Origin of the sequence: Chryseobacterium sp. FH1 (genome assembly GCF_000735135.1) — a bacterium.
In the GTDB taxonomy this organism is placed as follows: Bacteria; Bacteroidota; Bacteroidia; order Flavobacteriales; family Weeksellaceae; genus Epilithonimonas.
Map to the genome: position 1 here is coordinate 1,903,160 of NZ_JPLZ01000006.1, position 53,268 is coordinate 1,956,427.

56 protein-coding genes, 1 tRNA gene and 1 rRNA gene (1 of these 58 running past the window's edge) are annotated in these 53,268 nt (G+C 35.8%); 9 read left to right on the forward strand and 49 right to left on the reverse strand.

Annotated elements, in window-relative coordinates:
- Positions 1-822, forward strand: partial view of a GIN domain-containing protein gene (locus IO90_RS15560; RefSeq protein ID WP_051878763.1) — the 3' portion only. The gene continues 6 nt to the left of window position 1, outside the view; the window shows 822 of its 828 coding nt (coding positions 7-828); its start codon lies off the left edge, out of view; the stop codon is at positions 820-822.
- 76 nt (positions 823-898) lie between these two features.
- On the opposite strand, the gene IO90_RS15565 is transcribed toward IO90_RS15560, so the two are convergent.
- Genes IO90_RS15565 through IO90_RS15580 form a run of 4 tightly spaced genes read right to left on the reverse strand, consistent with a single transcriptional unit; the run spans position 899 to position 3,711 of the window.
- On the reverse strand, positions 899-1,684 hold the full coding sequence (locus IO90_RS15565; RefSeq protein ID WP_034968525.1) for a zinc ribbon domain-containing protein: 786 nt from the start codon (positions 1,682-1,684) through the stop codon (positions 899-901).
- 2 nt (positions 1,685-1,686) lie between these two features.
- Complete coding sequence (locus IO90_RS15570) at positions 1,687-2,784, reverse strand: Nif3-like dinuclear metal center hexameric protein (protein WP_034968528.1); 1,098 nt, start codon at positions 2,782-2,784, stop codon at positions 1,687-1,689.
- 12 nt (positions 2,785-2,796) lie between these two features.
- Positions 2,797-3,249: an RES family NAD+ phosphorylase gene (locus IO90_RS15575; RefSeq protein WP_034968531.1), complete on the reverse strand. Its 453-nt coding sequence runs from the start codon at positions 3,247-3,249 to the stop codon at positions 2,797-2,799.
- A 6-nt stretch (positions 3,250-3,255) separates the two neighbouring features.
- Positions 3,256-3,711 carry an antitoxin Xre-like helix-turn-helix domain-containing protein gene (locus IO90_RS15580; RefSeq protein WP_051878765.1) on the reverse strand — a complete coding sequence of 152 codons (456 nt, stop codon included), beginning with the start codon at positions 3,709-3,711 and terminating at the stop codon, positions 3,256-3,258.
- A 119-nt stretch (positions 3,712-3,830) separates the two neighbouring features.
- Between IO90_RS15580 and IO90_RS15585 the strand changes: the two genes are divergently transcribed.
- Both IO90_RS15585 and IO90_RS15590 read left to right on the forward strand, forming a co-directional pair.
- The gene (locus tag IO90_RS15585; protein WP_034968533.1) at positions 3,831-4,658 is read left to right on the forward strand and encodes an ion transporter; all 828 of its coding nucleotides are present in this window, start codon (positions 3,831-3,833) and stop codon (positions 4,656-4,658) included.
- Positions 4,659-4,763: 105 nt separating this feature from the next.
- Positions 4,764-5,561, forward strand: coding sequence for an alpha/beta hydrolase family protein (locus tag IO90_RS15590; protein ID WP_034968535.1), 798 nt, complete (start codon positions 4,764-4,766; stop codon positions 5,559-5,561).
- Here the strand turns inward: IO90_RS15590 and IO90_RS15595 are convergent.
- From IO90_RS15595 to IO90_RS15625, 6 genes are all read right to left on the reverse strand, one after another.
- Positions 5,533-6,336: a patatin-like phospholipase family protein gene (locus IO90_RS15595; RefSeq protein WP_034968538.1), complete on the reverse strand. Its 804-nt coding sequence runs from the start codon at positions 6,334-6,336 to the stop codon at positions 5,533-5,535. The two genes, IO90_RS15590 and IO90_RS15595, sit on opposite strands and share 29 nt — an antisense overlap.
- A gap of 66 nt (positions 6,337-6,402) precedes the next feature.
- On the reverse strand, positions 6,403-7,794 hold the full coding sequence (lpdA, locus tag IO90_RS15600; protein ID WP_034968542.1) for a dihydrolipoyl dehydrogenase: 1,392 nt from the start codon (positions 7,792-7,794) through the stop codon (positions 6,403-6,405).
- A 103-nt stretch (positions 7,795-7,897) separates the two neighbouring features.
- Positions 7,898-10,465 carry a vWA domain-containing protein gene (locus IO90_RS15605; RefSeq protein WP_034968545.1) on the reverse strand — a complete coding sequence of 856 codons (2,568 nt, stop codon included), beginning with the start codon at positions 10,463-10,465 and terminating at the stop codon, positions 7,898-7,900.
- Between the two features lie 11 nt (positions 10,466-10,476).
- Positions 10,477-11,001 (reverse strand): RNA polymerase sigma factor, encoded by a 525-nt coding sequence (locus IO90_RS15610; RefSeq protein ID WP_034968548.1) that lies wholly within the window; start codon positions 10,999-11,001, stop codon positions 10,477-10,479.
- 101 nt (positions 11,002-11,102) lie between these two features.
- A complete protein-coding gene (locus tag IO90_RS15615; RefSeq protein WP_034968552.1) occupies positions 11,103-11,558 on the reverse strand; it encodes an SRPBCC family protein in 456 nt (151 codons plus the stop codon).
- A gap of 549 nt (positions 11,559-12,107) precedes the next feature.
- Positions 12,108-12,608, reverse strand: coding sequence for a GbsR/MarR family transcriptional regulator (locus tag IO90_RS15625; RefSeq protein ID WP_034968560.1), 501 nt, complete (start codon positions 12,606-12,608; stop codon positions 12,108-12,110).
- A gap of 403 nt (positions 12,609-13,011) precedes the next feature.
- On the opposite strand from IO90_RS15625, the gene IO90_RS15630 reads away from it, so the two are divergent.
- Entirely contained in the window at positions 13,012-13,287 is a 276-nt protein-coding gene (locus IO90_RS15630) for a hypothetical protein (RefSeq protein ID WP_131450901.1), read from the forward strand.
- Positions 13,288-13,359: 72 nt separating this feature from the next.
- Here IO90_RS15630 and IO90_RS15635 read toward each other — a convergent pair whose 3' ends face one another.
- Positions 13,360-14,421, reverse strand: a complete 1,062-nt coding sequence (locus tag IO90_RS15635; protein WP_034968566.1) for an NADH:flavin oxidoreductase — start codon at positions 14,419-14,421, stop codon at positions 13,360-13,362.
- Positions 14,422-14,555: 134 nt separating this feature from the next.
- Between IO90_RS15635 and IO90_RS15640 the strand changes: the two genes are divergently transcribed.
- A complete protein-coding gene (locus tag IO90_RS15640) occupies positions 14,556-14,897 on the forward strand; it encodes a winged helix-turn-helix transcriptional regulator (RefSeq protein WP_034968569.1) in 342 nt (113 codons plus the stop codon).
- A 58-nt stretch (positions 14,898-14,955) separates the two neighbouring features.
- Here the strand turns inward: IO90_RS15640 and IO90_RS15645 are convergent, their stop codons facing one another.
- The gene (locus tag IO90_RS15645) at positions 14,956-17,388 is read right to left on the reverse strand and encodes a thiamine pyrophosphate-dependent enzyme (protein ID WP_034968571.1); all 2,433 of its coding nucleotides are present in this window, start codon (positions 17,386-17,388) and stop codon (positions 14,956-14,958) included.
- Between the two features lie 154 nt (positions 17,389-17,542).
- Between IO90_RS15645 and IO90_RS15650 the strand changes: the two genes are divergently transcribed.
- Complete coding sequence (locus tag IO90_RS15650) at positions 17,543-17,836, forward strand: hypothetical protein (protein WP_034968574.1); 294 nt, start codon at positions 17,543-17,545, stop codon at positions 17,834-17,836.
- Positions 17,837-18,135: 299 nt separating this feature from the next.
- Here IO90_RS15650 and IO90_RS15655 read toward each other — a convergent pair whose 3' ends face one another.
- The 4 genes from IO90_RS15655 to IO90_RS15670 all read right to left on the reverse strand — a co-directional run bounded on the left by IO90_RS15655 (position 18,136) and on the right by IO90_RS15670 (position 21,661).
- Positions 18,136-19,053 (reverse strand): ribonuclease Z, encoded by a 918-nt coding sequence (locus tag IO90_RS15655; RefSeq protein WP_034968577.1) that lies wholly within the window; start codon positions 19,051-19,053, stop codon positions 18,136-18,138.
- A 55-nt stretch (positions 19,054-19,108) separates the two neighbouring features.
- Positions 19,109-19,693 carry an RdgB/HAM1 family non-canonical purine NTP pyrophosphatase gene (rdgB, locus tag IO90_RS15660; RefSeq protein WP_034968579.1) on the reverse strand — a complete coding sequence of 195 codons (585 nt, stop codon included), beginning with the start codon at positions 19,691-19,693 and terminating at the stop codon, positions 19,109-19,111.
- A gap of 201 nt (positions 19,694-19,894) precedes the next feature.
- On the reverse strand, positions 19,895-20,710 hold the full coding sequence (locus IO90_RS15665) for a CPBP family intramembrane glutamic endopeptidase (protein ID WP_034968582.1): 816 nt from the start codon (positions 20,708-20,710) through the stop codon (positions 19,895-19,897).
- Positions 20,711-21,661 carry an ABC transporter substrate-binding protein gene (locus IO90_RS15670; protein WP_228374696.1) on the reverse strand — a complete coding sequence of 317 codons (951 nt, stop codon included), beginning with the start codon at positions 21,659-21,661 and terminating at the stop codon, positions 20,711-20,713.
- Between the two features lie 149 nt (positions 21,662-21,810).
- Between IO90_RS15670 and IO90_RS15675 the strand changes: the two genes are divergently transcribed.
- Positions 21,811-21,884 (forward strand) — tRNA-Arg (locus IO90_RS15675).
- Here IO90_RS15675 and IO90_RS18720 read toward each other — a convergent pair.
- From IO90_RS18720 to IO90_RS15800, 27 genes are all read right to left on the reverse strand, one after another.
- Complete coding sequence (locus IO90_RS18720) at positions 21,850-23,424, reverse strand: recombinase family protein (RefSeq protein WP_076768786.1); 1,575 nt, start codon at positions 23,422-23,424, stop codon at positions 21,850-21,852. The genes IO90_RS15675 and IO90_RS18720 overlap by 35 nt on opposite strands.
- 88 nt (positions 23,425-23,512) lie before the next feature.
- The gene (locus tag IO90_RS15680; RefSeq protein WP_034968589.1) at positions 23,513-23,734 is read right to left on the reverse strand and encodes a hypothetical protein; all 222 of its coding nucleotides are present in this window, start codon (positions 23,732-23,734) and stop codon (positions 23,513-23,515) included.
- Positions 23,735-24,219: 485 nt separating this feature from the next.
- Positions 24,220-25,158: a hypothetical protein gene (locus IO90_RS15685; RefSeq protein WP_034968593.1), complete on the reverse strand. Its 939-nt coding sequence runs from the start codon at positions 25,156-25,158 to the stop codon at positions 24,220-24,222.
- A 3-nt stretch (positions 25,159-25,161) separates the two neighbouring features.
- The gene (locus IO90_RS15690; RefSeq protein ID WP_034968596.1) at positions 25,162-25,842 is read right to left on the reverse strand and encodes a hypothetical protein; all 681 of its coding nucleotides are present in this window, start codon (positions 25,840-25,842) and stop codon (positions 25,162-25,164) included.
- A gap of 78 nt (positions 25,843-25,920) precedes the next feature.
- Entirely contained in the window at positions 25,921-26,673 is a 753-nt protein-coding gene (locus tag IO90_RS15695; protein ID WP_051878770.1) for a hypothetical protein, read from the reverse strand.
- A gap of 53 nt (positions 26,674-26,726) precedes the next feature.
- Positions 26,727-27,434 carry a hypothetical protein gene (locus IO90_RS15700; RefSeq protein ID WP_034968598.1) on the reverse strand — a complete coding sequence of 236 codons (708 nt, stop codon included), beginning with the start codon at positions 27,432-27,434 and terminating at the stop codon, positions 26,727-26,729.
- Positions 27,424-28,299: a M23 family metallopeptidase gene (locus IO90_RS15705; protein WP_034968600.1), complete on the reverse strand. Its 876-nt coding sequence runs from the start codon at positions 28,297-28,299 to the stop codon at positions 27,424-27,426. The genes IO90_RS15700 and IO90_RS15705 overlap by 11 nt, the downstream gene beginning before the upstream one ends.
- A gap of 1 nt (position 28,300) precedes the next feature.
- Positions 28,301-30,292, reverse strand: a complete 1,992-nt coding sequence (locus IO90_RS15710) for a type IV secretion system DNA-binding domain-containing protein (protein WP_034968602.1) — start codon at positions 30,290-30,292, stop codon at positions 28,301-28,303.
- A gap of 65 nt (positions 30,293-30,357) precedes the next feature.
- Complete coding sequence (locus IO90_RS15715; protein ID WP_034968604.1) at positions 30,358-31,224, reverse strand: DUF4138 domain-containing protein; 867 nt, start codon at positions 31,222-31,224, stop codon at positions 30,358-30,360.
- Positions 31,225-31,228: 4 nt separating this feature from the next.
- Positions 31,229-31,888, reverse strand: coding sequence for a conjugative transposon protein TraM (traM, locus tag IO90_RS19190; RefSeq protein WP_316931188.1), 660 nt, complete (start codon positions 31,886-31,888; stop codon positions 31,229-31,231).
- Positions 31,889-31,987: 99 nt separating this feature from the next.
- Positions 31,988-32,446 (reverse strand): hypothetical protein, encoded by a 459-nt coding sequence (locus tag IO90_RS19195; protein ID WP_316931189.1) that lies wholly within the window; start codon positions 32,444-32,446, stop codon positions 31,988-31,990.
- A complete protein-coding gene (locus tag IO90_RS15725; RefSeq protein WP_034968607.1) occupies positions 32,436-32,789 on the reverse strand; it encodes a hypothetical protein in 354 nt (117 codons plus the stop codon). Before IO90_RS15725 ends, IO90_RS19195 begins: the two co-directional genes overlap by 11 nt.
- Before the next feature lies 1 nt (position 32,790).
- Positions 32,791-33,405: a conjugative transposon protein TraK gene (gene traK, locus IO90_RS15730; RefSeq protein WP_034968610.1), complete on the reverse strand. Its 615-nt coding sequence runs from the start codon at positions 33,403-33,405 to the stop codon at positions 32,791-32,793.
- Between the two features lie 22 nt (positions 33,406-33,427).
- Positions 33,428-34,663, reverse strand: a complete 1,236-nt coding sequence (locus IO90_RS15735) for a membrane protein (protein WP_034968613.1) — start codon at positions 34,661-34,663, stop codon at positions 33,428-33,430.
- Positions 34,664-34,665: 2 nt separating this feature from the next.
- The gene (locus tag IO90_RS15740; RefSeq protein WP_051878772.1) at positions 34,666-35,496 is read right to left on the reverse strand and encodes a hypothetical protein; all 831 of its coding nucleotides are present in this window, start codon (positions 35,494-35,496) and stop codon (positions 34,666-34,668) included.
- Positions 35,497-35,504: 8 nt separating this feature from the next.
- Positions 35,505-36,167, reverse strand: coding sequence for a hypothetical protein (locus tag IO90_RS15745; protein WP_034968616.1), 663 nt, complete (start codon positions 36,165-36,167; stop codon positions 35,505-35,507).
- Positions 36,168-36,169: 2 nt separating this feature from the next.
- Entirely contained in the window at positions 36,170-36,895 is a 726-nt protein-coding gene (locus IO90_RS15750) for a hypothetical protein (protein ID WP_228374697.1), read from the reverse strand.
- Positions 36,896-36,903: 8 nt separating this feature from the next.
- Positions 36,904-37,557 carry a hypothetical protein gene (locus tag IO90_RS15755; protein WP_034968622.1) on the reverse strand — a complete coding sequence of 218 codons (654 nt, stop codon included), beginning with the start codon at positions 37,555-37,557 and terminating at the stop codon, positions 36,904-36,906.
- On the reverse strand, positions 37,544-40,612 hold the full coding sequence (locus IO90_RS15760) for a TraG family conjugative transposon ATPase (RefSeq protein WP_034968625.1): 3,069 nt from the start codon (positions 40,610-40,612) through the stop codon (positions 37,544-37,546). The genes IO90_RS15755 and IO90_RS15760 overlap by 14 nt, the downstream gene beginning before the upstream one ends.
- Positions 40,584-40,898 (reverse strand): DUF4133 domain-containing protein, encoded by a 315-nt coding sequence (locus IO90_RS15765; protein WP_034968627.1) that lies wholly within the window; start codon positions 40,896-40,898, stop codon positions 40,584-40,586. Before IO90_RS15765 ends, IO90_RS15760 begins: the two co-directional genes overlap by 29 nt.
- 1 nt (position 40,899) lies before the next feature.
- Positions 40,900-41,223, reverse strand: a complete 324-nt coding sequence (locus IO90_RS15770) for a DUF4134 domain-containing protein (RefSeq protein ID WP_034968629.1) — start codon at positions 41,221-41,223, stop codon at positions 40,900-40,902.
- A 131-nt stretch (positions 41,224-41,354) separates the two neighbouring features.
- Positions 41,355-41,924 (reverse strand): hypothetical protein, encoded by a 570-nt coding sequence (locus IO90_RS15775; RefSeq protein WP_034968632.1) that lies wholly within the window; start codon positions 41,922-41,924, stop codon positions 41,355-41,357.
- 45 nt (positions 41,925-41,969) lie between these two features.
- Positions 41,970-42,620 (reverse strand): ParA family protein, encoded by a 651-nt coding sequence (locus IO90_RS15780; RefSeq protein ID WP_034968636.1) that lies wholly within the window; start codon positions 42,618-42,620, stop codon positions 41,970-41,972.
- 76 nt (positions 42,621-42,696) lie between these two features.
- Positions 42,697-44,172, reverse strand: a complete 1,476-nt coding sequence (locus tag IO90_RS15785; protein WP_034968640.1) for a relaxase/mobilization nuclease domain-containing protein — start codon at positions 44,170-44,172, stop codon at positions 42,697-42,699.
- Complete coding sequence (locus IO90_RS15790) at positions 44,169-44,537, reverse strand: hypothetical protein (protein ID WP_051878780.1); 369 nt, start codon at positions 44,535-44,537, stop codon at positions 44,169-44,171. The genes IO90_RS15785 and IO90_RS15790 overlap by 4 nt, the downstream gene beginning before the upstream one ends.
- Positions 44,534-45,289 (reverse strand): hypothetical protein, encoded by a 756-nt coding sequence (locus IO90_RS15795; protein ID WP_034968643.1) that lies wholly within the window; start codon positions 45,287-45,289, stop codon positions 44,534-44,536. Before IO90_RS15795 ends, IO90_RS15790 begins: the two co-directional genes overlap by 4 nt.
- 613 nt (positions 45,290-45,902) lie before the next feature.
- A complete protein-coding gene (locus IO90_RS15800) occupies positions 45,903-46,592 on the reverse strand; it encodes a YoaK family protein (RefSeq protein ID WP_316931190.1) in 690 nt (229 codons plus the stop codon).
- A 284-nt stretch (positions 46,593-46,876) separates the two neighbouring features.
- Between IO90_RS15800 and IO90_RS15805 the strand changes: the two genes are divergently transcribed.
- Positions 46,877-47,362, forward strand: coding sequence for a transcriptional regulator (locus tag IO90_RS15805; protein WP_034969384.1), 486 nt, complete (start codon positions 46,877-46,879; stop codon positions 47,360-47,362).
- Positions 47,363-47,850: 488 nt separating this feature from the next.
- Here the strand turns inward: IO90_RS15805 and IO90_RS15810 are convergent, their stop codons facing one another.
- Entirely contained in the window at positions 47,851-48,672 is an 822-nt protein-coding gene (locus IO90_RS15810; RefSeq protein WP_117596601.1) for an alpha/beta hydrolase, read from the reverse strand.
- 90 nt (positions 48,673-48,762) lie between these two features.
- Between IO90_RS15810 and IO90_RS15815 the strand changes: the two genes are divergently transcribed.
- Positions 48,763-49,137, forward strand: coding sequence for a winged helix-turn-helix transcriptional regulator (locus IO90_RS15815; RefSeq protein WP_034969389.1), 375 nt, complete (start codon positions 48,763-48,765; stop codon positions 49,135-49,137).
- A gap of 308 nt (positions 49,138-49,445) precedes the next feature.
- On the opposite strand, the gene IO90_RS15820 is transcribed toward IO90_RS15815, so the two are convergent.
- The 5 genes from IO90_RS15820 to rrf form a co-directional block, all read right to left on the reverse strand.
- Positions 49,446-50,297, reverse strand: a complete 852-nt coding sequence (locus IO90_RS15820; RefSeq protein WP_034969392.1) for a toprim domain-containing protein — start codon at positions 50,295-50,297, stop codon at positions 49,446-49,448.
- A 439-nt stretch (positions 50,298-50,736) separates the two neighbouring features.
- The gene (locus tag IO90_RS15825) at positions 50,737-51,834 is read right to left on the reverse strand and encodes a hypothetical protein (protein ID WP_034968651.1); all 1,098 of its coding nucleotides are present in this window, start codon (positions 51,832-51,834) and stop codon (positions 50,737-50,739) included.
- A gap of 37 nt (positions 51,835-51,871) precedes the next feature.
- Positions 51,872-52,591, reverse strand: a complete 720-nt coding sequence (locus tag IO90_RS15830) for a helix-turn-helix domain-containing protein (RefSeq protein ID WP_034968655.1) — start codon at positions 52,589-52,591, stop codon at positions 51,872-51,874.
- A 3-nt stretch (positions 52,592-52,594) separates the two neighbouring features.
- Complete coding sequence (locus tag IO90_RS15835; RefSeq protein WP_034968658.1) at positions 52,595-52,846, reverse strand: DUF3853 family protein; 252 nt, start codon at positions 52,844-52,846, stop codon at positions 52,595-52,597.
- Positions 52,847-53,146: 300 nt separating this feature from the next.
- Positions 53,147-53,254: ribosomal RNA gene (gene rrf, locus IO90_RS15840) — 5S ribosomal RNA — on the reverse strand.
- Positions 53,255-53,268: the final 14 nt, after the last annotated feature.

Consider the following 53,268-nt stretch of genomic DNA (forward strand, 5'->3'; position numbering starts at 1 on the left):
ATTAAACTCTTATCTCTCGTATTTCTGGCTTCTGTAGGAAATTTCTCTTGCATCCAAACCAAAGGCAGTGACGGCGAAAATGGCTCGGAAGCGATATTTTCCAATCTTTTGGGCGACTCTGGAAAAGGTGATGTGATTGAGAAATCCTATGCAGTTGATTTTGATGAATTGCAGATTTCAACTTCTTTGAAAGCTGAAGTTTATAAATCTAATGAAGAAAAAATCATTGTTTATGCTCCGTCTGATCTGATGCAATATGTGATTGTAAAGCAAGAAGGAAGAAAAGTGCACGTGAAAATCCAATCAGAAAGAAAACTTAGCATATCGACTGATAGAATTAAAATTAAAGTTTATGCCAAAGATTTTGATAGATTGTTAGCCAGCTCCAGCGGAAGTATCTTGTTGAAAGATGATTTCAAATTCTCGGATTTGGACGTGAAAGTTTCAAGCTCTGGGAATATCAAAGGAAACATCAACGGAAACAATGTCAATATCCAAGCGTCTAGCAGTGGCGATTACAGCGGAGATGTGAACGCAAAAAACCTGAATCTTCAAACTTCTTCTTCCGGAGATATTAGAATCACGGGAAAAGCGGAAAATGTAAGTGCTCAGTCCTCTTCATCAGGAGATATAAAGGCTGAAAATTTTACCGCAGAAAGCGCGGTTCTTACAACCTCTTCTTCAGCAGATATTACAATTGGTGTTCGTACAAGTCTTACGGCCAGCGCATCTTCTAGCGGAGACATCAATGTCATCAAAAGAGGTGATCTGAATAAAGTAACCAAAAATGAAAGCAGTTCGGGATCTGTCAATATCCGATAAAACATATTATTTTCTTACAAAAAAAAGAGATCCCAAATTTTTGGAATCTCTTTTTTATATTTTGATTATCAGCTTCTTAGTTGAATTTGATAATGCTTTCCATTTTTGCAGTTTCTTCGTTTACCAACTCATCATCTACCAAGATTTTTCCAGAATGCTCATCGATAATAATCTTCTTTCTCTGAGCAATTTCCATTTGCTTCTGTGGTGGAATTGTGAAGAAAGAACCTTTTGGTGCTCCTCTTTCCAAACCTACAACTGCAAGACCTGTTGAAGATCCAGTACGGATTCTTTGGTAAGAAACCAACAATCTTTGGTCGATCTTCTCAGCAAATTCCTTAGATTTTTCTAATAAGTAATCTTCTTCTTTTTGCGTTTCAGAAACCAAGTTTTCCAACTCGTTTTTCTTGTGAACCAAGTGGTTGTTTAGTTCATCGATTTTAGAAGTAAGGTCAGCCAAAGTTTCCTTTTTGTGATCTATTTTCCCTCCAAATTCCTTGATTCTTTTTTCAGCTAACTGAATTTCCAATTCCTGGTACTCAACTTCTTTTGCTAAAGTTTCGAATTCTTTGTTATTTCTAACGTTATCTTGCTGCGTTTTATATTTGTCAATCAATACTTGAGCGCTTTTCATAAGATCTTTTTTCTCATTGATCTCTGCATTTTGCTCAGCAATTTCAGATTCGAATTTTTGGGCTCTTTTGTTAAGACCTTCAATTTCTATCTCAAGATCTTCTACTTCAATTGGCAATTCGCCTCTTGTATTGCGGATCTCATCCAAACGGGAATCAATGATCTGCAAATCGTAAAGTGCTCTTAGTTTTTCTTCAACAGAAATTTCGTTTACTTTTTTATCAGCCATATCTATATAAAATAATTAACAGGATTTGTTTTCTTAGTCGTTTTTGCGATGGCAAATATAGTGAATTTTTTGGACAATATTTCAAATAATTGTTGAGTTACAAATTGTTCCGATTCAAAATGTCCGATATCGCAGATCAGCATTTTGTCTTCTGCCGAGAAAAAGTCGTGGTATTTCACATCGCCCGTGAGGTAAGCATCACATTTTGAAGACAATGCAGACTTGATTCCGCTTGCTCCACTTCCGCCCAAAACGCCAACTTTTCTAATTTTTTTATTAATTAAAGAACTGTGTCTTATGACTTTAAGGTCAAATTTCTCCTTTACAAATTGTAAGAAATCCTCCTCTCTCATTTCACTTTCCAAATCTCCGAATCTTCCCAAACCAGTGTAATGATTTTCGTTCTCGAGAGAAATTAATTGATAAGCTACTTCTTCGTATGGATGATTTTGTTTCATCGCTGAGAGAATTTGGTTTTTTTTGAAATCTTCGAAAATCACAGAGATTAAAACTTCGTCCGCATTTTCTCTTTCGTTATGATTTCCAGTTACCGGATTCGAACCTTCCAAAGGACGAAAAGTTCCGTTTCCATTAATTGAAAAACTGCATTCATCATAAAAACCGATATTTCCCGCACCAGCCTGGAACAGAGCATTTTTAAAATTCTCGGCCGAATCAACCGGAACATATACTTCCAATTTCTTCAATTGATTTTGTTTCGGCATCAATATTTTTTGATTCTTCAATCCAAGAACTTCGCAAATTTTATAATTGACACCAAAATAATCATTGTCAAAAGCCGTGTGAATTGCATAGATTGCAATTTTGTTTTCCAAAGCTTTCAAAATGGCTTTTTCAACATAATTCTTTCCAGTGATTGATTTCAAACCAGAAAAAATAATCGGATGAAAACAAACCACGAGATTGAAATTCTTTTCAATAGATTCATCAATCACCGATTCCAAAGCGTCGTGAGCAACCAGAATTCCTGAGATTTCCCTATCTGGATTTCCACAAAGCAAACCAACATTATCAAAATTCTCAGCTTGTTTTATCGGAATCAATTTCTCAAACTCCTTTATAAATTCATTGATTTTCATTAATTAAATATTTTATCTGATAAACAATCTATCATCAAAAGTAAACTTTTCAATTTTTTTGATTTTGACATCTTTAAAATTGCCATTTCGAGGATTAATAATATAATTAAATTCCCCTTGAACCGCCGCGGACGGAACTTTCATTGCCAAAAATTTATTTTCCTTGAGAAATTTGTCACCCATCTTTTGAGTAGCGTCCAGATGTGGAAAAGTATTCCAGTCTTTTGGAAACCTTTTTGGCTCAAAAAACTCAATATCTGGAATCTCAATATGGACCAATCGATAATCTTTTGGAATGATTCCAAGCGGAATGTGAACGGCAATTTCAGTAACGCAAAGTGCTATAGATTGTCCTGTGTACAATGTTGCGTTTCCCTTGCTATTCCATCGTCCACCAGCTATTTCTGCGCCTTTTCCAGAAAGGTCATTAGCGTAGATTTCTTTTGAAAGCCTGTAAACAACCATCAAGGATTACGCTAAAATACCGTGCTCCAATCTTGTAAGCTCATCCATTAGAAGAGAGATTCCAAAGTTGCTACCAATCAGGTCTTGTGGTTTTGTTTTGCCTAAAGCCAGGTTTTCTGCTTGCAACCAAATCAAAAAGTAGTCTGATGAACCAAAAACCTCCTCGCCTCTTTTGTAGAGCATTTCTATTTGCAATATCTTCTCAGATTGCAATGTGTCAAAGGTTTTTTCTTCTTTTTGGTAACGGGATAATGTCTTACCAGAGATATGAAGAAACCCAGCCCACTCTTGAAAACTGAAAGGGAACTTTTTCACAAGATTATCAAAAAGTTTGAAAGAAATACCACGTTCTGCAATTTCTATCATTCTTAGAATACCGCCATCATCAAAATTGTGATAGCCATATACGGCTACTGGTTCTGCAACTTTGTTTGTCGGGTCTGCTGTTTTGTATTTTTTCATTGTCTCGTATTTTCTCTCACAAAGCTACGACTTTTGTCCAAATAAAAAAGACTTTTGTCTATTATTTTTATTTTCTTATATATATTTTTTACATTACCTTCATTCTTTAATTTGATGTAATGAAAATAAAACCAGAGTTCGATCTGATTCCGGAAGATGGATGGCGAAAGAAGATTTATGAAACCGTTTATCTGTCTCACACAAAAGCTGGAAAGATCTTTGACATTTGTTTGTTGTTTCTAATTCTCGTCAGTACTGCCTTGTTGATGGTGGAAACGATTCCTATTTTTAGATTAGAATATTATAAGGAGTTTTATTACGCAGAATTTTTCATTACAATCATATTTACAATCGAATATATTCTAAGGATTATTTGTGTGAAAGATAGAGAGGAGTATATTTTCAGCCCGTTAGGTGTGATAGATTTCCTGTCAATTATTCCTTTTTACATCAGTTTGTTTTTTCCAATTTGGCATTTTGTTGCGATTATCAGGATGTTGAGAATGTTGAGGATTTTCAGGATCTTCAACCTTGCGGATTATATGCACGATGGGCGCTTTATTGTTTCTGCTTTGAGACAAAGTTCACGAAAGATTTATATTTTCTTACTGTTTATGGTGATTTTCATTATAATGATTGGATCATTGATGTATTTGATAGAAGATGGAAAAAATGGATTCAGCAGTATTCCACAAAGTGTTTATTGGGCGGTTGTCACTATAACCACTGTTGGATATGGCGATATTTCTCCGGCAACGCCAATTGGTAAAATGCTCTCAATTGTCGTTATGCTTTGTGGTTACAGTATCATTGCGGTTCCGACGGGAATTGTGACTTCAGAATTCAGAAAGCAAAAGAAGAATAGCTTCAGTTGCAACAGATGTGGCAACGATGACAATGATGAAAACGCACGTTTCTGTAAAATCTGTGGAGAGAAAATAATTTAAAAATAATTAACATTGATTACCAAATAATTATAAATAAACAATTAAATTTGATTAATAGGAACTAAATTCGCAATATTGTTATAAGAACTATTTAAACAAATCTCTATGAAACACCTCTATTTCATACCTTGGATCATCCTAATTAATTGTTTAAGCAGTTGTTCTTCAAGTGCATCGATTTCCGATAATCAGCAAACTAATGAAATCCTCAAGGTAAAAAGTCATACTTATAAAACTGTGAATTTTCCAACATCCGATGGATTAAATGTCTACGCAGATTATTACTCAAATAGAAGAAAAAATCCATTAATCATACTTTATCATCAAGCTGGATTTAGCCGGGGCGAATTTAGAAATATAGCTCCAAGATTAGTAGATTTAGGGTTCAATGTTATAGCTGTTGATCTTCGTTCTGGAGATATGCTGAATCAAGTCACAAATCTTACAAACAAAGAAGCCTTAAAACTTGGTAAATCTACCGCTTTCGAAGACGTGATTCCTGATTTGGAAGCATCTTTTGATTACGCTAAAAATAAAATCAAATCAAGAAAAATAATCTATTGGGGAAGTTCATATTCTGCATCTTTAGGATTTTATATGGCTTCGAAAAATCCAAAAGATTACAAGGCGATCATCGCCTACTCGCCGGGAGAATATTTCAAGATTGAAAACAAAAATATTTCAGACTTTGCGAAGGATGTTCAAATCCCGGTCTATACTTCTTCAGCCAGAAATGAGGAATCAAAATGGAAACCGATTTTCAATTCTGTGAAATCGAAAAAGCAATTTTATCTCCCTTCAAAAACCAAAGGACATCACGGAACTATTGCGCTTTCTTCTTTCCACGACGATGCTGAGGAAAACTGGCAGGCAATCATTCCTTTTTTGAAAACATTGCTGTAAATTCTTCCTCATTATCAAGAAAAGTTCGTTTGGCTTCCTCGTAACCGATATTGAAAATCTCCTCCATATTCTGAGGTTTCCTTTCGAAGATTCCATATTTCGACAACTTTTTGGAAGTGATAAACCAATCGCAATAAGCGAATTTGAAAATCTCTGTTCGATGCGACGCTAGTTCGTAAGCTCTTGTGGTAACCGCTTTTATTGTTCTAAGATCTTGCGCTTCCACATCTTGAGGTGGCGTCACGTAAACACCAATCATTTTGTCGCATTCATTATTAATAATATCTGCAGGAAAGTTATTGAGCACACCTCCATCGCTGTACATCTCTTCTCCGATAAAATAAGGTGTGGAAATACCGGGAATGCAGGACGAAGCAATAATCGCATCGACAACTTTGTAATGTTTTTCAAAAACTTTTTGTTGCCCTGTTATCAATTCCGTCGCTACGATTCTGACATCTTTTTTCAATTCTCCAATCGTCATATCTTGGAAAATAGGTGTCAAATACATTGTGAAAATGGCTGACGAAACAAATCCCGGCTGATTGAACGTAAAATGTTTCCAATTGAAAAAATAAATCGACTGGAAAAAATCCAAAATTTCCTCCGGTGATTTTCCAACGGCGTACAAAGAACCAACGATGGAACCTGCGCTACAGCAAGAGAGAATGTCTGGTTCAATGTTTTTCTCATTTAGAAATTTTAAAACACCTGCGTGAGCCAATCCACGCGTTCCACCTCCGGATAAAACCAATCCTATCTTCGAATTTTCCATTAAGTAAAATTAAAAAAACCGCAGAAAAATCTGCGGTTTTTATATATGAATATTATGTTATTCTTATTAAATGTGAATCACCTCACCGTAAGCAGCTGCTACAGCTTCCATCACAGCTTCAGAGATAGTTGGGTGCGGGTGGATAGATTTAAGAACTTCGTGTCCTGTCGTTTCTAATTTTCTCGCAACCACAGCTTCAGCAATCATATCGGTAACGCCGTCACCAACCATATGACAACCAAGCCACTCACCGTATTTAGCATCAAAAATAACTTTGATAAATCCATCAACATCGCCGTTAGCCGTAGCTTTTCCAGATGCTGAGAATGGGAATTTACCAACTTTGATTTCGTAACCTTTTTCTTTCGCTTGTTTTTCAGTCAAACCAACAGAAGCAATTTCTGGGTGACAGTAAGTACAACCCGGGATATTTCCATAATCAATCGCTTCTACGTGAAGACCTTTGATTTTCTCAACACAAGTGATTCCCTCTGCAGAAGCCACGTGAGCCAAAGCCTGAGTTGGGATGATATCACCAATCGCGTAATATCCTGGAACAGAAGTTTCGTACCATTCGTTAACCAGAACTTTTCCTTTTTCAGTTTTAATTCCTACTGCTTCAAGTCCAATTCCTTCAACGTTTGAAGCAATTCCAACCGCGGAAAGCAAGATATTAGCTTCCAAAGTAATATTTCCAGTAGCTGTTTTCACGCTAGCTTTTACGCCGTTTCCAGAAGTATCCACAGATTCTACAGAAGCGTTGGTCATAATTTCAATCCCTGATTTTTTAAGAGATTTCTCCACGTGTTTTGAAACTTCTTCATCCTCCAAAGGAACGATGTTTGGCAAGAATTCTACAACAGTCACCTTGGTTCCCATTGCGTTATAAAAATCAGCAAACTCAATTCCTATAGCGCCAGAACCTACAACAATCATAGATTTTGGTTGCTCAGGAAGAGACAATGCTTGTCTGTATCCGATTACTTTTTTACCATCTTGAGGAAGGTTTGGCAATTCTCTGGAACGTGCGCCAGTTGCGATAATGATGTTGGTTCCGGAATATTCAGTTGATTTTCCTTCAGCATCTACAACGGTCACTTTTTTACCAGCTTTCACAGTGGCAGTTCCCATAATGACATCGATTTTGTTTTTCTTCATCAAGAAAGAAATTCCACCGCTCATTTTGGAAGCCACGCCTCTACTTCTTTGGATAACTTTTGAAAAATCGAAGCCTGGATTTTCCACTTTGTTAAGACCATAGTCTTCTGCGTGCTTCAGATAATTGAAAACGTGAGCAGATTTCAACAACGCTTTTGTTGGGATACAACCCCAGTTGAGGCAGATTCCGCCAAGATTTTCTTTTTCGATGATGGCTGTTTTGAAACCCAATTGAGAAGCTCTGATTGCAGTCACATAACCGCCAGGTCCACTTCCAATAACAATAATATCGTAATTCATTGTGATTAAAAAATTTTAGCGAATTTACGGAAAATTATTGAAAGCATAATATGACAAAAAGCAACTCTTGGAGTTGCTTTTCAAAAATTTAATATTGAGAAGTTTACTTTATCTGCTTGTAGCTTTCAATCAGTCGGATAAATTCTGAACGGTAACCATCTTCATCGTTGGATTTTCCTTGTTTCGCAAAATTGATGATTTTATCGAGGTCTTTGTCTTTGATGAATTCCGATTGTCTTAAAACCAAACCAAACCAAGCCACAGACGATGCAAATTTGAAATCTGACGAAGCATTATTCAATTGATTTTTAGAATCTTTGATGGTCTGAATTAATTCTTTACTTACATCTTCATCCGGATTTTTGTAGCGGAATTTCACTGTTGCCAATTCGTCTCCAAATTCGTTTTTAGAATCACTCTTAGAATATTTCAAATCAACATCTTGCGGACTGAATTCAGAATCTGAACCAACTGGAATGACTTCATAAATCGCTGTCACCGTATGACCAATTCCCAATTCTCCAGCATCGATTTTGTCATTTTTAAAATCTTCATTTTTTAATTTCCTATTTTCATAACCAATTAATCGATAAGATTTTACGAACTTCGGATTAAACTCGATTTGAATCTTTACATCTTTCGCAATCGCATACATACTTCCGGCAAATTCTTTCCCAAGAAATTTATTCGATTCCTGCATATTATCAATGTAAGCGTAATTTCCGTTGCCTTTGTCAGCCAGCATTTCCAGACGATTGTCTTTGTAATTTCCCATTCCGAAACCAAGACAAGTGAGATAAATTCCAGATTTTCTCTTCTCCTCAATCAATTTTTGAAGTTCAGAATTATCGGAAACACCAACATTGAAATCGCCATCTGTCGCCAAAATCACACGGTTGTTTCCTTTTTTAACTAAGTTTTCCTGCGCTAATTTATAAGCCAATTCAATTCCTTGACCGCCGGCTGTACTTCCGCCAGCGCTTAGATTTTCCAAAGCTGTCAGGATTTTCTCTTTATTTTTAGCAGACGTCGGCTCCAAAACTACGCCTGCACTTCCTGCATAAGTGACGATTGCGACCTTGTCCTGCGGACGCAATTTTTCCAACAAGATTTTGAATGAAGTTTTCAGCAACGGCAATTTATTCTGCTCATTCATAGAACCGGAAACATCAATTAGGAAAACCAAATTGGAAGCTGGTAATTCTTTATCATTCAAAGTTTTACCTTGCAAACCGATTTTCAACAGCTTATGTTTTGGATTCCAAGACGAATCGTTGTATTCCGTATTGATGGAAAATGGCTGATTGCTTTTTGGCTGAGGATAATCGTACTTGAAATAATTAATCATTTCCTCGATTCTTACGGCATTTTTATCCACTTTCTGTCCGTTGTTTATCATTCGTCGAACATTGGAATATGACGCATTATCTACATCAATTGAAAATGTCGAAAGTGGATTGGCTTTTGCGGATTCGAATTGATTTTCCTTCCATTCATCGTAAGATTCTTGATTTTGAACAGGTTGTGGATTATTAAGCAAATCAATTTCTTTTTTGGACAAACCTTTAGTTTTTATGACAACTATTCCATTTGCTCCCCTAGTTCCATAAAGTGCAGTGGCAGAAGCATCTTTCAGAATTTCCAACTTATCAATTTTATTAGGATTGATATTACCTAAATCCGCATTCTCATAAGGAATTCCATCAATAACATATAAGGGTTGATTGTTTGAAGTTAAAGAACCAATTCCACGAATTGTTATATTATTTTGATTCTGAAGCTTGATTTTCGGGGCTGTCATATAATAATCGCTAGAAGAAATGTTTGGAGAATTATAATAAGGATTTCCATATGCCCCAGAAATTATTTTTGGAGAACTGCCCGGAACTCCTTTATCTGTTAAGATTTGAACACCTGCAACTTGCCCTTGTAAAGCATTAAGAACATTCGCATTTGGACGATTCTCAATTTGATTTGAAGAAATTTGGTTAATAGAACTACTAAGCTCTTTCTTTTTTGCTTTTCCATAACCAACAACTACAACGCTTTCAATATCTTTCTGACTTTGCTGAGATGCCATATTATCTATCATTTCTTGCTCAACTTTAATTCTTTTATTATCAACAATTGATTTAGGCTCAGCTTTGATTTCATTAACTTCATACTGAACTGTCGGAGCAATTGCATCAGCCCCAGGAGAAGAATTTTGATAAATCATTGGCGGAGCAACAATCGCACTTGGAGCTATTGGAGCTGATGTAGAAATTCCATCTTCCGTTCTTACAATATGGTAAGCAATAATCTCTTTTGCATCCGTAGGTTTAATAGGAGTTTTTGACAAATTCTCTTCAAAAGTTGTATTAATTTCCTCAACTTTTTTCGGCGTTTCTATTTGATTAGGATTGATAGGTTTTCCGTAATCGTTTGATGCGATTTGAGGTTCAATTTTCAAATCTTTATCATTCACAAAATATAATACGCCAAAGGTCAAAGCCAAACCAGCAACCATTCCGTAAGGCAACCAAAGTGGAATGATTCTTTTCTTTTGTTCTTTTTTATCTAATTTTTCTTCAACGTTTTGCCACACTTTTTCGAAATTTGGGAAAGTTGGTTTTTCTTCCGCTGATTTTCCGGCTTCGCTGAACATTTTATCGATATCTTGATTTTCCATTTTTTTAAACTTTAAGAATTAATTGTTTGAAGTTTCACCAGTTCCTGCAATTTCTTGCGAGCGAAATTCACCTGAGATTTGGACGTACCTTCCGATATAGAAAGCATTTGCGCAATCTCTTTGTGCGGATAACCTTCCATCGCAAACAGATTGAAAATCGTACGGCAACCTTCGGGGAGAAAATTGAGAAGTGATAAAATTCCTCTTTCCTCCGAAACATTTTCCGGTTCAGCTTCTGCTAAATCCACAAAATTTTCTTCAATCGAAATCGAAAACGGCTGTTTCTTGCGAAGTTTCTGAAGACATTGATTCACGACTATTTTCTTTGCCCAAGCGTCGAAAACCTGCAATTCCTTCAATTGGTCAAGCTTTGTGAAAATCAGATAGAAAGAATCTGCCAAAACTTCCTCTGCGTCTTCGTCGTTTTTCAGGTAACGTTTGCAGGTCGCGAAGAACCGGCCTGCATATTCTTCATAAAGTTTCCGCTGTGCGTTGCGGTCTTTATTTTTGCATCTTATGTATAATTCGTGTTCCATATTCTGGCGTTTATAAGGAAAGATGCAAGAGTTTAAAAAAGGTTGGAAATATTTTTGAAAATTTAAGAAAATAATTTAATAATCTGGTTTTATAATTAATTTTATAGAGATGATTCAGCAAATTCTTTTATCATTCTATTTCTCTCGAGCAAAAATCCTTTGAGATAATTTGTCAGAATGATCTGATTGAATATTTTACCAAGAATTTCAAAAGGTGATTCGAATTCAAAAATATCAGTCATCAAAGTCTCATCGTCTTTTTGTTTAAAGATATGTTGATGTTTCATCGATTTGAAAACGCCTTTCACCATTACATCGGTAAACATTATTGGACTTTCCATTTGTGTGATTTTCGTTGTAAGCGTTTGATAAAATCCTAAATGTTTGGCTCGCCAAGTTACCGTTTCGCCTAGTTCTATCAATCCGCTCATTTTTCCGGCGATTGCTTTTTCGTTGGTTATAGCGGTTGACTCTTGGTGAAAATCTATATTTCGGGATAAGTCAAAAACTTTTTGAATATCAGCATTAATCAATGCTTCCAAATATATTTTAGGCATTTTTTAATTTTTAAAGATTGAGAAAATCGGCTCGTGTTCTTTTATTATTTCTGAAAATAAAGAACATTATGATTTTAAATATTAGATTTTTCATAATTTTCAATGTTTTGTTTTATGTCATATATGTAAATCACAGATAAAATTGGAGCATAAAAGAAAGCGATGTAAAGCATTAGATAAAATATTACTCCCAATTGATTTAAGACAATATTTTTTCCTTGTAAAAAAATAGTAAGCAGGAAATTTATCCAGACAGGAATCAAAAGGAATCCATATATTTTGTATGATTTCGACTTTTTATAATTGAGAAATATCCTTATGAAAAAACTGAAAATTTGAAATCCTCCCACGATATAATAAAAATAGAAAATCTGATTTACAAAATCTGTAGTTATGTACTCGACAATCAAGTAGCTAATCATTAAAATGAATATAAATGTTTGAATATAAAAATCGATTTTAAAAAATGTTTTCATAGTATTGTAATTTTTATATTTTCAGTAATTTTTGAAACTTTATCTAAAATAAAAAAGGAAAATGAATTCCTTTCTATTTCAGTAAATTGGTGATTTTCCCAACCAACCAATGGTCGTCGCTTTTTATAGCCAAGTCCATAATATTGTTGATTTTATTGGTTACGTTTCCAAAATCATCCATCAGTTTGATGAATTCTTTGGCTTCATCGGAATCATCGTCCACATTTTTCAGTTCTTCCAAAAAAGCTACAACTGGTTCTATTTCACGTTTCCTGCGTTCTTTTGTAATCTGTTTGAAGAGAAACCAAACATCTTTTTCAGCGATGAAATATTCCTTCCTATCCCCTTTCACAAATTCTTTTTTTACAATTCCCCAATCCATCAACGCCCTTAGGTTCATATTCGCATTGCCTCGTGAGATTTGCAAAAGCGCCATCACTTCATCCGTTGACAATGGTTTTCCTTCTGCCAAAAGCAAAGCGTGAACCTGCGCCATCGTTCGGTTGATGCCCCAGCTTGTGGCAAAAGTTCCCCAAGTTTGGATGTATTTTTCTTTGGCTTCGTCGAGTTTCATTTTTGTACAGATTGATTTCTTGTACAAATATAATTAATATTTTTGAATTTTCAATAATTTTTGAAAATATAATAATTTAAATTCTGATAAAATTTGGAATAAATTTGTGTTTTTGTGAATCTTAAATTTAGAAAAAATTATTGAAGTTTTAAAAGAAAAAAAGCAACTCCGGAGTATTGCTTTTGAGAAGATTTAGAATCTAGTTGCTGATGATTTGTTTAAATTTAATTTAGATCTGAATAATTCCATCAATTTTTCATAACTCAAATTTTACTTATTGTAAGTTTAAATTTTCTTTATTCATTTATCTAATAGCGTATTACTTCATTTTAAATTATAAATTTAATTATAACTTAATCATCAGTAATGGTTTATTTTGGTAAATTTGTTTTAAACTAACACCATGAAATATACATTAATAAAACGAAATAAGAGTTTCAGAGCAAATTCGCATTTTCTTTTTATAAAATGGATGCGACAGACAGATCTTCAATATTGGGAAAACAATCAAGATTTTATGGAAGGCTATGCTTATAGAAAATTGATGTTTGAAAAGATTGAGATACGCGCCGAGAACGAAAATGTTTTTATTGAAGATTTACAAAAAAACAAACTTTTGAAACTTGATTGTTCTAAAAGATTTTTAGATTTATTTTTTTATAAAATCGGGAAAAAATAGTCTTTAGAATGGTTAAAATGGAAATCCGCTTTCAAAAACTGAGAGCGGATTTTTAATTTTATTTAACAGGAATTAATGTAAAATTCGCAAACTTGATGCTGAAAAGTCTAAAATCTCATCCGTTTTTCCGTTTTTAATTTTTGTCAGCCATTGTGGATCACTCAACAATGCTCTTCCTACAGCAACGAGATCAAATTCCTGACGATCCAATCTTTTAAGCAGTTCTGAAATATCAGATTTCGCAGAGTTTTCGCCTGCAAATGCGCCCATAAAATCGCTGTTTAGTCCAACAGACCCAACAGTGATTGTCGGTTGACCTGTGATTTTCTTTGCCCAACCTGCAAAATTCAAATCAGAACCCTCAAATTCTGGTTCCCAAAAACGACGTTGAGAACAATGGAAAATATCGATTCCTGCTTCTTTCATTGGTAGAAGCCATTCTTCCATTTCTGCTGGCGTACTAGCTAATCTGCTATTATAATCCTGCTGTTTCCATTGCGAAAGACGGATGATAATAGTGAAATCCTCTCCAACCGCACTCCTGATTGCTTTGATGATATCTACCGCAAAGCGACTTCTCTCTTTCAATGTTTTTCCTCCGTATTCATCGGTTCTTGTGTTGGTGACCTCCCAGAAAAATTGGTCAATCAAATAACCGTGCGCTCCGTGAATTTCCAAACAGTCAAAACCTAGATCTTTAGCGGATTTTGCTGATGCGGCAAATTGAGCAATTGTATCATGAATATCTTCCAATGACATGGTTGAGGCTTTTTCCATCTCCATAGCTGGATAATCTGGAGAACTTCTTGTGTCACCAACGTGCCAAATCTGTGGACCCATTTTTCCGCCATTTTCGTGAACTGCATCTATGACGTTTTTCCAACCATTCAAAGCTTCTGTTCCATAGAAATCAGGAATATTCTGAATGTTTTTGGATGCTGGTCTTTTGATAACTGTTCCTTCAGAAAGAATAAGGCCAACTTCAGATGATGCTCTCCTGGCGTAATAGTCTGCGATTTGTTGCGTTGGAACGCCGTTGTCAGATTGTGCTCTCGTCATTGGCGCCATCACAACTCTATTTTTCAGGTGAAGATTTTTGTAAGTGAAAGGGCTAAATAATGCTTCTGTATCCATTTTTTCTTATTATATTCAATTGCTTTTTTACAATTGTTACACAAAGTAACTAATAATAGTTTGTTTTTGTGCAATTATCAAAAAAATACTGGTAACTTTGTTGTAACCAATGATGGTAACTTGGAAGTAACAATATGAGACAACAGAAAATATTGCAATGTGGCTGTTCTTTGGGAAAAGCAATGTCTGCACTGGGAAGCAAATGGAAACCTATTATCGTGATGGTCATCAACAATCGTAAATTAAGATTTGGCGAAATTGCAGTTCGCATCTCTGTCATTTCCAGAAAAGTTTTGACGGACCAACTGAAAGAAATGGAAATGGATGGTTTGCTTACAAGACAGGAATTCAAAGAACTGCCTCCCAGAGTTGAATATCAGCTGACGGAAAAAGGTTTGGCGCTGTTACCTATTCTTAATCTTTTGGAAGAATGGGAAGCAAAATATGACCTTAAAGAATCATTAGAGCAAGCTTAAATAAAAACCCGCCTTCATTGTTTGAAAACGGGTTCGTATATTTTAAAAATTATCATTATTAATAGATCGCTGGATATTTCTGAGGATTGATTTCCGTAAACATCGCATAGATTTTCTCCACCATATCATCAGAAGACGGCTTGCTAAAGTAATCTCCATCACTGGCAAAAGCTGGTCTGTGATTTTCCGCAGAAATCGTCAACGGCTCCGAATCCAAATATTTGAAAGCTTTTTGTTTCTCTAATATCTGCTGAAGAATAAACGCCGAAGTTCCACCTTCCACATCTTCATCGATTACGACCAATCGATTGGTTTTCTTCACACTTTTCGCAATTTCATTAGTCAAATCAAAAGGAATCAACGACTGAACATCAATCACTTCCGCAGAAATTCCTAATTTTTCTAATTCATTCGCCGCTTCAGAAACAATTCTCCAAGTAGAACCATAAGTTACCAAAGTAACATGTTTACCTTCCTTTGTCACTTCTATTTTTCCGACTGGAATCGTGAATTCTCCTAAGTTATCCGGTTGTTTTTCTTTCAATCTGTAACCGTTCAAACATTCTACAATTACGGCTGGTTCGTCACTTTGAAGCATTGTGTTGTAAAAACCTGCCGCTTTCATTAGACTTCTTGGAACCAGAATATTAATTCCTTTTGATAGGTTAAGGATTCCAGCCATTGGCGAACCAGAGTGCCAAACGCCTTCCAATCTGTGTCCACGGGTTCTAATGATAACAGGTGCTTTTTGACCACCTTTTGTTCTGTATTGAACCGTTGCCAAATCATCGCTCATGCCTTGCAAACAGTACAAAATATAATCTAAATATTGAATCTCAGCAATCGGTTTCAGACCTCGCATCGCCATACCGATGCCTTGTCCCAGGATTGTTGCCTCACGAATTCCTGTGTCAGCGATTCTTACCTCGCCATATTTTTCCTGAAGTCCTTCCAGACCTTGATTTACATCGCCGATATTTCCTGCATCTTCACCGAAAACCAAAGCTTGCGGATATTTTGCAAAGATTTTATCGAAGTTATTTCGCACCACAACTCTACCATCTACTTCTTCCGAAGCATCAGAATAGACTGGTTTGATTTCTTTTACATTAGTTGCTTTCCACTCAGATTGAGAATACAAATGCGACGAATAATTATCTTTCTCAATTTTGAGTATTTCTTCGTATTTCGATTTCAAAGCAGTTCTTTCAGCGGAGTTTTGAGCTCTTGTAAATAATAGAGATTGTCTTACCAAATGGAAAATATCTCGCTTGCTTTTAGAAATGATTTTATTAAAGTTTTCAATTAATTGAGCAACTTCAATGTTTTGATTTTTAATGGATTCTACAAATGGCAAAACTTCATTTTTTAAATCTGATATTGTGTTTTGATAAGATTCCCAAGCTTTTTTCTGACCGTCTTTCACCAATTTCTTAGATTCAGAATCGATCGCATCCAACTCTTCTACTGAAGCCAAATATTCTTCATTTCCTTCAATCTCGATGCTGTAATCCAAAATCCATTCACGGAATTTCAACATTCCGTCAAACTCAGATTCCCATTTCAGACGCTCTTCGTTTTTGTAACGCTCGTGCGAACCAGAAGTTGAATGTCCTTGTGGTTGCGTCACTTCCGTCACGTGAATCACCACTGGAACACTTTCATATCTTGCGTAATGCTCAGCTTTCGCGTAAGCTTCCATCAACGCCGGATAATCCCAAGCTTTTACCTGAATGATTTCGCAACCTTGTTTTTCGTCCGCTTTTCTTTGGAAACCGGAAAGCATTTCGGAAATATCTGCTTTCGCTCTTTGATTTTGAGTTGGAACCGAAATCCCGTAACCATCATCCCAAATCGAAACAATCATCGGAACTTGCAAAGCACAAGCCGCGTTCAAAGTTTCCCAAAAATGACCTTCAGCTGTGGAAGCGTCGCCAATGGTTCCGAAAGCAACTTCGTTTCCGTCTTTTGAAAATTTCTCAGAACCTTCGAATTTTACTGATTTATAAACTTTAGAAGCCTGAGCCAATCCCAATAATCTTGGCATTTGTCCAGCGGTTGGCGAAATGTCAGATGAAATATTTTTCTGTTCAGTTAGATTTTTCCAGCTTCCGTCTGCGTTCAAACTTCTTGTGGCGTAATGGCCGTTCATTTGTCTTCCGGCAGATGCTGGTTCTCTTTCCACGCTGGTGTCAGCGTACAATTGCGCAAAGAAACTTTCCACAGAAACCGCATCGATGGCCAACGCAAAAGTCTGGTCACGATAATAACCGGAACGGAAATCACCGTTTCTAAAAACCTTCGCCATTGCCAATTGTGGCAACTCTTTCCCATCTCCGAAAATCCCAAATTTTGCTTTACCAGTCAGAACTTCGCGCCTTCCCAAGTAGGACATTTCGCGGGAAATCCTACCTAAACGATAGTCTTCCAAAATGCTGTTTTTAAAATCCTGAAATGAGATTTGCTGAGTTTCTATGTAGGTTGTTTGCATAACTTTGAATTTTGACAAATATAAAATTTTTTACTGAAATTTTTATTGATTTGATATTTCGTAAAAATAAGATAATTTTATAAAGTATAAAAATTCATCAATTATATTTTTTCCACAGAATTAATGAATATTTTTGAATCATCAATTTGAGCCAATGAAAAAAACCGCACCACACATTCTGAATGCTTCCACTAATCTTTTGGGATTTTGTTTGGTCATCATCACTTCTTTGAAAATTACGAAGTTCAGCCATCATTCTTATTTGGATGAATTTACCGTTGGCGCGATTTTCTGTTTGATGGTGAGTTGCACTTTATCTTTCCTTGCCATCAGAACAGACAAGGAAAAGCTGTCGGACAAATTAGAGAATATTGCGGATGTTCTTTTCTTTGTAGCTTTGATTTGTATTTCGTTGGCGGTTTGTATTGTGAGTGTTGATGTGGTTTGATGGAATGATTGTGTTTTGTTCAAACTTAAATAAATTGGAAAAGGCAGCTTTGAGTTTTTTATATGTCTTCGAGAGCCTCAGACTGACAGCTTACACTAAAATGACTTTTGAGAATGTATTTGCAAAACTCAGAATGCAATCGTATTTCATAACTTTTTAATTAATATGAATACTTTTATTAATAAACAAATGTCAGTCTGAGGTTCTCGAAGACAAATAAAAACTTAAAAATCTTCAGATTTTTTCCTTTTAACAGTTTTGTTCATTCGGAATGTTTTCTTGAAAGTTTGGTCGACGAATCAACCAACCTTCACCGTCTCCAAAGCCTTGGGCAGAAAGCTATTCGGGAAAATCTGTCTCGCTTCATCTGTCATTACGCTTAGGTCGCTGTAACGGTTGGAGAAATGTCCTAAAATCAATTTTCCAACTTGTGCTTTTTTGGCAATCGTCGCGGCTTCCAAAGCTGTGGAATGTCCGGTGTAATCGGCCATTTCTTTCAGATTATTCAGGAAAGTGGATTCGTGGTAGAGAACATCGACGTTTTCTATGATTGGGATGATGTCTTCTTTGTATTTGGTGTCACTGCAAAATGCGTACGAAACCGAAGGTTGCGGGTCGGTTGTCAAAGAAGCATTGTCGATGACGTTTCCATCTTCTGAAACGAAGTCTTTTCCTAAACGCAGATTCTGGAAATCGCAAATCTCAATTTCTTTGTGTTTGGAGATTTCTTTCATATTCAGGTGGCGTTCTTTTGGTTTTTCTTTGAAGAGATAACCATTGCAATAAATCCTGTGATTGAGCGGAATGGTGAAGACCTCTACCCTTTTGTCTTCGTAGATTTTTACTGATTCTTTGCCTTCCAGTTCGTGATAGATGACCTCAAAACCTTTGTACGTTTCCGTGATTTCGAAAATTGTGTCCATCATTTTTTTGATGCCTTTTGGACCGTAGATATTCAGTGGGGTTTTTCTTCCAAGAAGTCGGAAAGAGGCAACCAAGCCCGGCAAACCAAAACAATGGTCGCCGTGAAGATGGGAAATGAAAATATGATTGATTTTGGAAAACCGCACTTTTGCTTTTCGCATTTGAACCTGAGTTCCTTCGCCACAATCGATGAGAAAATGACGTTCTTCCATTTCCAAAAACTGAGAAGTTGGAGAGGAATTGATGGTTGGAATTGCGGAATTGAATCCCAAAATGGTAAGATATGTACTCAATTTTCTTGGTTGTATTGAAAATTAAAAGGGTAAATATACGAAAACATCATAAAAATTACAAAAGACCCCCTTTGGAATTGAGGAATTCTAAGAATTTTTTCAAAGCTTCACTTCTGTGGCTGATTTTGTTTTTTTCTTCCGGCAACATTTGCGCAAAGGTCATATTATGGTCGTCCGGAATGAAAATCGGGTCGTAACCGAATCCATCTTCGCCAAAAACTTCGGTCGTGATGTTTCCGTAAACTCTGCCTTCGAAGTAATGTTCGCCATCGTTGTCTTTGAAACATAGAACGGTGATGAAATAGGCGCGACGGTTTGGTTCATCCTTCAGTTCTTCCAAAACTTTCTCGATGTTCTTTTTGAAATTGTGGTTTCCGGCGTAACGTGCGGAATAAATCCCAGGTCGTCCGTCCAAGGCTTCCACAACCAATCCGCTGTCGTCGCCAACACTTCCCTTTCCGGTTTTCTCGAAGCAGTATTTTGCTTTGATGAGGGCGTTTTCCTGGAAGGTGTTTCCGTCCTCGATGATTTCGTCGTTCAGGTTGTAATCTGTGAGTGATGTCACGATGAATTCTGGTCCGAGGATTTGTTGGATTTCTTCTTTTTTGTGTAAGTTATGTGTGGCGATTAGGATTTCCATATGTTGTTATAAATGATAGTTGATAAGTGATAAATGATTATGATTTAATTTTTGAAAGTTCGAAACTTTGACAAAGCTTGAATGAATGACAAATGTTGAACTTTGCGAAGCGCAACCCGGCTTGAGCGGAAATCCTTTTTTGTGGCTGGAAAAGCGAGGGCAAAAAGATTGGGAGCGGAAGACGGATAAGTTGCCATAATTTTAATCTTTATAAATAATATTCTTGTGGATGGCGAAAAAATAAAATGGAATTGCGAAAATTACCACGCCAGCGACAAGAAGAAGTTCTTTGTTTACGTTGAATAATCCGGAATAAGTTTCTGAATCCGAGTACATCATCATCAATGCGGACAGTAAGTTATTGAAGGCGTGCAACAATATCGGCATCAGCAGAGATTTCGTTTTGTAGTACACCAAACCTAATACCAAACCGAGCAAAAATGCGCCCGCAAATTGCCACGGATTGAAATGGACGGCGCCAAAAATCAAGGCGGAGACGATAATCGCGGTGACTGGAGCGACTTTGTTGTTTATCATCCCTTTCATTATGATGCCTCGGAAAAGGATTTCTTCAAGAATTGGTGCGAGGATGACGGTCATAATGACCAGTGCGACCGGGTCTTTGAGGAGTTTTGCGAATTCTTTGGTGTAGAGTTCGTAAATCGGGCCGAGAATTCCGCCTTCTGTTGGGATAAGTTGCGTGGTGTAATCTGCGACGAGCATCATCCCGAACATCATTGGGAATATCAATAGATAAACCCGAAATGGCTTGGTGGAAAAGTCGAAATTGAGTTTCTTTTTTTCTTTTCTAACGACTAGAAGGTCGAAGAATAAAACGGGCGTGAGCATTGTCGCGCAATACATAAAGATGTTGAAACCGCCGGATTCGCTGATATCCTGGTCGAATAACGCCGATAATCCCAAACCGATGGCGTAAGCGAATGATTGCCCGATGAAAAGTCCGACCACGAGTATGATTCCGATGAAAAAATCGACTTTGTAATTTTGTTCCTGCATTTATTTAAGTTCTTTGAGATAGACCAACGGTTCTGACTGGAAAGTTACGTCTTCTGGATGAAAAATCTTGAAATAATCTCTCAAAACCACGTCGCAACGGACAACGCCACTTTCGAAATAGTCGTTGGCCTGGTCTTTTTCGCGGTTGTTTATCATATATAATTTCCCGGAATTGAAAACGTCCATTTTTGAATAATTTGGATTGAGAGTCAGCAGTTCCTTTTTGTTTTTGTGCGGACTGATGTTAATCCAAAAATTAGCTTGTTTTGATTTGATGAAAACTTCCTCGAAACTTAGTGGAATTGAGGTGGATTCTTTGTTGTCTTTCAGGATGTAATTTCCGCCGGCATCGTTAATCAATTTGGCTACGAAGGAATTTCCGCCTGGCAGAAACCATTGGCTTCCATACATTTCGTTGCAGAGAACCAAGGAATTTGATTTTGAATTTTTGCTTAAGGTTTGGATTTTCTTGTAATTGTCTTCAATGTTTTGATAGGCTTTTTCCGCTTCTTTTTCTTTTCCGAAAAGCCTTCCGAAGAGCAAAAGGTATTTTGATTTTTCTAATGGATTTTGTTCCATAAAATCGTCGAGAAAAATGAGTTCGATGCCGTTGTTTTTTAGAACTTCGTACGTGTTGGCAAAGTTGGGAACGTAATTGGTGAAAATGACATCCGGTTTGTTGGAAAGGATTTTTTCGATGTCGTATTTTTGTTCGTTTCCGATGTTCAGGATTTTGTTTTCGTTAATTAATTGGTGGATTTTTTCTGAGAAAATATATTCCGGACTGGAGACGCCAGTGATTTTATTTTCTAAATTAAGTTCAGAAAAGAAGCCAATCAAGCTAGAATTTAGCAACATTGCTTTTTTGAAAGGCAGATTTTTGCTCGAAATTACATTTTTGAATTTTCCGGAGGTCAAAGTAAGGTTGCCAGAATTTTCAATATAATTCACTCGTGATGAGATGGTTATATTGTCATTTGATTTTTGAACATTTTCTTTTTTGCAGGAAATTGAAAAAAGAAATAAAATTAGTAGTAAAAAAATGCGTTTCATCTTCCAAAGAAAGCAAAAAAGTACTATATTTGCAAACCTTTAAACAAGGCCTCGTGGCGCAACTGAATAGCGCATCTGATTACGGCTCAGAAGGTTACAGGTTTGAATCCTGTCGAGGTCACAAGACCGACATTTGAAGTTTTTTCACTTCTTTGTCGGTTTTTTTTATTTCCTAACTCCTTGTTAATCAAAGCAATATTGCCAGCTAAACTGTTGATTTTTGTGGTTTGAAAATACTCGCCGTCGAATGTTAACTTTTCAGGATATATCAAACCAACAATTGCACGTTTGTCAATTGTACTTGCGTTATTATATCTTTCAGAGATGTTGACAATGGCATTTAATGCTTGACTCATCTTTTTTTCAATATCATCTGTATGGCGAGAATTTTTTAATGAATTTAATTTAAAGTTGATATCTTCAATTTCCGCTTTATACTTCATTTTGATCCTTTTAAAATCTTCTTCATCCAATTTATCTTCAAGATACATATCTCTCGCTTTGTCAATTCTACCTTCAATAGCATTAAGTTTACTCTGCAAAACCTTTCTCTCATCATTTAGACCATTTGAAACTATTGAAAAGTTCTGTTCCAATATTGTTTTCAATATTTTCTCAGCCCCGATGCTGAATCTAAATTTTGATAGTTCTTCAACAAAAAGATCATTAACTATATCAGAATTATGCCTGAAACCACATGAGGTTGTGCAATGGTAATAATAGTAATGTTTGCTCCTTCCCTTAGCACTACTAGCAGTTAGTGTTTTATTGCATTTCGGGCACAATAGTAATCCCCTCAAAGGATAACGTTCTTCATTTATTATTCTTCCTGCCGGTAAGAAAGCATCCTGATTGCTTTTACGATGGAGAACTATTTGAACTTTCGTGAATAGTTCTTCAGAAATCAGTGCCTCATGTTTGCCTTCAACAATTTTTTCCTCCTCATCGTTATATGCTTTTAGCAATAATTTTCCGCAGTAAACTATATTTCTCAAACCCTCCATGAATGAATTTTTCGTCAGTTTTCTTCCTTCTCTCTTGTTCATTTCTCTTAGAACAACTGCTGTAGGTAGATGTCCTTTCGCAACCTGCTTGAAGGCCCATATCATATTTGTAGCTTCAGGCTCTTGAACCGCTACATATTTACGGCCGTCTTCTGTACATCTGTTGATATAACCGTATGGAGCGATACCCATCATTCTACCCTCTTTAATCGCTCTTCTCATCCCATACGTCACATTCAATGCCCTCCTGTCGTTTTCTACCTCTGGCGTTGATAAATATATGGCTAACAAAAGTTTATTTTCGGGTACACGTAGATCTAATGGTTGTTCAATAGCCTGAGGTGTTATACACAATTTATTTAGGTTGGATATCATCTGATAAGCCTCACTGGTATTACGGCTAAATCGATCCCATTTTGTAAAAAATAAGAACTTGTTCTGTTTAGAACCTCTTCCTTTTCTAATATTGAAAAGGTATCTTTTCCATTCTGGCCTTTCAAAAGTCTTAGCAGAATGATCTTCATAAATAATTTTGTCAATTGTTATGTTCAGAGAAGCACAATGCTTGCGTAAACGCTCCTCCTGATCACGCTGTGAATACCCTTTATCTGCTTGTTCGTCAGTTGACACGCGAATATATAGATCAGCAACTTTCATAAGTTTTTATTTAAAAGTGGAATAATTGAATTCTTACAATAATAGAATATTGTACGATTTAAATACTTTATAATCACTAAAGTACGAATTAATCTTCAGGTGATAAAAACTCCTTGATAGTAATTTTAACCACTGTATGAAAAAATAGTAGAATTTCAGCAGCTTCCTCATCTGAAACCATAGTTCCTGAATCCTTCAGCATTTTTATAGCGACATTTAATGGCAATTCCTGAAATTTCATAACCGACTCCAGCTCAAATTTATTTGAGTTTTCAGTAGTCGGATATTTTATTGTTTCCCTCTTAGCCATTGTTTATTTCTACAAGAAATCTTTTAAACTCGGTTTAAACTTACTACTAACATTGATGATTTATTATTTTAAGAAACAGAATTGTCGGTAGTATTGTTGAATAAAAATCTATAATATTTTTGAATAAAACGATATGAATTTGGTTCGGGAGACTATTCAAGAGTAATCTGGATTATTACAAATAGATAAACACTAATTATGGACTAAAAAGTTTTTATTTAGGCACATACGTGTAAGACGAATTTTGCTGTAATCGTCTATTTAAGGTTAAGAGTAAGTAAAAAAGTATTTCAGGAGCTGACAAGTCATATTTATCCCAAAAAGATTAGGAAACACTATATTTTCTAATCTTTTAGTGGACAGCCAGAACCTCATCATCAAAATCTTTGCACTTAATCTGCTATGCAATTGATTGTTTTTGGTTTGCCCTGACTATAATTAATCATCATAGGAAAAACCAAAAATTACTGAAACATAGCTCACTTCTATCGCCTTTTACCTGGATATGAATTTTCATAATTTTCCTCTTCTCTCATCAAATCTGAATAAATTGATAAATTTTCAGGTTTTTGAGATGTAAAAGAAGCTTCCATATCTAATTTGAAGATTATTTTGTTTTCGGCTGCTCGTTCTGATTTGAAGTCAGTCTTAAAATTGTTGGAATGATTCTGTTTTTCAATTTTATATTTTGCTATAAGATTCTCTTTCGTTTCGGGTAGTTTCTCCAACTCTTTATCCAATTCCGCAATCTTATCTTCGGTAGTTTTGGTTTGATATTCAATTTGAGTAACATCTATTCCTTTCTGAGCTAAATTTTCAATTACCTCTTGTACTTGAGCTTTATGAAGGTCAATTGTTTTTTGATAAGATAGTAATTCTTTTTTCCAATAGTCAGCATTTGAATCATCAGTGATGCTAAGGTTTTCCTTCAGATTAATTTTGTGATTGTCGGAAACAAAACAAGCTGCAGAAACGGCTTCTACAACTTGATCATTATTCAGTTTTTGCCCTTTGTATTTTGAAATAAGAGCATCTAATTCTGCATTATTTGTCGAATTCTCACTTACCTCGGAAAGTCCTCCATTTTGATTCTTGTTTTCAGAAATTCCATACAACTGACGAACGTCTTTGATATTTTTACGATGAAATTCTGAAAGAATTTTCCTTGTTATTGCATTTCCTGTTCTGTCCCCGCTCAGGCATAGAAACATTTTGCCATCATACTTCTTGTATCCATTGAGGAACTTTTTGCTATTTGAATCGGAATTAAGGGTAATAAGTGTTCTATTATTGATTTGTTTATTCAATTGAAGAAGTTGTAAGAATGATGACATATCCTCACTGCTCATGAAAACGATAAGTTCCTTTTTATTTCCTTCAATTACAGAAATGTCATCATTTATCTCATTAAAAAAATTCTTCATCTCTCACTTTTTTCTGTTTTCTATGAAGTGGTTAAATTCAAAAATTTCTTTAGCTTGATTGTCCCAACTCTTTCTCGGTATTAATTGAAGAGTTACAAAAATGTCAGTCTTCTTATTGTAAGAATCAATCCTTTCAAGCCTTCCATGATAATCATTTTCTGCGTGTTTGTACATGGAATATGGCAAAATGGTATCCGTTTGGTAAATATAAAACCGGGTGTAAATCCAAGGTGAATTAATTTCAAATCTTTTATATTTTTTCTTAAACAAAACGGTATCTCTAAGATTTTTTCGATTTCGGTAATTGGGAATTTTTTCCTTCGAAAATAATGTTCCTCCTATTTTGTTTTCAACCAGAATAGGTACTTGCTTTTTTGTGATATCGGACAGAATGATTCGGCCTGGATTTTCATTTTCAATAGTATAGCATAATGAATCTTTGATGTAGTGAATCTGCTGGGTTATTTCTGGAACATCAACATCAGGAATTCTTTCTATAATAGAGTCTCCGGAATAATTAAGGCTTGACAAATGAAAACTTTGAATTTTGTCTAGGTTTTTGGAAGCATCGAAATAGACATTCGAAACAACATCAATTCCGCCTTTGTCCGATTTGATTTTCTTGTGACAAGAATTGCTTATAAAAAGAAAAAACAGGATTGGTAATATTAAAAGCTTTTTCATAAAATAGAGTTTAAAAAAGCGGCAGTCTACGTAATTGTGACTTGCCGCTAGTAAATAAATAATTGGTTGAAAGACTATCTATCGTTTAATGCTCTGCTCTTTCACGCTATTTTTTTCATGCTTGTCATATTGTTCCAGACCTTCCAAAGGCTTATTGGTATTGATCCTAACCATATCCTGGTCGTATAGATTCAGGTTTTTGTATTGCGGATTCAGAACAGCCTTTCCTTCTATAACCTTATTGTCCAGTTCAAATTTAACTTTGACGATGTTCCCTTTTTCCAAAGATTTTATGGTGCTGTCTCTATACTCGGGCTTATCAAAAGTGAGATTTGATTTTTCTACGATCTGATCAGTATCAACGCCATAATTTTTGTAAAAATTCTGGAAATTATAATTTCCTTTTTCAGTTTTTGGCTCTTCAAAATTAAGCTTCACAAAGGCAGGTTCTACTTGCTCTGTCTTTGGATTGGTGAATTCTATTTTCACAGTGCGACCTTCCAAAAGATTGACCGCTTCTTTAGCAGTGAATGTATTTTCCTTGTTAATATAAAATTGATGCGAGATGCTTTCATTTTTTTCATTTTTAAGAGTTGCATTATAAGAATTTAGAAAAACACCTCCACTTTCCGTTTTGTTGAATTTTAAAGTAAAATCAACTTTGTTTTCGGGCAGAGCTTTGTCAGATGTGGTTTTAATTTCAAACTCTTGTTTTGTAGATTTAATTCCCTTTTCCAAATCTTTGTGAAGCTTGTCACCCTCTCCGAAACCGAGGTATTTCATTTGGTCTTTTAGGTATTGTAACTGATTGAATTCTTTTTGTGTTTCCATAATGTGTGGGTTTTGATTGTTACTATTTATTTCGATAATTGTTGATATTGGAATTACCTTCTAAACTTTCTTGATTTCTCCAGTTCTTCATCTTGTTCCTGATCATCATCTCTTCTTTGATTGGCATCCTGATAAACATCCGGGTCGTTCACATTCAGCTGAATGTCGGAATCATCTGCTTTGGAGATTTGTTTATGGTTCATCGATATATTGTTTACTGTATCGATCTCTCTGGAAACGATGCTGAGATCATTCGTTATCTCCTTCGCTATTTCAGGATACTGGTCTATCTTGTCCAAAAGATAACTTTTCAGTTTCAGCAATTCATTTTTATAACGATTCAGCTCTTTTGTATCCTTTTTATCAGCAATGATGGCAGTAAGCTCCGTAGCGTTTCTTATGAAGTCGAACTCAACAACTTTGCTGGTTTCTTTGTCGAAAATGAAAGCTTTTTTTTCAAGAGAAAACTCCGGCGACAGCTTGGCAGAGACCCTATGAATATCGGTATATACAACTCTCTTTTTACTATTTTTTAGTACTTCCGGCAAGTTTTTGTCTCGTTCTAAATAGATGACCTTCAGTTGAGTATTATTATCCGTAAGCTGAAAAGTTGCCCTGTTTTTGTCGTTGTCCGCCACAATGGTGTATCCCTTCAGAAATTTCTGAATATCATCTGCATTCAGCTTTTTAGAGAATGACAGATCTTCATTGATAATTCCGTATTTTTTTAATTCGTCTGTTGGTAAAGTATTAGTATTCATAATGGTTTGCTATTAAATTATTTACTTTGATAAGGTCATTTAAAAAGTGAGAAGGGTTGATGCTTTGCCCGAATTCTTTTACCGAAAAATGCAAATGTGGACCTGTGGAGTTTCCTGAGTTTCCACTTTTTCCAATGATAAAGCCTGCTTTTACTTTTTCTCCTGCCCGATAATATATTTCTGAGAGGTGTAGGTAAGAGGTTTCAAAACGGTCAAAATGTTTTACTTTTATAAAATTTCCACCGCCTTTAGAATCCCAGCCTTTTTCAGTAACTATTCCGTCCAAAACGGAATACACGTTTTCGAAACTGGCTTTAAGGTCGATCCCATTGTGCTTCTTTTTTGTTCCGAAAATAGGATGCGTTCTTGTTCCATAGGAAGATGTAACTGTTATTTTGTTTTTAAGAGGCATCACAATTTTTGAAAAAAAATCTTTCGGCTCATCAACAAAATCATACGTAACAGAAAAATTTTGGTTTTTTGATGTTTTCCCTGTTTCTCCTGCTCTATTCTGTGCTTGCAGCATTAAAGAATCATTCGGTTTTTTAAACTCATTTTTTCGCACTTCTTTTGCACTACTATATTCTTTGATCAACATTTTCAAAGAATCGATTTGACTCGATAACCACTTCGTCGAACCTTTTGTTTCATATTTTAAATCTGATTTTGTGGTGATATTTAAAACTTGTTTCCAGGATTTTTTAACCTTCTCTTTCTGTAATTGCTCTTCGATATTAGATTTTTCTAATACTTTTGGTTTTTCAGATTTCTTCGGGACTGTTGGTGTAAGTGTGTTGAATTGCGAAAAGCAAAAGCAACTGTAAAACAGCACCGCCAATGTAAATGTGTATTTTAGTTTTTTCATTTTATGCAGCTTTTATATTTTCATTCACAATCAGTTCTACTTCTTTATTGATTTTTCTAAAGTTGGTCATCAGCACCTCTTCTTTGCGGTTAACCCCTTTTTTATCTACGAAAGAATAATATGATGGTATTTTCACATAGTTGCTTTCTTCATCTTGAATGGCTTTCAGATCCAAATTGATTTTACCGCTAATAGCAGAAGTTTTATATTCCTCAGCATCATTTTCTTCGCCCTGTGCGATCATTCCAACCATTTCTCCCGTTTTCAAGGCTGCTATTTTACCTGCCGGAATCATATTATCCATCTTTTCATTAATGCTTGTAGTCGTTCCTTGCTGTGAAATTGATTGTGAGTATGATTTTTGTTTAATTTTTCCGAAGAGTTTTTCCAACCAGTCGAGTGTATTTTTGTCTCTTGCAGATCCGGAAAGAATATTGCCTACAATGGCAGAAATCGTATCAGCAACTTCTTTTTTGTAGAACTGTCTGAGCTGCGGAATTTCCTGAAGTCCAAGCATTACAGCAACTTTATTACTTCTTGCAGTAGCTACGATGTTATCAATTTTATGAATATAAATCGTCGGAAATTCGTCTGCGATAATTCCTCCAGGTAAATTTTTTTTGGAATTGATCAATCTTAAAGTCCTGTTTAATACCGAAGAATACAATGCAGAATTAATATCTTGTGTTCCCGGGTCTGATGCCAGAATAATTATGGAAGGGTTGTCTCTGTCGGTTATCTTCAATTCCACTTCATCTCGTGAAAACACCCAGAAACTCTCCTTTGTTGCCAATCGGGAAAGGAAAATTTTCAAGGTTCCGATTTGACCTTCCAATTGGTCAAAAGCTTTGTTGTCATAGGCCGTCTTGAAGGGTGAAAGCAAAGAGAAAATTTCTTCATTGGTAAAAAGCGTGTCGAAAATCTCTTTATAGCTTCTATTCATAAATGAAAGAATATGAGGCAGATCAGAATATTTTCCATTTTCGAATGTTGCAAAAAAATAAATGCAGGACGAAAGAAAATTGATCGCTGATTGGGTAAAGAAAGCTTCAGAACCACCTCCAGAACTGGAACCTCCTTTTTGCAAAGATGAAACCATCGATTCTGCCATTTCCTGGGCTTCTGCTAAAGTTTGGATGTACTTTTTGTGAAATGGATTTACTCTTTTTGATTTTTCAACCTCGTTCAGATTAATGACGTGGAAATTGTAATCGTAATCGGATTCTTTGCTTTTTTTCAACAAATAATGGTAGTACGCAATCTGTGCTAGATCGGGAAATTTAAAATCGTAGATGCAGAGACAAAAACCTTTGGCTATCATCTGTCTTATCGCAGGATTTATGACCCCAAAGGATTTTCCGCTTCCTGGAGTTCCGATAACTATTGTTCCTCTAAAAGGATTGATGTTCATCCATCCCTTATTAATTTTGTTTTTGTAACGAAACAAATATGGGATATTGATGGTCGTATCTGATGTTAACAACTCTTGATTTTGGTCGAAAGATTCTTCCTCTACATTCCATCGGTCTTTTCCCATTTTCTGCTGCATTAGCTTTGAAATACTGTCTGCGCCCATTTGAAGAATAACGGCTCCTAAAAAAGAAAGACTCGCATAAATGACCTGATAGAGATTGAAGCCGGGAAATACCTTTGGAATCTTTGCATTTCCAGCCTCATTTTGCCATACCAATGAAGAGAAAATCAGCAGCAATCCTAAAATCATAGGGACGATAATTTCTGTACTAATATTGAGATCTTTCTTTTTCTTTGCCTTTGTTCCGATTGCCACTAATCCTATCAAAATCAATGTGGCAAATTTGGCATTGACAGGTGGGTAAATAAATCTCAGCTTTGAAAAGTTCTTCAACAAGTTGGACACTACCGGAATATCGGAATTAAGGTAAAAAAGCGAGGTACAATCTAATGCGACGACCGCATACACTGCTTTTTGTAGGAAGCCATAAATCTTTATTTGATGCTGTTGTTCTTGCATTTTGTTCTTATTTTTATTTAAAAAAGGAAACTGAATTTCTGTTTAAAATGGAAGCGGAACTTTCACTAAAAAGTATCTGCCTTAAGAATTTCTGAATAGTTGACCTTCATTTCTATAGTACGTCCAGATAGCTGCTCTTCAATAAGACGAATCATCATCACTTTACTATTTGGGTAAGTGAATTTTTTGAAAACATAAATGTTCCTGAAATTTTTTCTGAAGTGTTTTTGAGGATTGAGCTGTAAAATGGGAGTCAGATCAACACTTTGGTTATTTGTTGCTTTATGAATTTTTTTGTCTTCCAAGGAGAATTTCAAATCCTCGATGTCATAGCCTAGATTTGAATTATTTTTGATGGTCATATCGAGAAAAATATAATCACTTATCACATATACATTGTTGAGCTGAAAGCTGAGTTTTAGATTTTTCTCTTCCCTGATCGGATTTTTCTCAGATTTTTTTTGAATAATATCCATTGCAAATTTTCTCAGTTCAAGATTAGAGAAAACCATTTTTTCAAATTCTACAGGCTGCATCGCTTCGGGCTGTATGTGGATATTGGTTATCGTATTTAGGTTTTCTTGGTTTTTGTAAACAACTTTATATTGAGCGATGAAAGACTGCGCAACCACGGTTATAATACCTATATTTCCATTGAAAAAAACGGGAAGTGTTTTGATTTTTCCTTTCTCGTCAGAATCAGGATGGTCTGTGATTTTTATTCTTGCAATGTTTGCAGCAGGCAGATCTCCAGTCAGTTTTTCTGTTGACAAATCCACAAACTGAATTGGCTCTGGCGAAATAATATGCAGGTTGATCCCTTCAGTAATTTCAATCTCCGGTAAATCGGAGATGATCTGTTCCTTGGTTGCAGTTTGAGCCGTTAAAAATTGAGCTGTGAATGTTAAAAGGGTGTATAATAAAGTTCTCATTGTTTTATTTTTTTTGTTGGTTTTGTAAATCTTTCAATTGTTTTTCGTCGATGAGAAAAACATAAGAATTGTACTTCAATTTTGCTTTGTTCTCTTTGATCAGGTTGGCGATTGATTTGGAGGTTGATGTGAACAGACTGGATCCAATGCTTGAGAAAAATCCTTTTCCGCTCATATCCATCTGAGTTCCCTGTACGGAGTTACTTCCCATTTCCCTCATCATATCTCTGAATACGCTTTGCGGAACATACAATCCTTTCATCCCATCAACATCGTAAATGGATAGATTAACAGGATAGATTTCCCCTTTGGTAAAGACCGAAACAATATTGAGATTGACCCTTTGCATCGCAAATCCTGAGATCTGCCCGTATAAAATGGAACCTTTTATTATTTTTTTGTTTCCAACAAAGATGTCTTCCAACAAGCGGAACCTGATCCTGCTTCCTAAAAATCCTTTATTATTTTCGTCAATGACCGCTTTAATAAAACTATTTTCCCTCTCTTTATAGAAAGCATTGAAAGCACTGTTAATACCCGATTTACTCACATTGAAAGTTGAATTGAGGAAATCTTCCATTTTTTCTTTATTTGATTTCAATTTCTGTTCAGCCGCCAATTTACTTTGGTACTCAGGATCACGGGATTTTTCTAAAGAATCCATTACCAGCATTTGCTCTTTCAAATATTTTACAGGGTCTGGTTGGACACTCTGTGTCTTTTCTTCAGTTGTATCAGCGTATTTATCTTCTTGGTTTATGTATTATGATTTATCATTCAGCATTTTGATGATCTCCGAAGACCTTTTGTAATCCTTATCATCCCTTTGTGATTGATTTGGTTTGTAATACGAGGATTGATCTCTTTTCGCCTCATATTGATTTTGTCTGCCATTAGCTGCTTTTAATGAATCTATTTTTCTTTTTTGTGATAAGGACAATTGGTCATCATAGTTCAATAAACTATCCTCTTCTTTATCCAAACCATCAAGCATCGTTCTATTATCCTCCTTTTTGAAAAAGGCATCGTACGCATCATTTTTTGTCATGATGGAATCCTGTGTTTCTCCCAATGAAAGAGACAATTCTTTTCGATTGTCTTTTTCAGAAGTTTCCTCTTTGACAAATTGTGATCCTATATAGGCAAAAAGAAAAAGAAACGGTAAAGCCAAAAGAGGCAGAACATATTTTTTTTCTTTAAAATTGATCTTTTTAATGTCCATTTTTTAATTTTTGATATTGGTTAAACAGGTAATCAATTCGTAAGCTGTCTTCTTTTTCAAGAGCGTGGTCGTCTCTTTTAATTTTTAAAGTTTTCAGTTCGCTTATGATCTTCCCCATCTTTTTATCATTATTTAAGGATGGATCTTGACTCATCTCACTCGCAGAATAGAGAACCGGAGGTCTTATTTTAAATGCCGTTTTGGAAGGAAAAAAGACGCCTTGAATGAGAGACCCTATAAATGAAACCGACAGTAGAATCATTGAATACGTGAAGAATTTCTTCGGGTTTTGAACTGCCCACTGTAGCAATTTTTGTCCCTTTAGTTTTAATGTTGTATTCATTTTAGTAGGAATTTTTATTTTGATTGGACAGTTCCTCGTTATTGATGATTCGCCAGTTTTTAATAATCACTCCGTGAGGGTTATTGGGACTTCTGATGATGTCTTCAAAGAAACCTTCGGTGATAAGCTTTCTGGTAATGACAGAAGATTTTCGTGTGATCATTTGTTTCCCAAAGAAGCTAAATTTTTTATGTTCCATATTAAGTGCAATAGAATCGGTATGGATACTTACCATCGAACTGGACGCAATGATTTGATTATAAAAACCCTTTTCCTTTAAGTTGGTATATTCTTTTTTCCCACTGTCATCAATGAGATACAATGACTTCTGAATATTATCCTTGATATAGGTATCATCGGGAGCAAGAGTGAAAAACAATCTGTGGAAAAGTTCAATTTGTGCCTTGTATTCAACAGGTCGGTTCAACAAGACATCGGTCTGCTTTGCAAGTACTGGAACCCCGTTATCCAAAATGTAAATTGACTTTCTAGAATCCTCGATCATTCTGTATGCAAAGAAGAATCCGGCAATGACAATAAAAACAGCAAAAGCAATGGTTGACAGTGAAATAACCTTGTTTATTTTAATTCTTTGTTCTATATTTTTGATAAGCATTTTGTCATATTATTTTTTGAGATTACTTTCCGTTTTTCATAGCTTCCTTAACTCTTCCCGAAGCTGAGCCTTCTGCTGCACTTGCTGCTATAGAAGCACCTCCCGTTTTGGCAGCCAATATTGCTGTTTTCGCACTACTCGCCATTTTTCCTGCGGCATTTTTCATTTTGGTCATGGCCCCCGCTCCTCCTGCAGAAACAATACTGTCTGCAATAGTTGGAGTCATCAGTACTCCGATTCCTGTAACAACATAAGCGACACAGGTAAAAAGCTGGTTATAGATCATACCGGAATTACTCACGTAGACCATCAAGGCGTCCAAGTTGGTGATTGTTCCGTTTGATAATAAGGTATCATATCTTTCGATCTCCATTGTATAACCAGAGGCGATGAGTTGTTGACCGATGTTGATGATGGTATAGGCAACAAAAGTGTACAGATTAATGTTGATGAACTTGGATACCCAACTGTATAATGAATTTTCAAATCCAGGGATAAGAGCCATTCCCACAGCTATCGGTCCCAAAATGATCAAAATGTAAGACCATATCTTTTGGATGAAGAAAATGAGATACACGCAAACCCGTAGGATGGAAAGGCAACAAAATTCAATAAGTTCTGCCACTAGCTTCTGCATTTGGAACTCCATTCTTATCGACCATTCTTTGATAGGCTGAATGAGTTTATCCAATCCCTCACTGATGTCATACCATGAATCATCGGCATCTTCAGTAGTATTTTCAATCACCTCCTGCTTCGCATCTTCTTCCGCTTTTAATTTTATGACGGCATCGAGTAATTGCTGTTGCTTCTTAAATCTTTCAACCCGCAGATCATTTACTTCTGATTCTATCTCGCTGAAAATTGAAATTCCGGGTTCGGCAATAGCCTCAAATGGTGCCTGGATCATACTCACAAATCCGCTCCAGTAAACCAGTGTAAATCCGATCAGAATCGGTTTCAGCATCGGGGTGATTTCCCATTCTCTGTCTCCTGCTGCCATTTGCCAACCCATATATCCGAGGTACATCAGAGCACCTAAACCTCCTATTGCTTTTCCTACCAAAGCTGATTCAGCAGCACTATCCTGCACACTGTTGTCTAATTTGGTAAAAACCTCCATAAACCATTTCTCAAAAGCACCGTCGCCTTTTAAAAACTGAAGCAGATTACTATAGTCGCTGTCTGTTTGGGCAAAACCCATAACAGGTAAAAGAATTGCGATTACGCAAAAAGTTACTGTTATCGTTTTATTCATTTTTAAAATCGGTGTTTATAATGATTCATCATATTTTGAACAATTTGCTGGTCTGATGCAGGTGTCCAAGAAGGAGGCAAAGCATAATTGGAGTGGTTTTTCAGAATATTTTTGTAATCCGTAAGAAGTTTCGTTTTGTTATTGTGCTTTCTTAATTCAATTACAAATTTTCTCCATTTAATGAGGGTTTCGTGATACATAATAAATCGTTTTCCTCTTGGCATATCCATACTTCTGGACATTGAATATTTTTCTTTTATGAGATCCAATTCTTCCTGAAGTCTTCTTATGGTGCCTGTTGTACTTAGTGTTTCAAAGGTTTGCTGGTCTTTCAGTCTCCATTCTATAAAATTTTGCGGTGTATCGGGGAATTCGGTAATTGGTTTTAGCATTCGTTTGTAATACAATAACCATAGAGGGTCTGCATCAACAGTAGCAGAGGTCCAATGGGCAAAGTCCTGAACGCTTCTTTTATGAATGGTATCTGAAGCTGCTTTTATTTTTTTTGCTTCTTCCTCCTGAAATTTTAATTGAGTAAATCTTTGATTTTGCACTCCTGTAGGTTTTAATGGTCGAATATCTTCTCCATCTTTATAATCCCTGTTGATTTTTGGAGCCCATAATCCCCAAACCGTAGCATATGCGAAATTGGTTTGAATGCCTAAAAAATATTTTGGATAAGGACGCCAGTCTCCCCAATCTTGAAAGACCATTCTTTTATGCTGAGAAACAATGGAAGGGTCATTTAATCTCTTGACGCTAACCTGTCCAAACACGGTGGCTGCAAAAAAGAGCAACTGAAATAGACTGAGTTTTTTTAGTAGATTTTCCATAATTTGAATTAAAAGATGTGATTGTATTTTTTGATGATGTCGCCAACAATGGCTTTGTCTATATTGATGTAATTTCGGAGAACCGGAACCTGATACAGATAAGGGATCTTCTTGGCATTCTCTAAGCGTAGATTGATGTAAAGAATATTTCCATTGATATTTCTGACACGGGTAAAGATCTTTTCAATAAGCATTTCTCTATCCATCGCATCCATCAGAAAATCTTTGTCTTCATTGAGAATATCCTGGGTAACTTCTTGCTGAAGCTTCAATGTTTGCTTCCCGATTTCAACATAATATTTTGAAATGAGTATTGAATATTCAGGATGCTGTGCGGATAGATCCAGCATTTTATTGGAGTTTGTCACGATTTTACCTAGATATTGATAGAGGTAGATAAGTTTTTTACTCTGGGTAAGCGCCGAGTTGACATTTTTCAGCTGTTGATAGATGTACTCTTGGATTGCAATGATTTGCGTTATTTTATTATTGATGTCATCATATAGTTCTTTCTGCTTTTCATATGAATCCAGAAATGTTTGCTCGCTTCCTAACCGAACGCCGTGGTTTACTGTGATCTGTGACAGAAGTTTATCGTTAATAACTATTTGCTGGCTACTAAAAGTACTTGCTGAAAACACTATCATTCCAATGGTTACTATTTTCTTCATTTCTAAAAAGATTTGATGTGATCCATGATGCTTTCCACTACTTGCTTATCTCTGTTGACATAATACTGGAATGCTCTTTTATTGCGTTTTACTTTGGCTTTTATATCCCTTATCTTCAGAAGCATATGCGTAGAATTTCTGCTTATTGACTTTAATTCGCCCAAAGCATAGTCTAGCAATAATTTACGTTCTGATGTTTCCATCTGATTGATGGCTCCATAAGAGATCACGATACCCATTACGAGCCTTATCACCATTTGAAGATCATCTACAAATTGAATCTGGGAAGGCAATACCGCAATGATTGAATAAGGCGCATCATTTATTTCATTGATAATGGCGGATTGATTGTTGGTAATTTTTGTTACTTCCCTGCTCATTGCAATTCCAGTTGGTACTGCCTGAATAGCAAATGAAACAATTCGCAATCTGTCTTGAATTTTGATGATCTTATCTTTGAAGTTGTTCCATTGAGTTTTATTGGCGGTTTCTATAGTAGCATTTTCGATTTGTTTTTGACGCATTTCCTTTTGCCTGTCGTGCTCTTTCATCGTAGCATTAATTTCTATGTCCATCATCGGAAAGGAAACATTTTCCTGTTGCCAGGCAGGAGTAGAGCCGCCACCAGAAGATGTCAGCACGAAATAAACTGCAGGAATTAGCAAACTGAAAACAAGTTTCTTTTTGCATACGCATAGGCGGCGAATCTCATTCTTAGATTTCATCATAGAAAAATTTAAAAATTTCTTTTGTACCTGTTCATTATATTTTCAACAATAGCTTTGTCTGTATTGATGTATCCGGCAAATGGATTAATTGAATTCCAAAATCCTAATCGATTTGCTTTTTCCAGCCTTAATTTTATAGCCAAAAGCCATAATTTCAGATTTTTGACATTACCTGAAATATTATGCAGGATCTTGTATCGGTCTCCTGCAGTAGCCAAATTCAGTTCTCCGGAGGCCAGTATGTCTGATATGTCAGTTATTATTTTCAAGCTTTGCTCGTAGGTCTTCTGTGATGCCTTTGTTCCGAAAATAGCATACTGAGGATGTTGTGACGCCAACTGGACAACTTGTGAAGAATAACTGTAACATTTTTCCAACTCCGAATAGATCTGCTGTACCTGGATCCCGTTTTGTAAGGTCCCTGAAACTTCTTTCAGGCCTTTCAATATTTTATTCTGAATATCATTGGCTGCAACCATCTGAGTACCCACCCAAGTTTGGGCATCCTTTAATTTGGATGTTTCTTCGATGACTTCATTCTGTTTGGCTTTTAGATTTTCTGAATAGAGAATCATTGCTGCCGTTACGGTAGGATCGATGTAAGTATTTTGCGAATAGAGGAAACTTCCAAAACCTAAAAATAAAATGCTAAACTTTTTCATACTGTTGTTTATTTATGAATTCTGAAAAACTAATATTATGGTCTTCTAATTCCTGCGAGATGACTTTGAAAACATTCATCCCTCTGTGTTCTTTTTTCATCATTCTGTAAAAGGAATTGATTTTTTGATCCAGAGGATTTTGATATAAGTTTACGAGTGACACCAAGTTTTCGAGACTATCTCCGAAGATTTTGAGATCACCAATTATTCTGCGCAATGCTTCATCATAGTCGCCATATTGATGAACATAATACTCAACTGCTGATTTCTCCGGTTTTTCTGTGGTATAGGTTAAATATTGCTCCAAGGAAACCTCATTACCATAGACCTCTCCTTTTGAACCTCTTTTTAAATAGAATTCTTTGAACCGGCTTCTACCGAATTTATTATTGAGATTATTGATGGTGAAAATCTTGTTTTGCTCTACTTTATTGAGTGAAAGCAATGAGGCGATCTTATCAAAATTATCTTTGAATTTGGTCTGGTCAAGCAAGATAAAAGTGTCTGAATTATTGATGATGGAATCTTTTACAACTGCATTACCTATAATGTCATCAAGTTCCTGAGTGACTACCACCGCTTCTCCCCAAAATTTCCTCACCGTTTTATATAAATAAAGAATGTAGCCTCCCATCAGTTTACTCGCTATTGCCTTCCACGCTTCTTCTATGATCAGGGCTTTTCTGCGGTCTTTTCTAAGGCGCATTTTCTGAATAAAGGTGTCCATAATAATGAGCGTAACTATCGGAAAGAGTTTGGGATTGTCCTTTACATTATCAATTTCAAAAACGATGAAAGATTCGTCAAACAGCGTATTATCTGCACTTTCGTTTAGCGTCGTTCCGTACCTTCCGCCTTTGTAAAAGTCTTTCAGCACAAACAAAAATGTCCGTAAATTAAATTCCTTCTCTATGATATGATGCTTCTTATTATTCAGGTAAATAGGAAGAAATTGATCACAATAATCATAAAATCCGTTGAATGAAAGTTCTGTAACGGTCAGCTTTTCTTCCAGTTTCTTAATTTTCCTGATGATTGCTTTTCTAAAAGATTGGTTCCATTCTTCAGCTGATATGGGTTGCCTGATGATGTCACTCGATTTGATTAAAATCAACTGCGTTTCGTCGTATATCTTCCTTTTTTCTTCATCATTCAGTGTGTCATATGCTTCATAAACTTTATAGAAATTTTCGCTTTCATATTCCGGGTTATTGATGTTCTTGTCAGGATGATAAAATTTCAACAATTTTCTTCCCGCTTCCTTTATTTCATCGGAACTGGCACCGAAAGTAATTCCCAAAATGTCATAGTAAGTATGCTGCCCTTTGGCTTCGTTTTCATATTCAGAAAAAAGATCATCTTCGTGAATGTTATATTTACCCAGATATAGAATGAGTTCTTCAGAAGTTTTATTTTTATACCAAGACGTTCCCGAATTGAAATACTGATGGTAATACGACATCAACACATTGTCTAAAATGGATTTTTGTGCGGATGACATTGCGGAATCCGGACCTTGCCAGATAAGGAAGATGAGGTTGGTCAAAAATTCGATTTTTTCGATGTTAAATTCTTTCTTATCCATCAGAAAAGGATTCATAGTAATCGGTTTTTCTTCTGTGTATTGGATGTATCTTCCTCCCTTATATTTGCAGGTTCCCGAATAGGAATCTCCTGTATCAACAATGACCACATCATAATTGTAGGTCAAATACTGCTCAATGATATTGTTCATCAAGAATGACTTTCCGGAACCTGATGGTCCTAGTACAAATTTGTTCCTGTTGTTGATCCTTCCTGTTTTCATTGGCAGATCTGAAGGATCTACTTTTAGCGGAACGCCTTGCCTGTCTGTAAATCTCAAATAGAAGTTTGATTCTTCGTTGACCGGGTAACTCTCCTTAAAAAAAAAACACAAGGCCGCTTCGCTTGTCGTCATAAATAGATCGTACTCCCTGAGTTCTGTCGCATTGCCCGGAATGGCCGAGCGCCAGAGTTCCAATTGGTTGTAGGCATTTTTAGAAACAATGATTCCTTTTGTGAAAAGTTTATTTTCAATCATCGACTGAATGTTTTCCATTTTCTCTAGTGAGTTTGCAGAAAAAAGAATGGAAAAATGAGCATTCACAACGAGTTGTCCATCAGTTGCTATATTGTGAAGCAGTGTCTGAATCTCCTCTGCGATAATGGCATTAGATGGCGAGTTGCTAGCTGCGCCTTCGTGCTTTTTCTTTTTTTTGTCGAGTTCTCTTTGCTGTTGTGCCTGAAGTGGAATGGTGATCACCTGATTATAAACGATGGTCTCATAGTCTTCCAGTTCATTGATAAAACTAAAATTGTCCACTGCCGTCTCTGATGCCGCACCATTTCCTCCAAGAATAGAATATGGTTCAATTTCCTGTGGCAGATCTATATTTTCTACATCGACGTAAGAAATGTTCTTTACGAACCGGTTTCCGATCTGCAAAAATTCATTGGTACTCTTTATATTGTCAAATGTTGGCGAATCATTGAACTGCATTGATAAAACTCCTGAAATGTAATATTCAAAATCTCTCTCAAATAAAAACTCAGGCTCACAATCATTCTGTTTCAAAAGCATAAACACTTTCTGACATTTGTCCCGTAATTCCTTGTAGCTTTTATCTGAAAAATGATAATGTTTCATTTTCTTTTTCAGCTTGTCATCTACGATATCGGTAAACAAAAGCATCGTTTCAATGGTTTTGAAAAGCCGACCTTCAAAATGTTCAGAATATTTTTGCTGCAAAAATTGGTTTGATTTCTCTGCAGCATATTTTTTCTTGGAAAAGATATCGAGCTTTTGAACGATTCTTCCCTCCCCAATAATTGAGATAACCTGGTTTAAAACTGTATGAAAATTGATATAGCTGTCTGGATCTGCCGAATATTGTTCGACAATATTTTTAATTCTAATACCTATGATAGGATTTCCATACTGTCCGAAGAGAACATCAAGATCCCAATTGAAATCTTTTCCATAGTCATATCCTATAAATGGGATACTAAATACTTGTTTTTTTGTTGCTGCCATTCTTTAGAATTTTTTTATTGTCTAACCTTTTTGGAAAAATTAAGATCTGATCAAAGTTTTTTGTCTTGTCGTATAGACCGTTCTTGTCCTGTCTTTTGAAAATAAGATAAACACCTCCTGCGGTGACAGCTATTCCCAGTAAAGAACCTAATAGACCAAACTTGGATAGTATCATTGCCGAGACCACTCCGCCTCCAATAACGCCGACTGCATAAAAGATGTATTTCCCTTTCAGTCCGAAGAATACAAGGGGCTTTTTGAGCCCCTTGTAGAGATAGAATCCCATGTTAGGCGAAGAATGCGGTTACAAATTCCGGAACCACAAGCAGGAAGATCATTGCTCCTCCATAACCAAGGATCTCCTTGTTGACATCCTGGTCGCCATTTGTCCATTTGTTATACACTCGAAGACCTCCGATGAAACCGACTAATCCTCCTACTGCTTTCAAGATCAGCTTTACTGGATCCCAATAATCGGTGATATCACTTGCTGCATTCGAGATTGCTGTGGCTCCTCCTTGTGCAAATGCAGGAGTTATTGCCATAATTGCCAACGCAAGGGTTAGAACTTTTTTTGTTGTCACGTTTTTTGTGAAAAACTTTTTCTTCATATTTAAAAATTTTATAAGGGGTTAATAATCAATTGAGTGCTAAATTTTGGGCCTAGGAATCCCAGTCAACGGATTTTAATCCGTTGTTATGTCTAAAAAGCAGTATGTTAACTATTGATTAGGTTGGCTAACTACATCGTGGATTGATAAACCTTATACCCATCGTAATTCGCTACCAGTTGAACCAAGGTTTCGGAAAGGTTGAGCATCGCTTTCCATTCCATACTTCTGGAAGTTTTCTGGTTTTCAATCACTTCGCTAGGTTTCTGATTTTCCTTTTCGGTTGATATCTTTTCCGTCTGATCAACATCTACTTCGCTTGTTTCAGCTTTTTCAGGATGTGATTGGTTTTCAATTTCAGTAAAATCCTTTTTTGATGGGTTGTCGAATTCATCCAGGTTTTGTTCGGATTCAAATAATTCCCTCAAATACTCCAAATCTTGTCTTTCTTCATTTCCTTCAATGATGTCAGAATCGATTGGATTTTTAATATAGGATTTTGGTGTGTTGAGATTTTCTACATCTTCAATACCTACATTTTTTGTAAGATCTTCGTACTGTTCAGAAATTTCGGACAAAGAAAATTCCTCAGCCTCATCTTTGTAGGTTTCTCTTTCTTTTTTCAGAAACAGATCGTATAAGATATTTCCGGAGTAATAGGTCAGATAAATAGCCAAGATGCAAAGTGAGATTTTTATCATTTTTACTGAGATTATAGAGATTAGTACTTAGGTATATTTTTTATTTCAGAGGGTGATCTTCAATGTCTGATTAATATATTCTATCAATTCATCGAAAGATCTTCGTACCCCATATTTTTGTTCGTAGGTCAGCTTTCTGGTATCAATCTTTTGCAGGGCGTTTTTTTTGAATACAGGATTTTCCAAGAGCAATCCGAATTTTTTCAGCTCAATGTCCATTCCTTCCTGATTCAGATACTTGTAGCCTTTATCATATTTGGAACGGATAAATACTCTTTCAGCCTCACTTTCCAGTAGTCCCAGCATATTAATAAAGACCAAGGTTGATTTGATAGAAACATCTGAATATTCAAACGGAATCACGATAAAATCACTGTAAATGAGCAAATCGCTGTATTTTGCATCTAATGTTCCAGCCAGATCAAAGAGATTAATCTCATCGCTCTCTTTTAAATTAATGAGGGTCTCAAAGTCTGCAAATGGCTGTTGGTCATCATCGCCAATAATTTCCACTTCATACAATTTCGGACTTTCCGATAATTCATCATCTTTCCATTTGTAGTAAAAGGATTTCTGGTAATCAAAGTCAAACACATTAATTTTCCTTTCCGAAAGTGCAGAAATGTAATTGGCAAAAGCAATGGCTAATGTTGTTTTTCCAGTTCCTCCTTTTTGTGTGGCAAATGTTATGATCATTGGGTTTAGTTGATTGTTTTTAGTTGATTGTTGTTGGAACGAACATAATTTTTATAAAAACCGGCAACCGTCAACTTTATCTTCTTTTTTTTCGTCTTTTTTTGAGTCCGTTTTCGGCAGGATCTTTTGTTACTCCTGAACTTTTCATCCATTCAAACAACATTTCATTGACAACTTTACTTAGTTGATTCCTTTCATTATTTTCAGTTCTGTTTTCATTTGCTTGCATCGGATTCAGAAATTTGTGATATTCCTTTTCTCCAATTAATGATCGTAGCTCTCCGATAAAATGGAACCGTGTATGAACCGCAAACAGCTTTCCGTCCTCGCCTTTGGTAATTGCAATATTTTTTTCATCATTTGTGTTTTTTTTATTTTTAATGAAATCCTTCACTTCAAACTGAACTTTTCGATAGGTTTCCAGATCTTTTTTTCCTCGGTTTTCAAAAAGCATAAAGTCCTTGATTTCTGCTTCCGGATTATTCTTCTTAAAAAATTCAATCAGGAGCTTTTTTGTTTCCTGGCTGCGAATATTATAATCCTTCAGGATTTCAAAAGTCTTCTTATCCAGCATGTCGGAAGTTAATTCAAACACCTCGTCCATTTTCAGAATATCACTTCCCTTATATAATTTTCCTGTTTTATGGTCGATCACGGTGTACCCAAAAGGATTTTTATCTTCTTTATTATGGAAAACCATATCGATCCCGAAAACATCCTTCATCTTTTTTTGGATCTCACTTTCAAAAGTGATTTTTACTCTCAGATCATTGTTTTGTAAATTTTCCTTTGGGAGCATCGATTGCTGTTGCCTATTGTCTTCTACTTTAAAAACCTTTGTGGAATACAATTCTTTGTATTTGCATACTATAGCTTTGATCTGCTTTGCCCTTTTATCATTTTTGCTGTTATCAAAGACAATCTGGTCCCCTCTAATAGTTTTTTGTGTTACTCCGTTTTTTAAAATGTTTAAAAAATTTTCATCATTTGTGTTTTTGCCTATCCTGTAACCATTTCTGCCTAGTAAAGTTTCCAACTGACTAAGCGAACTTATTTTGTAGTTCAGTAGTTTTTCTAGTTCTTCTTCCGGTTTCTGACCATACAATTTTTCCATTGTAACGCTTAATGCTTTTTGGGCTTTAAGCTTTTCATAACTATCATTGATCTTCTTGCCTGTCTGCTTATCGACCCTGGTAGAAACAATGTGTACGTGATTGTTATCTGTATCCTTATGAAAAACCACAATAAAAGGCTGTTCGCCATACTTCATTTCATCCATAAAATCCCCCGCAATCTTAGTCAGTTCTTCCTTCGAGTGTTCTTGGAATTTCGTAGAAATCATCGCGTGAAATTGGGGCTTCAATATTTTATTGTTCCCAATAGAAATAGCTCGCAAATAGCTTCTTACTTGTTTCTTACTGCTCGATCTATTGATGAATGAAGGAAAATTTTTCATCAGCATTAATTCTCCAGTACCTTTATCAATTTTCTTATCGTTATAATTGACTGCGGGAAAACTGGAACCTGCCGGATTAATAATCTTAACAATCATCTTGATAGCTCTGCATAGATTCTTGTAAAGATTTCGTTTTGTTCTTTTTTCAGAATGATGATCTCTGATAACTTATCCGAAAAACTACTGAGTTTACTTTCGCTGATAAACTTCTGACCATTTGCTATTTTTGCAACTTGGTTGATGTTGGTCTCAATTTTTCCGAAAATATTATCTTGTTTTTCAATGAACGTTAATACTTTTCTCCTTTCGTCATCCATCATTCTGTTTTCAACAGAATTAATAATTAGACTTGTTAAGGAGATTTGTTTTTCTAAACAGACTTTTTTCCATTTTTCTTTTTGGATGATGGAAATTCTTATTTTAACGCTACTTTTCTTATTAAAATCCTTCTTATCTATCATTCAATTACATTCAGATAATTAATTGGAAAAGTGGTCATGCCACTTATAGTACCGTTGAATTTTTCGATCTGATTTTTCCAAAGAAGCAGATTGAAATCAACGTTAGTTAATGAAATAATGCCCTGCTCTATTCCTGAACTAATTAAATTTGAGTTTCCACTTACTAAAATATTGTTTAGTGAGCCCACATTGCCATCCGACATAAAACCTAAATCCCGCAGTGGTTTTGAAAGATTCAGTATAACATAGTTTGAAGTGATGGGTGTTGAACAAATTATACTAACATCCAAATAGCCAATTGTTCCTATTCGCCTCGCATCAATTTGCCCAGTTATTCCAAGACCTGATGTTCCTAACCTATAAATTTTAGTAGATAATGTATGTTGCCGAGGATTTGTAGGAAAAGGAAGGTATGATTTCCACGAGGTTTGTTCAGAAATAGTATTTGCAGAAAGTGTTTCGTCCAATACGATGACAGCATCGTAATAATTAGGCTCCTTAAACATCTGATTCCAATACTGTCCATTGAAATAATAGTAACCTTCCTCTACAATGTGAATGACTTGCCCCAAAAGATGTGACGCAGGTTGAGTCACGTAAACAATGGCTCCCTTTTTTGATGAGGAATATCTTTTTCCGGCTAGCTGGTCTCCTGTTATTTTTGGAGGAATAATACCGTCATAATGATCACTATCATTTGGTTTTCCTACAACTTCTAACGTTGTTTCAGGAGTCTGGGTATTGATGCCCACCTGTCCATCGATTGAATTTGCTCATTAGTATTTTGATTAAAATTTCTGAGACAAAATTGAGCGAAAAAAACCCGTAAAACAATATCAGTCAAAGGGTTTGGTCTAAATACGAACTGTTTAGATGTAGTTGGAAAAGTTGGAGGTTAAAAAAGAAAGATTACGTTGAATCTAGAATCTATTCTCTTGATATTATAAAAAACAAGTTCCGCAGTTTTTTACCCGTTTTGCAAAAAAGGCAAGATCGTCATTGTAATAAAACTTGAAAAGTTTGTACGTACAAAGACACATCTTGCTAAAAAGGTTTTAAAAACCCAGTATTTAAGTCACAATTAAATCTGATCTTATTTCATTCAGGTTCAACAAATACCTGATGCTGTTTTAGGCATTTATAACCATGACCTTACTTTTTAAAGATCAGATATAATAAAGTTTGATCTATTAAATTCTAGACCTAGGTTAGCTGGTATTACTTTGTACAGATTTGAATTGCACCTGCAATTATTCTACAAAATATTTTGAATCACCTGATATCATTTTGCACAGGTCATCTACGACTGTTGAATTATTTTACACAGGTGATATGGACCACTTACTTCAATAGATTCGTTAGAGATTATTCAGACTGCTTATATCTTCTTTTCATAGTATAAAAACGAAATAATATCCTATCATACCACAATGCCAGAATTAAAAAGAAGACTGGGATAAAAAGTGTTTTTAATTCAAAATATCTATATCCGAATCCACCTAGCGTGCTTCCCAGAAAAAAGCAGCCAATGATGGTCAATTTCAAAAAAATACTTTTATTCAATTTTACGGATTCCGACTTTTCTCTACGGAAAAACAATTTGGAAAGATCTGTCCCAAGATCGGTAAATAAGCCAGTCAGGTGAGTTGTTCTTACTACTGATTGTGACACTCTGGTCACCAATGCATTCTGTAGGCCCATCGATAGTAGCAAGGCTGAGGATATGACAATGGACAATGATTGATTTCCGTTGATAGGTAGAAAAGAAGAAAATCCTAAAGATGACATAATAGAAATTTCTATCAGAAGAGGAATGCTATATGAAGTATGGGATCTTTTGTCTACTGAAGATTCGGCTATCAGACCAGATAGGAATGCTCCTAGCAGAAAAACAAAAATATAGTACAAATAAATGAAAGAAGTATCATAGCTTTTCAAGAACAACTGTTCGGAAAAAAAAGCAAAATGACCTGTTACATTGGTCGTCAAAACATGTACCGATAAAACCCCGACAATATTGACAATTCCAGCAACAGTTGATAAGATTGAAGCCAATTTAAGATTGTGGGAGTAGGTACGACCCTTGCCTTTGTGTCTAAACATATAATATTCTTAAGCGTAAATTTACGAAAAATGACCTAAAATCAGGGATCGTATAGCATACATGAGATCTGATTATGAAAAAAAATTGTATTTAAATGTAAAATGCAGCCATAAGTAGATTCATAAGATAAAATTAAATGGAAGTGGCAATACAAGATAAAAGCGATCGTCTTTTTGAATTCTTTGACACATTCAATGATTCTCAATATGTAAACAAATTTGTTTATATTTTTAGTATGAAATCCCTGATAAAATACAAAGGAATACACCCGGGAATCGTTCTTGAACGAGAGCTGGAAAAGCGTTCGCTCAAAAAGCGTCCTTTTGCTTTATCTATCGGTGAATCTGCTCAGACCATTAATAATATCACAAACGGTAAAAGAAAGATTCCTATTCCATTGGCACTAAAGATAGAAAAGGAACTTCAGCTGGAAGAAGGTAGCATCGTTATCCTTCAAAGTTATTATGACATCAAGATTGAAAAGGATAAAATGAAAGAAACGCCAAAACTGTCAGTTGATCGCCGATCTTTGTTCTGGGATACTGATGTTGACAAAATAGATTGGATCAGACAGCATAAAGCAGTTATAAACAGGGTTTTTGAACGTGGAAATGACGATGAAAAAAATGAGATCATCCGTTTTTACGGAAAAAGAAAAGTTGAAACAGCATTAAAGTCTACCACTTCGCAACCAATGAAGCTTCATAAAAAATCGCGATGATCAGCATGTACTATAAAACCGTAAATGAATTGCTGAAAAAATGCCTGCAAATTCTGATGGCCTCGGAAGCCTTCAAACATTTCAGGCTGGTAGGAGGCACATCGTATAGTATTAAATAGGTCACCATATCCCCATAGACATTGACCTGTTCTCTGATGCTCCTTACTGAAATACTGATTTAAAGAACTTTACACTTCTCTCAGATCTGCATTTGCCTATGTAGACTTTTCCGGTGATCTTGAACCGGCAATGGAAAAATCCTATCTCACCGGAACTGATAAAGATAATACTGTAAGACTTGACATCTATTAAACAAATATCTTCGTAAGGTCTGTTCTAATATTGAATGAAATTAGACTTGCAACCACAGAAGAGATTATCGCAAATTAATTGAGCGCATTATGATACATAATTACTCGTATCAAAATTATCCGAAAATGAAAAACTTACGAAAAAATGCAAAATGGGGAAGAGACTAATTTTTTATTCTATTTAATATGTTGGTTGAAATACACAAAATGCTGCTCGATTGACCTATTCCAATATTCGGTATTATGATTGCCAGGCTGACTTATGAAAGTTGTCGGGATTTCTAGACGATCAGTTAATGCTTTTAAATTTTCGGAGTGAGAATATAAAACATCGTGTGTTCCGCAGTCAAAAATGAAAGGTTTTGTGAAGTTCGGATTTTGCAATAATAATGTTGATATGCTGTATTTGTTCCAATCTGCATTTTTAGGGTTTCCAAGATTTTTTATTAAGTCACGTGTCATTCTGTTGTTCTGCCAAAACAATTGGCTTACTTTCTGTAAATCTGAGTAATCAATTTCTAAAGCACCACTGGTAGAACCTGCAGTGTTAAAGTAGTCAGGGTGTAAGATGAAATACCTTAACGAACCATAACCGCCCATACTTAAACCGCTTATAAAAATATTTTTTTCATCAATATTAAAAGACTGATGTACTTTCGGTACTAACTTGTTGAAGAAAAAATCCTCATAACGAGAACCTTTGTCAATCGGGCTGTTGATATAGTAAGAAGTGAAACCATCTGGAGTGACGATAATAAAACCGTACTGATCAGCCAATTTTTGTAAATCTGCTGTCTGAGACCATTGTTTGTAGTTTTCGCTGTAACCGTGAAGCAGATAAACCAAAGGATATTTTTCGGTTTCATTATATATTTTTGGCTTGTAAACTAGAACTGTGTCAGAGTGTGATAAATACTCCGATTTTAAGGACCACTTTTCCTGTGCCTGTAAGGAGATTGATGAATATACACCAATCATCATCAATATTAACTTAGTCATATTTTGTATTTTTGTTAATGCAAAATTCCACAAGCATTTCGTTCTGCGCAATAACGAACAAAATTGTGAGTGGCAAAAAAAAAGATGGTTATGCGTAAAGAAAATTCAACCAATGCAATAAATGAACAATTCTTGTTTCAGGTTTGTGAATTAAATTCAGCGATTGCTATGATTGGCGGACGTTGGAAATCTCAAATTGTCTATTCCATTTCTCAAGGAAGTAACCGCTTCCATTTGCTGAAAAGACAATTGCCAAATATATCTGAACAGGTTTTAGGCAGACAACTTAAAGAGTTGGAGACACACGCAATCATTATTAAAAAAGAAATTCCAGAAACTGTTCCAGTCGGGATAGAATATGTACTAACGAACAAAGGTTATGACTTGGTTCCTATCTTGGAACACTTATGCGATTGGGGTAAGAATTATGCAGAGGGAAAAGAAATTTCAGTTTGCTCTATGTAGAAATACGATTAATATACATCATCATTCTTGCCTACATTTTTTGTGCAACTTAACATGTTTTATCCCGGCATTTTACCTGACAAATAAAAAGCGGGTTGTCTGTTCAATCTAGTACTTATGGCAGTTGGTAACAGACAAGTACCGTCTTTCTATTTTTGACGTTTCTATTTTGCTTTTCGTTTTTTGTCATCTTTAATGAATAATCTAAAGTTACAGATTTTTAATCCTAAGCATCTACACATCTCTAGCTTTTTTCCGCCGAGATTTCATTGGACAAACTTTCAGGCTGAAAAGGTTAAATTCTGATATCAGTATTCTATCAAGCTGTTAAGCCACCATTCATTTAAGTCCTTAAAATTTTGATATAACACTGAACAGTCTTCCACGCTATTGTGATCATTTTGAATCATTTTCGTGACAGCTTTACCATTAGAATCATTGTCAAGGAAGAGAGAAATTTTATCGTAATCCTTTAATTTGTTCTTCACCTTAAAAAGCATAGCAGTAGAATTAAGTATCAAATGGTCCGACATTGAATCTTCCTTTTTTTCAATATTCCTGTAGGTGAGATAATCAAAGAAACCTTCAAAAACATTAACTTCACTATTCTTGTTCCCCTTGCCTCCTATCCAGGTAACATCCTTTAGACCCAAACAGATCTTGGCATATCTGTTTCGAATTTCATATCCTCCGGAATCATTCAGAAAGCCTATACCAAAGAACTTTTTATCATCTATTCGATAAGAGATCTCTTTGACCAAATTCCTTTGCTCATAAACTTTTCTGGATTTTAGATATAGAATCAATGCAGGATGTCTAACATTATCAATTTGGGTAATCTCATAACGTTTACCGTTATCAATATCTTTGACAGGTTTGTTTTCGGAAACAGAAAGATCAAATTTCTTAAGATAGTTTAATGCATCAGAAACAGAACATCTATTCATCTGCTGGACAATGGAGATCACATCGTAACTCTTACCCGTCCCAAAGTCAAAAGCTTTATTTTTGAGAAAATCGACCGACAGGCTTGGAATTTTTTCCTCCCTGTCCAAGGCAAAGTAGAAGGCCGTGTTTCGGTTTTCCTTCACAGGAAAAAGCTTGAATGATTCGAGGACCGTTCTAATGCTTAGACTCTTTTTAATTTTTTCACAATTCATTTTTTTTTCTTTTAAAAGCAAATATCCTCTGTCGATTCCTTTTAATAAAAAAAGACTTTTCTCAATTTTTAAAGCACTTTTATACGATCTCCGGAATGCTTTCTGACTGGTCGATCGGCATTAATTCAAGATAAGTGCTATTCCGAATTGCGGATGAGCACCATTCCGATAAATAAATGAGTTCAAATCCGGAAAACTCCCTTCTTTGGAATGAGTGCAAATCAGAATCTATTTTTCAGCTTGCATTCATTTTTACAGTTTATCAACAATTTTGACAGTTATCCACCATCCCAAAAATTTTCACATCATCGCAACGAGTGCAATTCCGAGAAACTATTGCCAAGTTATCAACTTAGAAGATTCATATTGACTTAAGCGAGTGCAATTCCGATTTCCGAACGATTGCAATTCCGAAAAATGGATGAGCGCAAATCCGAATTCAAAGAATTACAGGATAGCCGTTCGGCATCAATTTTCCAATTCTAGAGTCCTTGTACAGCGTAATGATGATTTCCTGAATTTCAATCAGAAACATCTTTCCCTGAGATTCCGTTGAGCTTGTACCTTTCAACCTGCTCTTTCTGATAAACGCCCGGAAAGCTTTTTCGATCAGTTCCCTCGTCTGCGCAATGTTCCTGTACTGGTACGAAAAATTGACCATCTGGCTTTCCTGAAGACCGTATCTTTTCCTGAAGTATCTCAACCTTCTGGTAATCTCAAGCCTCTCTCTGTTACTTGATGACAGATCTTTCTCATTGAGTGTTTTTGTCTGATAAGGAACAATATAGATCAGATCTCTTTTGTATCTGAAAGTGAATGACAGATTATTATACCGGTCTAGGCTCGATCGCGCCTGCTTCAAAAATTTAAAGCAAAGGTCATTTGATGTCCTGTAATTAAGTCCGAACTTTTTATTCAATGTGGAGCGCTTTACAACAGTCCCACTTTCGGGCAGCTTAGATAGCCAGATTGCAAATATGATATGTTTGTTGTTACGGATATTGTAGACCAGATTGTAAAGGACGTAATTGTACTCAGGTATGACCATCAGTTTCTTGAGCCAGTAACTGCTGATCAAAAACGTAGTGTAGCCCCTTTGATCGTATGTTGGTGTCGAGATGAGCCCTCCAAAGGTTCTGATCTCTTTTCCTATGGAGTTGACCGACCTGTACCATCCCATCTTGAACCTGGCCAAAAACTCGTAGGCATCGACGACCTGCTTGCTGGAACCGCTTGGCGAGATCTTGCTGTTTCGGATCTTCATCGATGCGAATATGTTGTTGTCGGTCTCGAACTCTTCATCGAATAATGAAAGCTGTATCGGTCGGTCTTCAGGACGAAACTGCTCACTGCTTATGATGGAAATGATATTGAAGATCACCCTTAGGGCATTGATCGGGATATCAGCAGCCTCGTGATCCTCAAAAATAAAGTCGTCCACAAAATGATTCCCCAGTCTGATCCTGTCGGGATCCTTTTCAGATTTATCTTCAAACGTCTTACGGACCAGCCGCAAATCCTTTTCCCGAAATGCCATAAAATTCTTATTTTAAACCAGTTTTTTGTATGTAAGTTTATTTGTTAGTATCCAAGTTGGACTTTGGACGTCTAATATCTGGAATGGTGTGCAGTGACAGCTGATTGTCGTGAGCGGTATTTTTAATAAAAGGCAGCGTACTTTTCAATGAAGACCTCCAATTGGTAATGATCCTGCCAGAATTGTTTTTCCAGCCGTTGTCTTTCCATGTCTGATATTTATTCCTGATAATCACGTCCAGTGAAGGTTGATAAGCTGCCAAAGTCTTTGCATAGTTTAAAAAATCAGGTAACTGAGGTATCTCAATATTGTCACTTACAGATTCAGGCGAGTAGGCTTTGATTTCATCATCTCTATTCCCTGCCTGCCCATCAATCAATACATCAGTCGAAGAATGTTTGTTATCCTTATCCGACTTCTGAGAAGATGGTAGTGCTGAGTCTTTAGAAACCTTCGTTGTTTCAGGGCTACTATTTCCAAGAGAGTAATCCAATATCAGCCGATAAGTCCCAGAAAGTCCATTTCTAGTTTGAAACTGGATCAATCCCAATTCTTGAAGCCTTTCTTTTGTTTTCCTTACGGTCTGCCTTGTCACTCTAAGCTCTCTACTCAAAACAGCATCGGAAACTTTGAAAACGTAAGTGTCACTACTCTTCGCTGTCTTCAACAAGTAAAGATAAAATGCAATGGCAGTGGATCCCGGCTTTGTTTTGTGATTGAATATCCAAAATCTTTCAATGAGTTCAAGGTAATACATTCATCATTGTTTTCCGAAAAGCTCCAAAGCCTTCTCCTTGTCTATAATGATGATATTCCCTCTTTGAATAATGGCCTTGTCCAATATACCGGAGGATTTGACTTCTGACGCTTTCGAAACTGAACATCCCAGTATCTTCGCCAGACCCTTTAAGCCGTATTCATATTTTTTTTCAGAACCGATAATCTTGGAAACCTCTAAAAATTCTGCGACGGTCAACTGCCATATAGGGGTTTGCGGATCTATATTTTTCATTTTGATTATATTTTAGCAATTGAATGAGTTAATGCTTGTTGTTCATATCAGTCGATTCGAATTTGCTTTACAAAATTTCAAAATTTCTTAAAATATCTTTCGGTAGTTTTTCGGTAGTACCGAAATTATTTTTTTCAAGTACGATGAATTAAGAGTTTTTTAATCAAACATTTATACTTAATCATGCTTCTCCGCTAAAAGTGGCGAAAAACAAGTTATAATACACATTCATTATCGCGAATTTCTTCTTAACTAAACAAAAAAAAACGCCCATCAAGTGAATGATGAGCGTTTGAAAAAAACTGGCGGCGACCTACTCTCCCGCTTTCGCAGTACCATCGGCGCTAGAGGGCTTAACTTCTGTGTTCGGAATGGGAACAGGTGAGCCCCTCTGCTAGAACCACCCTAAAGGCTGTTCGTAC

Coding starts and splice junctions, on each gene's coding strand:
- IO90_RS15565 (WP_034968525.1), bottom strand. CDS start 1,684: ATGGCTGATAAAAAAGTAAACGAAATTTCTGTTGAAGAAAAACTAAGA.
- IO90_RS15570 (WP_034968528.1), bottom strand. CDS start 2,784: ATGAAAATCAATGAATTTATAAAGGAGTTTGAGAAATTGATTCCGATA.
- IO90_RS15575 (WP_034968531.1), bottom strand. CDS start 3,249: ATGGTTGTTTACAGGCTTTCAAAAGAAATCTACGCTAATGACCTTTCT.
- IO90_RS15580 (WP_051878765.1), bottom strand. CDS start 3,711: ATGAAAAAATACAAAACAGCAGACCCGACAAACAAAGTTGCAGAACCA.
- IO90_RS15585 (WP_034968533.1), top strand. CDS start 3,831: ATGAAAATAAAACCAGAGTTCGATCTGATTCCGGAAGATGGATGGCGA.
- IO90_RS15590 (WP_034968535.1), top strand. CDS start 4,764: ATGAAACACCTCTATTTCATACCTTGGATCATCCTAATTAATTGTTTA.
- IO90_RS15595 (WP_034968538.1), bottom strand. CDS start 6,336: ATGGAAAATTCGAAGATAGGATTGGTTTTATCCGGAGGTGGAACGCGT.
- lpdA (WP_034968542.1), bottom strand. CDS start 7,794: ATGAATTACGATATTATTGTTATTGGAAGTGGACCTGGCGGTTATGTG.
- IO90_RS15605 (WP_034968545.1), bottom strand. CDS start 10,465: ATGGAAAATCAAGATATCGATAAAATGTTCAGCGAAGCCGGAAAATCA.
- IO90_RS15610 (WP_034968548.1), bottom strand. CDS start 11,001: ATGGAACACGAATTATACATAAGATGCAAAAATAAAGACCGCAACGCA.
- IO90_RS15615 (WP_034968552.1), bottom strand. CDS start 11,558: ATGCCTAAAATATATTTGGAAGCATTGATTAATGCTGATATTCAAAAA.
- IO90_RS15625 (WP_034968560.1), bottom strand. CDS start 12,608: ATGAAACTCGACGAAGCCAAAGAAAAATACATCCAAACTTGGGGAACT.
- IO90_RS15630 (WP_131450901.1), top strand. CDS start 13,012: ATGAAATATACATTAATAAAACGAAATAAGAGTTTCAGAGCAAATTCG.
- IO90_RS15635 (WP_034968566.1), bottom strand. CDS start 14,421: ATGGATACAGAAGCATTATTTAGCCCTTTCACTTACAAAAATCTTCAC.
- IO90_RS15640 (WP_034968569.1), top strand. CDS start 14,556: ATGAGACAACAGAAAATATTGCAATGTGGCTGTTCTTTGGGAAAAGCA.
- IO90_RS15645 (WP_034968571.1), bottom strand. CDS start 17,388: ATGCAAACAACCTACATAGAAACTCAGCAAATCTCATTTCAGGATTTT.
- IO90_RS15650 (WP_034968574.1), top strand. CDS start 17,543: ATGAAAAAAACCGCACCACACATTCTGAATGCTTCCACTAATCTTTTG.
- rdgB (WP_034968579.1), bottom strand. CDS start 19,693: ATGGAAATCCTAATCGCCACACATAACTTACACAAAAAAGAAGAAATC.
- IO90_RS15665 (WP_034968582.1), bottom strand. CDS start 20,710: ATGCAGGAACAAAATTACAAAGTCGATTTTTTCATCGGAATCATACTC.
- IO90_RS18720 (WP_076768786.1), bottom strand. CDS start 23,424: ATGAAAGTTGCTGATCTATATATTCGCGTGTCAACTGACGAACAAGCA.
- IO90_RS15680 (WP_034968589.1), bottom strand. CDS start 23,734: ATGGCTAAGAGGGAAACAATAAAATATCCGACTACTGAAAACTCAAAT.
- IO90_RS15685 (WP_034968593.1), bottom strand. CDS start 25,158: ATGAAGAATTTTTTTAATGAGATAAATGATGACATTTCTGTAATTGAA.
- IO90_RS15690 (WP_034968596.1), bottom strand. CDS start 25,842: ATGAAAAAGCTTTTAATATTACCAATCCTGTTTTTTCTTTTTATAAGC.
- IO90_RS15695 (WP_051878770.1), bottom strand. CDS start 26,673: ATGGAAACACAAAAAGAATTCAATCAGTTACAATACCTAAAAGACCAA.
- IO90_RS15700 (WP_034968598.1), bottom strand. CDS start 27,434: ATGAATACTAATACTTTACCAACAGACGAATTAAAAAAATACGGAATT.
- IO90_RS15705 (WP_034968600.1), bottom strand. CDS start 28,299: ATGAAAAAACTAAAATACACATTTACATTGGCGGTGCTGTTTTACAGT.
- IO90_RS15710 (WP_034968602.1), bottom strand. CDS start 30,292: ATGCAAGAACAACAGCATCAAATAAAGATTTATGGCTTCCTACAAAAA.
- IO90_RS15715 (WP_034968604.1), bottom strand. CDS start 31,224: ATGAGAACTTTATTATACACCCTTTTAACATTCACAGCTCAATTTTTA.
- traM (WP_316931188.1), bottom strand. CDS start 31,888: ATGGATTCTTTAGAAAAATCCCGTGATCCTGAGTACCAAAGTAAATTG.
- IO90_RS19195 (WP_316931189.1), bottom strand. CDS start 32,446: ATGGACATTAAAAAGATCAATTTTAAAGAAAAAAAATATGTTCTGCCT.
- IO90_RS15725 (WP_034968607.1), bottom strand. CDS start 32,789: ATGAATACAACATTAAAACTAAAGGGACAAAAATTGCTACAGTGGGCA.
- traK (WP_034968610.1), bottom strand. CDS start 33,405: ATGCTTATCAAAAATATAGAACAAAGAATTAAAATAAACAAGGTTATT.
- IO90_RS15735 (WP_034968613.1), bottom strand. CDS start 34,663: ATGAATAAAACGATAACAGTAACTTTTTGCGTAATCGCAATTCTTTTA.
- IO90_RS15740 (WP_051878772.1), bottom strand. CDS start 35,496: ATGGAAAATCTACTAAAAAAACTCAGTCTATTTCAGTTGCTCTTTTTT.
- IO90_RS15745 (WP_034968616.1), bottom strand. CDS start 36,167: ATGAAGAAAATAGTAACCATTGGAATGATAGTGTTTTCAGCAAGTACT.
- IO90_RS15750 (WP_228374697.1), bottom strand. CDS start 36,895: ATGATGAAATCTAAGAATGAGATTCGCCGCCTATGCGTATGCAAAAAG.
- IO90_RS15755 (WP_034968622.1), bottom strand. CDS start 37,557: ATGAAAAAGTTTAGCATTTTATTTTTAGGTTTTGGAAGTTTCCTCTAT.
- IO90_RS15760 (WP_034968625.1), bottom strand. CDS start 40,612: ATGGCAGCAACAAAAAAACAAGTATTTAGTATCCCATTTATAGGATAT.
- IO90_RS15765 (WP_034968627.1), bottom strand. CDS start 40,898: ATGGGATTCTATCTCTACAAGGGGCTCAAAAAGCCCCTTGTATTCTTC.
- IO90_RS15770 (WP_034968629.1), bottom strand. CDS start 41,223: ATGAAGAAAAAGTTTTTCACAAAAAACGTGACAACAAAAAAAGTTCTA.
- IO90_RS15775 (WP_034968632.1), bottom strand. CDS start 41,924: ATGATAAAAATCTCACTTTGCATCTTGGCTATTTATCTGACCTATTAC.
- IO90_RS15780 (WP_034968636.1), bottom strand. CDS start 42,620: ATGATCATAACATTTGCCACACAAAAAGGAGGAACTGGAAAAACAACA.
- IO90_RS15785 (WP_034968640.1), bottom strand. CDS start 44,172: ATGATTGTTAAGATTATTAATCCGGCAGGTTCCAGTTTTCCCGCAGTC.
- IO90_RS15790 (WP_051878780.1), bottom strand. CDS start 44,537: ATGATAGATAAGAAGGATTTTAATAAGAAAAGTAGCGTTAAAATAAGA.
- IO90_RS15805 (WP_034969384.1), top strand. CDS start 46,877: ATGAAATCCCTGATAAAATACAAAGGAATACACCCGGGAATCGTTCTT.
- IO90_RS15810 (WP_117596601.1), bottom strand. CDS start 48,672: ATGACTAAGTTAATATTGATGATGATTGGTGTATATTCATCAATCTCC.
- IO90_RS15815 (WP_034969389.1), top strand. CDS start 48,763: ATGCGTAAAGAAAATTCAACCAATGCAATAAATGAACAATTCTTGTTT.
- IO90_RS15820 (WP_034969392.1), bottom strand. CDS start 50,297: ATGAATTGTGAAAAAATTAAAAAGAGTCTAAGCATTAGAACGGTCCTC.
- IO90_RS15825 (WP_034968651.1), bottom strand. CDS start 51,834: ATGGCATTTCGGGAAAAGGATTTGCGGCTGGTCCGTAAGACGTTTGAA.
- IO90_RS15830 (WP_034968655.1), bottom strand. CDS start 52,591: ATGTATTACCTTGAACTCATTGAAAGATTTTGGATATTCAATCACAAA.
- IO90_RS15835 (WP_034968658.1), bottom strand. CDS start 52,846: ATGAAAAATATAGATCCGCAAACCCCTATATGGCAGTTGACCGTCGCA.